Source organism: Verticiella sediminum (assembly GCF_007558815.1).
Classification (GTDB): domain Bacteria; phylum Pseudomonadota; class Gammaproteobacteria; order Burkholderiales; family Burkholderiaceae_B; genus Verticiella; species Verticiella sediminum.
Genome location: NZ_VLTJ01000002.1, coordinates 1 through 56,418, shown reverse-complemented (window position 1 = coordinate 56,418; position 56,418 = coordinate 1). Strand labels below are relative to the sequence as shown.

General features: G+C 69.3%; 48 protein-coding genes and 1 pseudogene (1 of these 49 only partly in view). 34 read left to right on the top strand and 15 right to left on the bottom strand.

What is annotated here, in order from left to right; translation table 11 throughout:
- The 3 genes in view from FOZ76_RS00935 to FOZ76_RS00925 are tightly spaced (at most 45 nt apart) and all read right to left on the bottom strand, a layout consistent with a single transcriptional unit that may run on beyond the window.
- Positions 1-360, bottom strand: the start of a protein-coding gene (locus FOZ76_RS00935; protein ID WP_143946246.1) for an acyl-CoA dehydrogenase family protein. The gene continues 798 nt to the left of window position 1, outside the view; only the first 360 of its 1,158 coding nucleotides appear in the window; the start codon lies at positions 358-360; its stop codon lies off the left edge, out of view.
- Positions 357-1,889: a class I adenylate-forming enzyme family protein gene (locus tag FOZ76_RS00930; protein ID WP_143946245.1), complete on the bottom strand. Its 1,533-nt coding sequence runs from the start codon at positions 1,887-1,889 to the stop codon at positions 357-359. Before FOZ76_RS00930 ends, FOZ76_RS00935 begins: the two co-directional genes overlap by 4 nt.
- A gap of 45 nt (positions 1,890-1,934) precedes the next feature.
- Positions 1,935-2,936: a Bug family tripartite tricarboxylate transporter substrate binding protein gene (locus FOZ76_RS00925; protein WP_143946244.1), complete on the bottom strand. Its 1,002-nt coding sequence runs from the start codon at positions 2,934-2,936 to the stop codon at positions 1,935-1,937.
- Between the two features lie 418 nt (positions 2,937-3,354).
- On the opposite strand from FOZ76_RS00925, the gene FOZ76_RS00920 reads away from it, so the two are divergent.
- From FOZ76_RS00920 to FOZ76_RS00885, 8 genes are all read left to right on the top strand, one after another.
- The gene (locus tag FOZ76_RS00920; RefSeq protein ID WP_170235242.1) at positions 3,355-4,041 is read left to right on the top strand and encodes a TetR/AcrR family transcriptional regulator; all 687 of its coding nucleotides are present in this window, start codon (positions 3,355-3,357) and stop codon (positions 4,039-4,041) included.
- A gap of 355 nt (positions 4,042-4,396) precedes the next feature.
- Complete coding sequence (locus FOZ76_RS00915) at positions 4,397-5,452, top strand: threonine aldolase family protein (protein WP_143946242.1); 1,056 nt, start codon at positions 4,397-4,399, stop codon at positions 5,450-5,452.
- Positions 5,453-5,618: 166 nt separating this feature from the next.
- Positions 5,619-6,386, top strand: a complete 768-nt coding sequence (locus FOZ76_RS00910; RefSeq protein ID WP_143946241.1) for an IclR family transcriptional regulator — start codon at positions 5,619-5,621, stop codon at positions 6,384-6,386.
- Complete coding sequence (locus FOZ76_RS00905; RefSeq protein WP_143946240.1) at positions 6,383-7,531, top strand: thiolase family protein; 1,149 nt, start codon at positions 6,383-6,385, stop codon at positions 7,529-7,531. Before FOZ76_RS00910 ends, FOZ76_RS00905 begins: the two co-directional genes overlap by 4 nt.
- 1 nt (position 7,532) lies before the next feature.
- Entirely contained in the window at positions 7,533-7,880 is a 348-nt protein-coding gene (locus tag FOZ76_RS00900) for a Zn-ribbon domain-containing OB-fold protein (RefSeq protein WP_143946239.1), read from the top strand.
- Between the two features lie 45 nt (positions 7,881-7,925).
- Positions 7,926-8,897 carry a tripartite tricarboxylate transporter substrate binding protein gene (locus FOZ76_RS00895; RefSeq protein WP_143946238.1) on the top strand — a complete coding sequence of 324 codons (972 nt, stop codon included), beginning with the start codon at positions 7,926-7,928 and terminating at the stop codon, positions 8,895-8,897.
- A 103-nt stretch (positions 8,898-9,000) separates the two neighbouring features.
- Positions 9,001-11,088: an acetate--CoA ligase family protein gene (locus tag FOZ76_RS00890; protein ID WP_143946237.1), complete on the top strand. Its 2,088-nt coding sequence runs from the start codon at positions 9,001-9,003 to the stop codon at positions 11,086-11,088.
- 74 nt (positions 11,089-11,162) lie between these two features.
- Positions 11,163-12,794: an AMP-binding protein gene (locus FOZ76_RS00885; protein WP_143946236.1), complete on the top strand. Its 1,632-nt coding sequence runs from the start codon at positions 11,163-11,165 to the stop codon at positions 12,792-12,794.
- Positions 12,795-12,834: 40 nt separating this feature from the next.
- Here the strand turns inward: FOZ76_RS00885 and FOZ76_RS00880 are convergent, their stop codons facing one another.
- Positions 12,835-13,689 (bottom strand): fumarylacetoacetate hydrolase family protein, encoded by an 855-nt coding sequence (locus tag FOZ76_RS00880; protein WP_143946235.1) that lies wholly within the window; start codon positions 13,687-13,689, stop codon positions 12,835-12,837.
- 228 nt (positions 13,690-13,917) lie between these two features.
- Between FOZ76_RS00880 and FOZ76_RS00875 the strand changes: the two genes are divergently transcribed.
- From FOZ76_RS00875 to FOZ76_RS00840, 8 genes are all read left to right on the top strand, one after another.
- Positions 13,918-14,826 carry a tripartite tricarboxylate transporter substrate binding protein gene (locus FOZ76_RS00875; RefSeq protein ID WP_246129236.1) on the top strand — a complete coding sequence of 303 codons (909 nt, stop codon included), beginning with the start codon at positions 13,918-13,920 and terminating at the stop codon, positions 14,824-14,826.
- Complete coding sequence (locus FOZ76_RS00870) at positions 14,823-16,166, top strand: MmgE/PrpD family protein (RefSeq protein WP_143946233.1); 1,344 nt, start codon at positions 14,823-14,825, stop codon at positions 16,164-16,166. Before FOZ76_RS00875 ends, FOZ76_RS00870 begins: the two co-directional genes overlap by 4 nt.
- A 51-nt stretch (positions 16,167-16,217) precedes the next feature.
- On the top strand, positions 16,218-17,099 hold the full coding sequence (locus FOZ76_RS00865) for an IclR family transcriptional regulator (protein ID WP_143946232.1): 882 nt from the start codon (positions 16,218-16,220) through the stop codon (positions 17,097-17,099).
- 114 nt (positions 17,100-17,213) lie between these two features.
- Positions 17,214-18,416, top strand: a complete 1,203-nt coding sequence (locus FOZ76_RS00860) for an acyl-CoA dehydrogenase family protein (protein WP_143946231.1) — start codon at positions 17,214-17,216, stop codon at positions 18,414-18,416.
- A 13-nt stretch (positions 18,417-18,429) separates the two neighbouring features.
- Positions 18,430-19,314 (top strand): HTD2 family dehydratase, encoded by an 885-nt coding sequence (locus FOZ76_RS00855; RefSeq protein ID WP_143946230.1) that lies wholly within the window; start codon positions 18,430-18,432, stop codon positions 19,312-19,314.
- A complete protein-coding gene (locus tag FOZ76_RS00850; protein ID WP_143946229.1) occupies positions 19,311-20,198 on the top strand; it encodes an HpcH/HpaI aldolase/citrate lyase family protein in 888 nt (295 codons plus the stop codon). Before FOZ76_RS00855 ends, FOZ76_RS00850 begins: the two co-directional genes overlap by 4 nt.
- Positions 20,199-20,200: 2 nt before the next feature.
- Entirely contained in the window at positions 20,201-21,346 is a 1,146-nt protein-coding gene (locus tag FOZ76_RS00845; protein WP_143946228.1) for a CaiB/BaiF CoA transferase family protein, read from the top strand.
- 122 nt (positions 21,347-21,468) lie between these two features.
- The gene (locus tag FOZ76_RS00840) at positions 21,469-22,359 is read left to right on the top strand and encodes a LysR substrate-binding domain-containing protein (RefSeq protein ID WP_143946227.1); all 891 of its coding nucleotides are present in this window, start codon (positions 21,469-21,471) and stop codon (positions 22,357-22,359) included.
- A gap of 21 nt (positions 22,360-22,380) precedes the next feature.
- Here FOZ76_RS00840 and phnX read toward each other — a convergent pair whose 3' ends face one another.
- A complete protein-coding gene (phnX, locus tag FOZ76_RS00835; protein ID WP_143946226.1) occupies positions 22,381-23,208 on the bottom strand; it encodes a phosphonoacetaldehyde hydrolase in 828 nt (275 codons plus the stop codon).
- A 275-nt stretch (positions 23,209-23,483) separates the two neighbouring features.
- Between phnX and FOZ76_RS00830 the strand changes: the two genes are divergently transcribed.
- The 6 genes from FOZ76_RS00830 to pbfA (FOZ76_RS00805) all read left to right on the top strand — a co-directional run bounded on the left by FOZ76_RS00830 (position 23,484) and on the right by pbfA (FOZ76_RS00805) (position 31,759).
- Entirely contained in the window at positions 23,484-24,614 is a 1,131-nt protein-coding gene (locus FOZ76_RS00830) for a 2-aminoethylphosphonate--pyruvate transaminase (RefSeq protein WP_143946225.1), read from the top strand.
- Entirely contained in the window at positions 24,611-25,963 is a 1,353-nt protein-coding gene (gene pbfA / locus FOZ76_RS00825) for a (R)-1-hydroxy-2-aminoethylphosphonate ammonia-lyase (protein ID WP_143946224.1), read from the top strand. The genes FOZ76_RS00830 and pbfA (FOZ76_RS00825) overlap by 4 nt, the downstream gene beginning before the upstream one ends.
- Positions 25,964-26,299: 336 nt before the next feature.
- Entirely contained in the window at positions 26,300-27,385 is a 1,086-nt protein-coding gene (locus FOZ76_RS00820) for a putative 2-aminoethylphosphonate ABC transporter ATP-binding protein (protein ID WP_143946223.1), read from the top strand.
- Positions 27,382-29,169, top strand: coding sequence for a putative 2-aminoethylphosphonate ABC transporter permease subunit (locus FOZ76_RS00815; RefSeq protein WP_143946222.1), 1,788 nt, complete (start codon positions 27,382-27,384; stop codon positions 29,167-29,169). Before FOZ76_RS00820 ends, FOZ76_RS00815 begins: the two co-directional genes overlap by 4 nt.
- 30 nt (positions 29,170-29,199) lie before the next feature.
- Positions 29,200-30,228: a putative 2-aminoethylphosphonate ABC transporter substrate-binding protein gene (locus FOZ76_RS00810; RefSeq protein WP_143946221.1), complete on the top strand. Its 1,029-nt coding sequence runs from the start codon at positions 29,200-29,202 to the stop codon at positions 30,226-30,228.
- A gap of 142 nt (positions 30,229-30,370) precedes the next feature.
- Positions 30,371-31,759, top strand: a complete 1,389-nt coding sequence (pbfA, locus tag FOZ76_RS00805) for a (R)-1-hydroxy-2-aminoethylphosphonate ammonia-lyase (protein ID WP_143946220.1) — start codon at positions 30,371-30,373, stop codon at positions 31,757-31,759.
- Between the two features lie 3 nt (positions 31,760-31,762).
- On the opposite strand, the gene FOZ76_RS00800 is transcribed toward pbfA (FOZ76_RS00805), so the two are convergent.
- Both FOZ76_RS00800 and FOZ76_RS00795 read right to left on the bottom strand, forming a co-directional pair.
- Positions 31,763-33,112: a multidrug effflux MFS transporter gene (locus FOZ76_RS00800; protein WP_143946219.1), complete on the bottom strand. Its 1,350-nt coding sequence runs from the start codon at positions 33,110-33,112 to the stop codon at positions 31,763-31,765.
- A complete protein-coding gene (locus FOZ76_RS00795; protein WP_143946218.1) occupies positions 33,109-33,918 on the bottom strand; it encodes an alpha/beta hydrolase in 810 nt (269 codons plus the stop codon). Before FOZ76_RS00795 ends, FOZ76_RS00800 begins: the two co-directional genes overlap by 4 nt.
- Before the next feature lie 94 nt (positions 33,919-34,012).
- Here FOZ76_RS00795 and FOZ76_RS00790 point away from each other — a divergent pair, with 94 nt between their 5' ends.
- Positions 34,013-34,615 carry a TetR/AcrR family transcriptional regulator gene (locus FOZ76_RS00790; RefSeq protein ID WP_143946217.1) on the top strand — a complete coding sequence of 201 codons (603 nt, stop codon included), beginning with the start codon at positions 34,013-34,015 and terminating at the stop codon, positions 34,613-34,615.
- A gap of 128 nt (positions 34,616-34,743) precedes the next feature.
- Here FOZ76_RS00790 and FOZ76_RS00785 read toward each other — a convergent pair whose 3' ends face one another.
- The 3 genes from FOZ76_RS00785 to FOZ76_RS00775 all read right to left on the bottom strand — a co-directional run bounded on the left by FOZ76_RS00785 (position 34,744) and on the right by FOZ76_RS00775 (position 38,983).
- Complete coding sequence (locus FOZ76_RS00785) at positions 34,744-35,937, bottom strand: YeeE/YedE family protein (protein WP_143946216.1); 1,194 nt, start codon at positions 35,935-35,937, stop codon at positions 34,744-34,746.
- Complete coding sequence (locus FOZ76_RS00780; protein ID WP_143946215.1) at positions 35,937-36,854, bottom strand: sulfurtransferase; 918 nt, start codon at positions 36,852-36,854, stop codon at positions 35,937-35,939. Before FOZ76_RS00780 ends, FOZ76_RS00785 begins: the two co-directional genes overlap by 1 nt.
- A gap of 245 nt (positions 36,855-37,099) precedes the next feature.
- Complete coding sequence (locus FOZ76_RS00775; RefSeq protein WP_143946214.1) at positions 37,100-38,983, bottom strand: sigma-54-dependent Fis family transcriptional regulator; 1,884 nt, start codon at positions 38,981-38,983, stop codon at positions 37,100-37,102.
- A gap of 247 nt (positions 38,984-39,230) precedes the next feature.
- Between FOZ76_RS00775 and exaC the strand changes: the two genes are divergently transcribed.
- Positions 39,231-40,757: an acetaldehyde dehydrogenase ExaC gene (gene exaC, locus FOZ76_RS00770; protein WP_143946213.1), complete on the top strand. Its 1,527-nt coding sequence runs from the start codon at positions 39,231-39,233 to the stop codon at positions 40,755-40,757.
- A 186-nt stretch (positions 40,758-40,943) separates the two neighbouring features.
- On the opposite strand, the gene FOZ76_RS00765 is transcribed toward exaC, so the two are convergent.
- Positions 40,944-41,468 (bottom strand): carboxymuconolactone decarboxylase family protein, encoded by a 525-nt coding sequence (locus FOZ76_RS00765; RefSeq protein ID WP_143946212.1) that lies wholly within the window; start codon positions 41,466-41,468, stop codon positions 40,944-40,946.
- Positions 41,469-41,826: 358 nt separating this feature from the next.
- On the opposite strand from FOZ76_RS00765, the gene FOZ76_RS00760 reads away from it, so the two are divergent.
- The 7 genes from FOZ76_RS00760 (at position 41,827) to FOZ76_RS00730 (ending at position 51,367) form a co-directional block, all read left to right on the top strand.
- Positions 41,827-42,339, top strand: coding sequence for a hypothetical protein (locus tag FOZ76_RS00760; protein WP_143946211.1), 513 nt, complete (start codon positions 41,827-41,829; stop codon positions 42,337-42,339).
- Between the two features lie 161 nt (positions 42,340-42,500).
- Entirely contained in the window at positions 42,501-43,673 is a 1,173-nt protein-coding gene (locus FOZ76_RS00755; RefSeq protein WP_143946210.1) for an ornithine cyclodeaminase, read from the top strand.
- A 72-nt stretch (positions 43,674-43,745) separates the two neighbouring features.
- Positions 43,746-44,681, top strand: coding sequence for an arginase (gene rocF, locus FOZ76_RS00750; protein WP_143946209.1), 936 nt, complete (start codon positions 43,746-43,748; stop codon positions 44,679-44,681).
- 88 nt (positions 44,682-44,769) lie between these two features.
- Entirely contained in the window at positions 44,770-45,207 is a 438-nt protein-coding gene (locus FOZ76_RS00745) for an Lrp/AsnC family transcriptional regulator (protein ID WP_211365912.1), read from the top strand.
- Between the two features lie 129 nt (positions 45,208-45,336).
- Positions 45,337-46,869 carry an efflux transporter outer membrane subunit gene (locus tag FOZ76_RS00740; RefSeq protein ID WP_170235241.1) on the top strand — a complete coding sequence of 511 codons (1,533 nt, stop codon included), beginning with the start codon at positions 45,337-45,339 and terminating at the stop codon, positions 46,867-46,869.
- Between the two features lie 11 nt (positions 46,870-46,880).
- Positions 46,881-48,101, top strand: coding sequence for an efflux RND transporter periplasmic adaptor subunit (locus tag FOZ76_RS00735; RefSeq protein ID WP_170235240.1), 1,221 nt, complete (start codon positions 46,881-46,883; stop codon positions 48,099-48,101).
- Positions 48,098-51,367 carry an efflux RND transporter permease subunit gene (locus FOZ76_RS00730; protein ID WP_170235239.1) on the top strand — a complete coding sequence of 1,090 codons (3,270 nt, stop codon included), beginning with the start codon at positions 48,098-48,100 and terminating at the stop codon, positions 51,365-51,367. Before FOZ76_RS00735 ends, FOZ76_RS00730 begins: the two co-directional genes overlap by 4 nt.
- A 196-nt stretch (positions 51,368-51,563) precedes the next feature.
- Here FOZ76_RS00730 and cueR read toward each other — a convergent pair whose 3' ends face one another.
- The gene (cueR, locus tag FOZ76_RS00725; RefSeq protein WP_143946204.1) at positions 51,564-51,977 is read right to left on the bottom strand and encodes a Cu(I)-responsive transcriptional regulator; all 414 of its coding nucleotides are present in this window, start codon (positions 51,975-51,977) and stop codon (positions 51,564-51,566) included.
- 167 nt (positions 51,978-52,144) lie between these two features.
- Between cueR and copM the strand changes: the two genes are divergently transcribed.
- Both copM and FOZ76_RS00715 read left to right on the top strand, forming a co-directional pair.
- Positions 52,145-52,543, top strand: coding sequence for a CopM family metallochaperone (gene copM, locus FOZ76_RS00720; RefSeq protein WP_246129235.1), 399 nt, complete (start codon positions 52,145-52,147; stop codon positions 52,541-52,543).
- A gap of 70 nt (positions 52,544-52,613) precedes the next feature.
- Entirely contained in the window at positions 52,614-53,378 is a 765-nt protein-coding gene (locus FOZ76_RS00715; RefSeq protein ID WP_246129234.1) for a glutaredoxin family protein, read from the top strand.
- A 66-nt stretch (positions 53,379-53,444) separates the two neighbouring features.
- On the opposite strand, the gene FOZ76_RS00710 is transcribed toward FOZ76_RS00715, so the two are convergent.
- Positions 53,445-54,170: a pirin family protein gene (locus FOZ76_RS00710; RefSeq protein WP_143946203.1), complete on the bottom strand. Its 726-nt coding sequence runs from the start codon at positions 54,168-54,170 to the stop codon at positions 53,445-53,447.
- 174 nt (positions 54,171-54,344) lie between these two features.
- Here FOZ76_RS00710 and FOZ76_RS28325 point away from each other — a divergent pair.
- Positions 54,345-54,428 (top strand): annotated as a pseudogene (locus FOZ76_RS28325) (hypothetical protein); the annotation flags it as partial.
- Between the two features lie 85 nt (positions 54,429-54,513).
- On the opposite strand, the gene FOZ76_RS00700 reads toward FOZ76_RS28325, so the two are convergent.
- Positions 54,514-55,533, bottom strand: coding sequence for an ABC transporter ATP-binding protein (locus FOZ76_RS00700; RefSeq protein ID WP_143946202.1), 1,020 nt, complete (start codon positions 55,531-55,533; stop codon positions 54,514-54,516).
- The coding region (locus FOZ76_RS00695) for an ABC transporter permease (protein ID WP_211365910.1) at positions 55,530-56,418 on the bottom strand (889 nt) is incomplete at its 5' end. The genes FOZ76_RS00695 and FOZ76_RS00700, both read right to left, overlap by 4 nt.

The following is a 56,418-nucleotide window of genomic DNA, read 5'->3' as shown; positions in this document are numbered from 1 at the left end:
GTTCGGCAGCCACGCGTCCTTCTGCGCGTCGGAGCCGAAGTTGACCAGGTAGGGCACCGCCATCTCGGAGTGGATGGCGAAACCGGGGCCGGGCGCATGCGCGTAGGCCAGCTCCTCGAGCACCACGGCGCTGTAGAGGTAGTCGCCGCCGGCGCCGCCCCATGGCTCGGGCGCCGTGGGGCAGAGCAGGCCCATGTCGCCCGCCTTGCGCCACAGTTCGCGCGGCACCACGCCGGCGCGTTCCCATGCCTGGTGGTGGGGCGCGATCTCCTGCGCCACGAAGCGGCGCACCTGGTCACGGAACGCGTCATGCTCGGGCGAGAACACGCGGCGGGGCAGGGTGAGGATGTCGTCGTTCATGCGTTCGTCCTTTGTGCCAACCATTGCTCGCGCAGCAGGTTCTTCTGCACCTTGCCGACCGCCGAAAGCGGCAGCGGGATGCCCCGGATGTCGTAGCTGCGGGGCGCCTTGTAGCCGGCGATGCGCGCGCGGCAGTACGCATCGAGTTCGGCGGCGTCGATAGCCTGGCCTTCGCGCGCAACGACGACGGCATGCACCCGCTCGCCCCAGTGGTCGTCCGGCAGGCCGATGACCGCGCACTCGGCGACGCCGGGATGCGAGGCCAGCACGTTCTCGACTTCGGCGCAGTAGATGTTCTCGCCGCCGCTGATGATCATGTCCTTGAGGCGGTCCACGACCTGGATGAAGCCTTCCTCATCCATGCGGCCGGCGTCGCCCGAGCGGAGCCAGCCGCCCGCCAACGCGGCCGCCGTCTGCTCCGGGGACTTCCAGTAGCCGCGCATCACGGTGGCGCCGCGTACCTGGATCTCGCCGATCTGCCCGGCTTCGAGTGGCTGGTCGGTGCCGGGGGCGGCGATGCGGATCTCGAAGCCGGCGATGGGCTGGCCCACCGAGTCGAGCTTGCCGGCGAGCGGGCCTTCGAGAGTGTGGCGTTCGGCGGGCAGCATCACGCTGGCGCCGCAGGACTCGGTCATGCCGTAGAACTGCTGGATCCGAGCATGGGGAAAGGCCTGGAGCAGTCGCGCGAGCAGCGCCTGCGAGACGGGCGCGGCGCCATAAGAGACGGAGCGGACCTGCGCGAGCAAGCGGTCGTCACGCTCCGGCGCATCGAGCACCGCGGCCAGCATGGTCGGCACGAGCTGCAGATGTGTCACGCCGTCGCTCGTCAGCCGCTCGTAGAACGCCGCCGTGCTGAACTTCGCGAGAAAGCTGTGCCCCCCCGCCCCCATGGTCACGCCCATGCCGATGCCGAAGTCGGCCAGATGAAAGAGGGGCGCGGCATGCAGATAGACCGACGCCGGCCCATGCAGCAGGTCGCGCTGCATGTTCGTCGCGGCGAAGGCGAAGTTGCGGTGCGTCAGTTCGACGCCCTTGGGCCGGCCTGTGGTCCCGCCGGTGTAGAAGATGCCCGCCAGGGTCTCCAGCTCGCCGCAGGCGTCGTCCAGCGGTGCGTGCGCGCAGGCCCGCGCATAGCCGGCATCGTCGAGCACCAGTGTGTCGCGCAGGCCGGCAAGCTCGTCGGACGCGCGGGCCGCCACGTGCGCGAAGTGCTCGTCGGTCACCAGCAGCCGCGCTGCGGAATGCTCGAGGATGTAGCGTATCTCCTCGAACGCCAGACGCGTGTTGAGCGGCACCAGTACGGACCCGGCCCACCACGCGGCCAGCAGCAGCTCGAAGTGGCGAGGCGAGTTCTGGGCCAGCGTGGCGACCTGGACGCCGGGCCCTGCGCCCATCGTTCGCAGCGCTCCGGCCAGGGCCGCGATACGGCCGGCGGTCACGCGCCAGGTGCGTCGTTCGCCGCCGCTGGCGATGGCCAGGCCATGAGGCCGAATCGTTGCGGCGCGACGCACTGCCTGAGTCAGCATCATGCGTTCGTGTCCTTGCTGCGGATGGGTGTCATGCAGCGTCTCGCCTCATTGCAGGTGCACGCCGGCGGCGCCGATCATCCGGCCCGCGTTCTCGCTGTCGCGCTTGACCAACGCCTGGAATTCCGGGGTGGTCATGCGTCCGGCCTCCTGGCCGAAGTCGTTCAATTTGGCCACCAGTTCCGGCGTCTGCACCGCGGCCTGGATGTCGCTGCCCAGTTTCTCGATGATCGGCGTCGGCACGCCCTTGGCCGCGAACACGCCGATCCAGGCCGGCGTCTCGAAGCCCGGCACCCCGACTTCCGCGAGGGTCGGCACGTCCGGCACGAAGCGGTAGCGCTTGTCTCCCGTCACCGCGAGCGGCACCAGGCGTCCGGCTTCGATGTACTGCCTGACTGTGCCCAGATTCGACAGTGCGATCGCGACTTCCCCGGACAAGGCAGCCTGCACCGCGGGTGCCGTGCCCTTGTAGGGCACATGGATCATCTCGACGCCTGCGGCCTTGTTGATTTCCACCAGCACGAGATGCGAGTTGGAGCCGATGCCGTAGGAACCGAAGGCGAACTTTCCCGGTTGCTTGCGCGCGGCCTCCACCAGCTCGCCGAAGCTCTTCACACCCGAGCCGGGGTTGGTGACGAGCACCAGTTGCTCAGTCGTGATCGCGGCCACCGGGACGAAGTCGCTGCTCGGGTCGAACGGAACCTTCTCCTGCGGCAGCAGATAGGGCAGTTGCGTCGTCAGCGAGATGGTGGCGAGGAAGGTGCTGCCGTCGCGTGGCGCATTCAGCACGGCGTTCGCCGCGAGAATGGTGTTGGCCCCGGGCTTGTTGTCGACGATGGCCGTCACGCCGCCCCAGGCAGCACGAAGCTGTTCGGTCATGAGCCGAGTGGCGATGTCGGCACCGCCGCCCGGCGCGAAGGGGACCACGAAGCGCACCGGGTGGCTCGGCCAGGCAGCCTCTCTGGCGTGAGCCAGCCGTTCGATGCCCGCGCTGCAAAACAGGCCCGCGGCCAACGTTCCTCGGATGAAATCGCGCCGGTGCATGGTCATTGTGTCTCCTTTCTCGTGGTGGTTCCTGCTTGATCGGGGGCATCGCCGGGCGATGAGCGGACTCGACCGGATGCCTCCCCAAGCGTCCGGTATGACCGGCTAACAAATCTGAATTACGGTTCATATGCCTGGCGACGCGTTTTCGCGTTGACGTGGCCCAACTCGTCGAGCCTCTTCGAAACCTGCGGGAGCACGCCACAGACCATAGTTCCTTCATGTCTTCCTAGCCAGAGTGGCTTGTTGTCGGAGGACAGTTCTTCTCACGAGGAATGATTAGACGCTCGTCGCACGTAAAAGTAAATTATGATTTAGTTATGGGAAACCCTAGGTGTCGATGTCTCCTGTCCATGGAAGGAAATATGCGTCTGAATGCGCCGACGCAGGCATAATCTGGGTAAAACTGAATCCAGGAATTGGTATGGACGTTGATTCTCCTTCCCCAGTGCGCAAGCGCGCCAGGCACAAAGGCGACGCCACCCGCGAAGCGGTGAAGCAGGCAGCCAAGCGGGCGATCGCGATCGACGGGTTTGCCGCGGTGAAGATCGCGGACATCATGGCGCAGGCCGAGCGTTCCCCCGGCGCGTTCTATCTCTACTTCAGGAGCAAGGAGGCGCTGCTGCATGAACTCCTGGAGGAGTTCCGCCAACGGCTCAAGCAGGAGGTGAACCGGCCGGCCGACACCGAGGACCCGCTGGAGAATCTGACCAGCCGCTTGGCGGCTTTCTGGAAGATCTATCGGGAGGACTGGCCCATTGCCACGGCCGCATTCCAGATGTCGATGGTCGACCAGCAGTTCGCACGGGCCTGGCGCAGCGTGCGCCAGCAAGGCATCCGTGGGCTGTCGACGATGATTCAGCTCGCGCAGCGGCAGGGCTACAGCCCCGGTATCGACACCGAACTGGCAGCGTCCGCGCTATGTTCGATGCTCGAGTACACCTGCTACAACTGGACCGCCAAGGGCGGCGATTTTCCTGAACGATTCATCGACGACGAGACCGCGCTGAAGGTGCTCACGCAATTGTTCGTTCATGCCGTCGGATGGCAGCCGTTGAGCAACAGCAACGTATCCTACGACGCTGCGCGGGCACTGATCGCAGCGCGGTAGCGTGTTCCCCGCGCATGCGGGGATGAACCGTAGTGCTGGGCGTACTCGATGAAAAGCGCGTCAGTGTTCCCCGCGCATGCGGGGATGAACCGTCGCAGACCGCGACTCGCAAGAGCGGTCATCCGTGCCCTCGCGCAAGCGCAGACGATCCACCCCGCAAACCCGCCCATCGCACCACGCCGGTGCTAAAGTAACCCTCGCATCCAGAGTCCGCGCCCCTGCGCCGACGCCAACCTGCAACCGAGCAAGGTGGTATCTCCGATCCCGGAGGATGTGGCCTGCCTGCAACCAACGGTTTCCCGCCACGAGCCAGCGCTTCCCGGGTGCCCGACGAACCTGCACACAAGGAACCCGCATGGCCGCATCCGATCCCTATCCCGCCCAGCAATTCGCCAGCGACAACTACGCAGGCATCTGCCCGGAAGCCTGGGCCAGCATGCTGGAGGCCAATCAAGGCCATGCGCCGGCCTACGGTAACGACCTCTGGACGCAGCGCGCGTCGGATGCGCTGCGCAGCTTGTTCGAGACCGACTGCGAGGTGTTCTTCGCGTTCAACGGGACGGCGGCGAACTCGCTTGCGCTGGCGGCGCTCTGCCAGTCGTATCACAGCGTGATCTGCTCGTCGCTCTCGCATGTGGAAACCGACGAGTGCGGCGCGCCGGAATTCTTCTCCAACGGCTCCAAGCTGCTGGTGGCGTCGGCGCCCGACGGCAAGCTGACGCCGCAGGCGATACGCGCGCTGGCGTGCAGCCGCAGCGATATTCACTTCCCCAAGCCGCGCGTGGTGACGATCACGCAGCCCACCGAGACCGGGCTGGTGTATTCGCTCGAGCAAACGCGGGCCATCGCTGCGGTGTGCCGGGAGCTGGGGCTGAAGCTGCACATGGATGGGTCGCGCTTTGCGCACGCATGCGCGACGCTGGGCTGCGCGCCTGCGGACCTGACCTGGCGCGCCGGCGTCGATGTTCTCTGCTTTGGTGGCACAAAGAACGGGATGGCCGTGGGAGAAGCGGTGGTCTTCTTCGATCGGGCCTTGGCCGAGGATTTCGACTATCGCTGCAAGCAGGCCGGCCAGCTCGCCTCCAAGATGCGATTCCTGTCGGCGCCGTGGGTGGGGCTGCTGGCGTCCGGCGCTTGGCTGCGACATGCCAGGCACGCAAATGCATGCGCCGCGCGGCTGGCCGCGCAGGTACGGGGGCTAGCAGGCGTCGAGTTGATGTTCCCGGTCCAGGCCAATGGGGTGTTCCTGCGTGCGCCCGTCGAGGTGCTGCAGGGCCTCACCGCCAAGGGTTGGGGGTTCTACACCTTCATTGGCGGCGGGGCGCGCTTCATGTTTGCCTGGGACGCCGATCCGGTGTGGGTGGATGCGCTGGCGCGGGACATCAGGGAGCTGGCAAGCGGCGTAGCCTGAGCCAGGTCCTTCGGCTGCCCGGCACGCAGAAGCCGGCCTGCCCGCGGGACAGGGGTGTGGGCGTAGATGGAATTTCGTCTGGCGAAAGTTTGTTGCGGCGCAACTTTACCCTTGTCGACCTGCCCTCTTAAGGTTGGCCGCAGCTTCAGCGCCCAAGGCCGGATCCATGTCCCGACACACTGCTTCGTCGCTTACCGCTACGCAAAAGACCTGCCGCATCCTGGCGGTGCTGTCCGATCCTCGCGTGAACCGGCTGACCGATATCGCCGATCGAACGGGGCTGGATCGGTCGACGGCGCTGCGCATCCTGAAGGAGCTCGAGGGCGAGGGTTTCGTGGAGCGAGACCCGGTCAGCAAGGTGTATGTGCTGGGGCCGCAGGTGTACGCCATGCACCATGCGATGGTGCATGGCATATCCGTGCGCGATGCGGCGCGGGCCAGCCTGATCCGCCTGTCGCGCCGGTTCGGCGACACGGTGATCCTGTCGGTGCCTACCGGTTGCGAGTCGATCTGCGTGGATCTTTGCTTCGGCGACTACCCGATCCGCGCCAACTATCTGGACGTGGGCAGCCGGCGGCCGCTGGGGGTGGGCGCAGGCAGCCTGGCCCTGCTCGCGGACATGGCCTCCGAAGAAGTGGCGGCGATCCGCCAGGCCGTCGACGCCGAGCTGCTGCGGCGCTATCCGCGCTACAGCCCGGCCCGGCTGGACGAGGAACTGGCGCTGGCGCACCGGCGCGGGCACGTCATGTTGCTGGATGTGGTGGTCGAGAAAATGGGCGGGCTGGGCGTGGCCGTCCGCGGACCGGATCGCCGCCCGATCGCGGCGCTCAGTATTGCCGCGCTCACCGAGCGCATCGAGGGACGCGAGTCCGAACTTGCCGAAGCGCTGGCCCGCGAGGCCCGCGATATCGAGCACGCCTGGATGCCGGCATGAGCGCTTCGACGGCATGTCCCCACCTGCTCGGCGTCGCCACGACCCGCTTTGGCCGACTCGACGGTTCGTCCGCGCTGGACTTGATGGCCCAGGCAGCGAACGAGGCACTGGCCGATGTGGCCGTTCCCCGCTGCGACGTGGACGGTCTGTTGTGCGGCTATGCGACCACCTATCCGCACTTGATGCCGGCCACGCTGCTCGCCGAGAAGCTCGGCATGCAGCCCGCGTACGCGCACGGCATCCAGATGGGAGGGGCGACGGGCGCGGCGATGGTCATGCTGGCGGGCGATCTGATCCGATCCGGACGCTGTCGCCACGTGCTGGTCGTGGCGGGCGAGAATCGCTTGTCCGGTCAGGCGGTGGATACGTCGGTGCAGACGCTGGCGCAGGTGGGCGACCCGCTGACCGAGGTACCCAATGGCGCGAGCGTGCCTGCCTACTATGCGCTGCTCGCCTCGGAGTATCTGGAACGCACCGGCACCACGCCTGCGGACCTGGCCGAGTTCGCCGTGCTGATGCGCCGCCATGCGTCGGCCCATCCGGACGCCCATCTGCGCGAGCCGGTCACCCTGGCGCAGGTGATGGCGTCCAAGCCCATCGCCACGCCGTTGCGCCTGCTGGATTGTTGCCCGATCTCCGATGGCGCCGTCGCGATCCTCTTGAGCGCCGAGCCGGGGCCGGTACGGTTGATCGGGGCGGGGCAGGCGCATCGCCACCAGCATTTGTCGGCCATGCCGGACGTGATGCGCACGGGGGCGGCCGACGCCGCGGCGCGCGCCTACGCGCAGGCGGGCATCACCCCGGAGCGGGTGGACTACCTCGGCATCTACGACTCGTTCACCATCACGCTGGTGATGCTGCTCGAGGAGCTGGGGCATGCGCCGCGCGGCCAGGCCGCGCGCCTGCTGCGGGAAGGCGCCTTCGATCCCCAGGGCAGGCTGGCCCTGAACACGCATGGCGGCCTGCTGTCCTTCGGCCACTCGGGCGTAGCGGGCGGCATGGCGCACGTCGCCGAAGCCTGGCGGCAACTCGCCGGCCGGGCCGGCGAGCGGCAGGCCGGCCGGCGCGCCTGTGCGCAGGTTCATGCGGACGGCGGCGTGCTGTCGGCGCACGTCAGCCTGTTGCTGCAGGCGCAGGAGGCTTGAGATGGAGGCCGGAAACGTGGATGCCATCCGTTTGCACCAATGCGCCCAGTGCGGCGCGTTCTGGGCGCTGTCTCCCTACGCCTGCGGGGTTTGCGGCGCCACCGCGCTGCGCGTAGTCTCCAGCGGCGGTAGAGGACAGGTGCGAGCCCGCAGCACCGTGCACCGCGCGCCTGATGCGCACTGGGCGGCGCGGCGGCCCTACACGCTCGTCCTGGTGCGGCTGGACGAGGGCCCGACGATGATGGGCCACGCCGATGCCGATATCGGCATCGGCGATACCGTGACAGCCAGACCGTGGGAAGTCGACGGTACGCGGTTATGGCGATTCGAGGCGACGGCTCCGCCCTGAGGCTCGGGTTCGTACGCCATCAACAACCACACTGAGGAGACAGACATGCAGCGACCCTTTCAACGAGGGCGGCTGGCGGCCGCCCTTTGCCTGGCATTCACCACGACTGCCGCCGCGGCGGCCTGGCCGGAACGGCCGATCACCCTGGTCGTACCCTACACGCCCGGCGGCCCGACCGACATCGTGGCGCGCGTCGTCGCCCAGGGTCTGGGCGATGAGCTCGGGCAGACGGTATTGGTCGACAACCGATCCGGCGCCGGCGGCAATATCGGGGCCGACCTGGTGGCTCGTGCCGCCCCCGACGGCTACACGCTATTGATGGCGACGACGGCGCATGCCATCAATATGTCGCTCTTTCCCGATCTCTCGTACGACGTGCGCAAGACCTTTGCGCCGGTCTCCTTGCTGACCCAGGGGCCGCTGGTCGTCGTCGCACGGCCCGACTTGCCGGTGGCCAGCCCCGCGGAGCTGATCGCGCTCGCCAAGGAGAAGCCCGGCGAACTGACCTTCGCCTCGTCGGGCAACGGGCAGTCGACGCATCTGTCGGCCGAGCTCTTCAACGCCAAGGCCGGCACCAGGATGACGCACGTGCCCTATCGCGGCAGTGCGCCGGCGCTTACCGACGTCATGGGCGGGCAGGCGGACCTGATGTTCGACACCATGCTCTCGGCCATGCCCTATGTGGCCTCCGGCAAGCTGAAGGCGCTGGCGGTGACGAGCGCGCAGCGCTCACCGGCGGCGCCCGACGTGCCCACGCTGGCCGAGTCCGGGCTCGAGGGCTACGAGGCGCTGGCCTGGAACGGCCTGTTGCTTCCGGCGAAGACGCCGGAACCCGTCGTCGAGCGCCTGAACGATGCCGTGCGTGCGGTGCTCGACCGTCCCGAGGTGCGCAAGCAGTTCGCCGCGCAAGGCTTTGCCGCGACCTGGATGTCGCCGGCGGACTTTGGAGCGTTCGTGGGCGACGAGGTGGAGAAATGGGCCGATGTCGTGAAATCTTCCGGCGCCACCGTCAATTGACCACGGGTCCGAGCCCATCCTGGCGCCGCAGGCGCCCCCCCATGTAGTGGCGAGCAAGCTCCCGCCTTCGGGCGGGAGCGACTCATTCCAGGAGAGAACCGAAATGAACGTGCCGCAGGCCAGCCTGGCCAAGCTGCTGTCGCCCGCCTCGATCGCGATCGTCGGGGCTTCCGACAACCCGGACAAGATCGGCGGCAGGCCGATCCACTATATGCGCCGGCACGGGTACCGGGGGCGGGTGTTTCCCATCAACCCGCAGCGCGAGAGCGTGCAGGGCGAACGCGCCTGGCGCTCGCTCGGTGATCTGCCCGAGGTGCCCGAGCTTGCCATCATTGCGGTAGCGGGGGACGAGGCCGTGCGCGCCACCGACGCCTGCGCCGCCATGGGCGTGGGTGCGGCGATTGTCATCGCAGCGGGATTCTCGGAAACCGGCGCGCACGGCCGTATCCTGCAGGATGCCATGACTCGCCGCGCGCGGGCGGCCGGGATGCGCATCGTCGGTCCGAATTCGCAGGGGCTGGCGAACTTCGGCAATGGGGCGATCACCTCGTTCTCCACGATGTTCCTGGAAGTCGAGCCCGCGGATGGCCCGGTCGCCGTGCTGAGCCAGTCGGGCGGCATGAGTGCCATGATGTACGGTCTGCTCCGGCAGCGCGGCATGGGCGTGCGTCACGTTCATGCCACGGGCAACGAAGCCGACGTCACGGTCGCTGAGCTGGCGGAGGCCGTACTGGACGACCCGGAAGTCCGCGTGGCGCTGCTCTATCTGGAATCGATCGCCGATGCCGGGCCGCTGGCGCGTGCCGCGGCCAAGGCGAGGGAGCGCGGCATTCCCCTGATCGCCGTCAAGGCCGGCCGTTCGAGCGCGGGCGCCAGGGCGGCTGCCTCGCACACGGGTGCCCTGGCGAGCGAGGATCGGGCCGTCGACGCCTTCTTCGAGCGCCACGCCATCCTGCGCGCACGCGATCCGCAGGAGCTGGCCCGATACGCGGAGCTGGCGCTGCGCAGCCCCCTGCCGGGCGGCGAGCGCGTGGTGATCGTGAGCAATTCGGGCGCGAGTTGCGTGCTGGCCTCCGACGCGGCCGAGGCGGCAGGGCTGCAAGTGCCAACGCTGGCACAGGGTACGCAGCGGGAGCTGGCCCGGCACCTGCCCGGTTTCGCGACCACGGACAACCCGGTCGACATCACGGCGGCGCTGCTCTCGAACAATGGCTTGTTCGGCGAGGCGCTGCCCATCATTGCAGGCGATGCGGCTGCCGATACCTTGCTGGTCGACATCCCGGTGGCGGGCCGTGGCTACGACGTCGCGGCGTTCGCACGCGACGCGGCCGCGAGCGCGCGGCAGATGCAGCGACCGCTGGTGGTGGTGGCATGGCAGGACGCGGTGGCGCGCGCCTTTCGCGAGGAAGGTATCGCGGTTTTCGCGCAGGAGCAGGAGGCGATGCAGGCCGTGTCCGCGCTCGCCTGGCTCCGGCGGGCCTGGCGCAGGCCGCCGCTCGCCTGGCCGGCCGGGAGCGCCGGGCGGCTGCCGGTGCGAAAAGGCATGTCTTCCGAAGCGCAGGCGCTGGGCTGGCTGCGCGACGCGGGGGTGGCGGTCGTCGAGCATCGCGTCTGCGGGGATGCCGACGCGGCGGTCGCGGCATGGCGCGAGCTGGGCGGCGCCGTGGCGGTCAAAGCCTGCTCGGCCGACGTGCCGCACAAGTCCGAGCACGGGTTGGTCGGCCTGGGGCTGGACGACGAAGCCGGTATCCGGGCGGCCGTGGCGGCGCAGCGCCGCGTTCTCGATGACCTCGGCGTGGGCGCGGCCGGCTGGCTGGTGGCCAGAATGGTGCCTGCCCTGCACGAGTTCGCCGTCGGCGTGAATGTGGACCCGGTGTTCGGCCCTGTCGTGATGGTCGGGGCCGGGGGCAAGTACGTCGAATCGCTCGACGATGTGGCGGTGCTCCTGCCGCCTTTCGACGAGGCCGAGGTGCTCGCCAAGGTCGTGACGCTGCGTATCGGCCGCCGCCTGGCCGGATTGCGCGGCGATGCGCCGGCCGATGCCGCCGCGCTGGCCCGGCTGGCGGTCGACCTGGCCAAGGCGGCCGTGGCGGCCGGCCCCGGTCTGCGCTCGATCGACGTCAACCCCGTGCGGGTGCGTGCCGAGGGCCAGGGCGCGATCGCGGTTGACGCGCTCATCGAATGCGCGTGAGGATATCGGGCACGCGCGGGATGTCGCGAATACGGCCGCGCTCGAACGACACGGGTCATCAGGAGGAGAGACACATGGATTCCGCCCGGCAGTGGGAGCCGCCGCCGAACGCAGCCAATCACGTTGCGCTCACGCCGCTGGGGTTTCTCCAGCGCGCGGCGCAGGTTCATCCCGCGCATCCGGCCTTGCGCCACGGCGCACGGGTACAGACCTGGGCCGAGACCTATGCACGCTGCTGCCGGCTGGCGGCGGCGCTCAGGGGCAGTGGCGTGCAAACCGGCGACACCGTGGCCGTGCTCGCGCCGAACACGCCCGCCATGTACGAGGCGCACTTCGGGGTTCCGATGGCAGGCGCCGTGCTAAATACACTGAACACCCGGCTGGACGCGGCGGCCCTGGGCTTCATGCTGGATCACGGCCAGGCCCGCGTTCTCATCTTCGACAGCGAGTATGCGGACTTGGTCGCCGAGGTCCTGGCCGGGGTGCAGCGGCGTCCCTACCTGGTACGCATCGAGGACGCCGGGTTCGCCGGCCCGCATGGAGCGCTGGGGGACGCGAGCTACGACGCTTGGCTGGGCACCGCGGACCCTGCCACGCCCTGGGTCTGGCCCGAGGACGAATGGCAGTCGATCTGCCTGAACTACACCTCCGGAACCACGGGAGACCCGAAGGGTGTCCTGTATCACCATCGCGGCGCCTACCTGAACGCCATGGGCAACGTGCTGGCGAGCGGCATGCCGGCGCACGCCGTCTACCTGTGGACGCTGCCGATGTTCCACTGCAATGGCTGGAGCTTTCCCTGGACCTTGGCGGCCATCGCCGGCACGAGCGTCTGCCTGCGCAAGGTCGAGCCGAAGGCGGTCTTCGACGCCATCGCCGGCCAGGGCGTGCAGTTCTTCTGCGCCGCGCCCGTGGTGCTCAACATGCTGATCAACGCGCCGCGCGAGCTGCAGCGCCGCGCACCCCAGGCCGTTCTGGCGATCACCGGCGGCGCGGCGCCGCCGGCCGCCGTGATCCAGTCGATGGAAACGCTGGGCATCGGCGTCGCGCACCAGTACGGGCTGACGGAAACCTACGGGCCGGCCATGAGCTGCGACTGGCATCGCGACTGGGACGCGCTGCCGCTGGCCGAGCGCGCGGCGCTCAAGGCGCGCGTGGGGGTGCGCAAGGCCAACGTCGAGCGCGTGCGCGTCGTCGATGACAAACTCCGGGACGTTCCCTGGGACGGCGCCACGCTCGGCGAGATCGTGGTGCAGGCGAATACGGTGATGAAAGGGTATCTGCGCAACCCGGATGCGACGGCCCGGGCATTTGCCGGCGGCTGGTTCCACACGGGCGATCTGGGCGTCGTGGACCCGGACGGCTACGTGGCCATCAAGGACCGGGCCAAGGACATCGTGATCTCGGGCGGCGAGAACGTATCCACCGTCGAGGTCGAGAACGTCCTGTATGCACATCCCGACGTTCTCGAGGCAGCCGTGGTGGCCCGGCCCGACGCCACTTGGGGCGAGACGCCTTGCGCTTTCGTGACGCTCAAGGACGGCCGGAACGCGGATGCAAACGCGATCCTCGACTTCTGCCGTGCGCGCCTCGCCGGCTTCAAGGTTCCGCGCACCGTGGTCTTCGGGGAACTGCCGAAGACGGCGACGGGCAAGATACAGAAGTACCTGCTGCGCGAACAGGCGCGCGGGCTGTCTCGGCCTTGACGGATACGCCGGCCCGAACCGGGCCGCGCCCGGACAGCGCTCAAGCAATCTCCCGCCGAACGACATTGCTCAATGTCCCCACACCGCCGACTTCCACCTCCACAAGATCTCCATCCTGCATCAGCACCGGCGGGTTGCGCTTGAATCCGACGCCCCCCGGCGTGCCCGAGACAATGACGTCCCCGGGCACGAGTTCCGTGAAGGTGGATATGTAGGCGATGAGCGTCGGTATGGAGAACAGCATCATGCTGGTGTCGGCATGCTGCATCACCTTGCCGTTGAGCCGTGTGACCAGCGGGATCGGTGTGTCGGGATCGAACTCGTCCGCGGTTGCGAGCACGGGCCCGAATGCGCCGGTGGCGGGGAAGTTCTTGCCGGCCGTCCATTGGGTGGAGTGCGCCTGCCATTCGCGGGCGGATGCGTCGTTGTAGGCGGAGTAGCCGAATACGTGGGACCAGGCCTGATCCTCCGAAATCCTGCGGCCTGCCCGCGAGATGACGATGGCGATCTCGCCCTCGAAGTCGAGGCCGTTGGGCGCTTCGGCAGGGCAGACGATCGGCTCGCCGTGTCCTGTCTGGGAGGACGGCAGGCGTAGAAAGACTGTCGGATGGGCCGTGGTGGCGCGGTTCGCTTCGACCCGGTGTTCGTCGTAGTTCAGGCCCACGCAAACGATGCGTTCGGGGTCGGCGACGACGGGCCGGAAGGCTTCGATCTCGTCCAGTCGGGGGCCGGGTTCGCTCTGCGCGGCAAGCTGGCACAGGCGTTCAGAACCCAGCCGGCGCAAGGCAGCGCCCAGGTCGTGGCAGCCCGCGGCGTCGGTCAGATCGGCGATCCGCCCGCCGTACAGCACGCCGATTCTGGGCGCGCCGCCGATTCGGTAGCTCAGGAACTTCATGGCGACGATAGTCCGTTCGATGCGAAAGGTCTGCCATGTTAAGGATGGCAGCCCGTTTTTCAGCGGCCGCTATGCACATATCAGCAGGCTGAAGAATGCGTGGCCGGGCTTTTGCCTTCGCGCATCGTCCCCTAGCATTCGGTCCACGACAGACTACGGAGACGATACGTGAAACGGTACGCTATCGCGGCACTTTGCGCGGCCTTGAGTGTGGGCGCATTCATTCCTGTGGCACAAGCGAAGGGCGCATATCCCGAGAGGCCCATCCGCCTGGTGGTGCCCTACCCGGCCGGCGGCGGCGCAGACAATCTGGCACGCCTTGTGGGTACCAAGCTGGAGGCCGATCTCGGCAAGCCGGTGATCATCGAGAACAAGCCGGGCGCCAACACCATGCTGGCATCGGCCGACGTGGCGCGTGCCGAGCCCGACGGCTACACGCTGCTGTACGTGGCCAGCGCGTTCGCGATCAATCCCAGCCTGAACAACCCGCAATACGATACCGAGAAGGCGTTCACGCCGATCGGCATGGTGGCCGAGGTTCCGCTGCTCATCATCCGCAACGAGCGGGTCGAGTACAACACGGTGGAGGAACTCGTCGCGGCGGCGCGCGCCAAGCCGGGCAACATCGCGTATGCGTCCTACGGCCAGGGCAGTCCGGCGCACCTGGGCGGCGAGATGCTCGAGCGGGTGGCGCAGGTCGAGATGATGCACGTGCCCTACAAGGGTAGTGCGCCCGCGCTGACGGACCTGCTCGGCGGGCATGTGAACGTGGCCTTCAGCAGCATCGAACCCGCACTGCCGCTGATCGCATCGAAGAAGGTCCATCCGATCGCGGTGATGACCGCGCACCGTATCGCTGCGCTGCCCGACGTGCCGACAGTGGCCGAAGTCTATCCGGGCTTCGAGGCGACCGGCTGGAACGGCCTCGTTGCACCGACGGGAACGCCCGACGAGATCGTGCAGCGACTCAACGAGGCCCTCAACAACGCCGTGCAGACCGCCGACGTCCGGACGGCCTATGCGAAGCAGGGCGTGGAAGCGATGCCGATGTCGCCGGCGGAATTCGGCAAGCTGGTCAGCGACGACATCGCCAAGTGGCGCGACATCGTCTCCAAGGCCGGGATCAAGGCCGAATGATGCCGGCGCCGCTCACGAGCACGCTGGGGGCCTTCGTCGCCGCGATCGGTCGCGAGGGGGCGCCGGCCGACGCGCGGGCGGCGGCCGTCACCGGCTTCATCGATACTTGCGCCACGACCATTGCGGGTCGTCGCGAACCCGCCGTGCAGGTGCTGCTCGAAGCGTCGCGGCCCCTGCCGGCAGGGCGTGCGCCCCTGTTCTTCGGCGAGCAGGCCACCGATGCATCGACGGCCGCGCTGCTGAACGGCACCGCGGCGCACGCGCTGGACTACGACGACGTCGCGCTGCGCGGCCATCCGAGCGCGGTGCTGGTCTCGACGATCCTGGCGCTGGGCGCGCAGACGGGCGCTTGCGGCGCCGACATGCTCGACGCCTACGTGGCCGGCTACGAGGTCTGGGCCGATCTGGTCGATCGAGAAACCGACATCCATCACGTCAAGGGCTGGCACCCCACGGGCATCTTCGGGGCCATCGGCGCGAGCGCGGCCGCCTCGGTGCTGTTGCGGCTCGACGCCGGCCAGTGCGCTCACGCGCTGGGCCTGGGCGCCAGCCAGAGCGCGGGCGTGATGTCCAATTTCGGCGCCATGGCCAAGCCCTTTCATGTCGGCCGCGCGGCCCAGGCCGGTGTGCTGGCGGCGCGCCTGGCGAAGGCCGGCTTCACCGCGTCCGCCGACGCGCTGGAGCATCCGCAGGGTTTCCTGGCGGCCGTGTCCCCGCAAGGCCGGGTCGATCGCGAGCGGCCGGCCGCAGCCGGGCGGCCGTTCCAGATCGCGGACCGGCGGGCCAACGTGAAGCGCTATCCGCTGTGCTACTACACGCACCGCGCGCTCGACGGGATGCTCGCGCTGCGCGTCCGGCACGGCGTACAGGCGGACCAGGTGGCCCAGGTCGAGGTACGCATGAGCCAGGAGCACGCGACGGTATTGCGCAACCATCGCCCGACCACGGGGCTCGCGGCCAAGTTCAGCATCGAGTTCGCGATGGCGAGCGCGCTGTGCAACGGGCGTGCCGGGCTCGCCGAACTCGGCGACGCGTGCGTGCAGGCTCCCGGGGTGCAGCGCCTGATCGAGCGGGTGACGGTGATCCCGATCCCGGCGGACGATCCGCAGACGCCGGGGGCGGCCTATGCGGACCAGGTGTTCGTCACCCTGCGCGACGGCAGCCGTCTCGAGGGCGAGCCGGTGCACCAGGCGCTGGGGCATGCCCGCCGCCCGCTGGACCGTACGCAACTGCGGGCCAAGTTCTCGGACGCGCTGGCCTATGGCGGTCATGTTGGCGATGCCGCGGCCTTGTTCGAGCGCCTCGCCGGGCTCGATTGCCAAGAGCGCGTCTTCGCATGACGCCGACGGGCTCGCTACACTGGCAGGTGTGCCATCTTCCGTCATCGCCACATGGATAATCTCGACGCGCCGGACCCCGAGCAAAGCCTCTCGCTCACCCGTGTGGCGCTGGAACAGCCCTATGGCAAGTCGGTGGGCTCGGTGCACCGCGCGCTGGAACTGCTCGAACTCTTTGCCGTCGAGCAACGCGCGCTCACCGTGGGCGAGGTCGCCCAGCGGCTCGGCTATCCGCAGTCGAGCACGTCGGTGCTGCTGCACGGTCTGCGGGACATGGGCTATCTGCTGCACGATCGGCACGCCCGCACCTTCGTGCCCACGCTGCGCGTGAGCTTTCTCGGGCTGTGGCTGCACGAGCGGGTCCTGGCGCAGGGCAGCCTGCTCGAGTTCATGGAAATGCTTGCCCACCGTTCGGGTCAGGTGGCGATGCTCGCGATGCAGAACGGCCTGCATGCCCAGTACATACACATCGTGTCGGCGCGCTCCTCGCGGGTCGGGTTGAAACCCGGCTTGCTGCGGCCGATCTGCCGCTCCGCGGTCGGCAAGGTGCTGCTCAGCACGATGAGCGACGAGCAGGTGCTGCGCATCGTGCGCAATGTCAACGCGACGGACGAGGACTTCGCGCAGCCGGTGGATGGCCGCGCATTGCTGCAGGAGATGGCCGAGATCCGCGCTACCGGGTTTGCCTACAGTGTCGATGCGGTCACCCAGGGCTCCTCGGTGATCGCCGCGCGGGTGCCGGTGGACGTCGGCGACCAGCCTCTGGCCGTGGGCATCGGCGTGAACAGTTGGCAGCGCGAGGCGTTGAAGGCGTCGGTGGAGGCGCTGCTGCTCGAAGCCTTCCAGACCTATTTCCCTCAGCGCGCCGGCGCGGGCGAGCGCGCGCGGGTACAGTATCCGCAGGCCGAGTACGCGATCAACAAGAGCGCGGGCTAGGCCCGGCGGGCGGATATCAGTCATCTGATATCTCGTCTTGAATGTAGGTTCAAAAGCCAAACCGGGGATGGATGCCGATAGCATGAGGTCTTTCGTCACGAACGCAAGACCGACATGACATCTCCCAACGAAACGCCTGCCGACAGTGCTGCGATCTCGCTGACACTCGGCGAGGATTTCCCCGACATCCGCGACGCAGTGCGCCGCGTCTGCGCCGCCTTCCCCGACGAGTACTGGCGAGAGCTGGACGAACGCGAGGGCTACCCGACGGATTTCATCGCGGCGCTGACCGAAGCGGGCTTTCTCGCGGCTCTCATTCCCGAGGAGTACGGCGGATCGGGCCTGCCGCTGCGCGCCGCGGCGGTGATCATGGAAGAGGTCTGCGCCGCGGGCTGCCACGCTGCCGCCGGCCATGCCCAGATGTACATCATGGGCACGGTGCTGCGCCATGGCAGCGAGGCACAGAAGCAGCGCTACCTGCCCGGCATCGCCAGCGGGGAGCTGCGCCTGCAGGCCTTCGGGGTGACGGAGCCGACCACGGGCTCGGATACCACCCAGTTGAAGACGCGGGCCGAGCGGACCGCGAACGGCTATCGCATCAACGGCCAGAAGGTCTGGACCTCGCGGGCCCAGCATTCCGACCTGATGCTCGTGCTGGCGCGGACCACGCCGGCGGCCGAGGTGAAGAACAAAGTGGACGGCGTGTCCACGTTCCTCATCGACATCCGCGAGTCGCTGGGCAAGGGGCTGACGATCCGCCCGCTCAAGGCGATGGTCAATCACCATGCCACCGAAGTCTTCTTCGAGGACCTGCAAGTGCCGGCCGACGCGTTGGTCGGCGAGGAAGGCGCGGGCTTTCGCTACATCCTCGACGGCATGAACGCGGAGCGCATGATCACGGCCGCGGAGGCGATCGGTTCGACGCGCTGGTTCGTGCGCAAGGCCACCGCCTATGCCAAGGAGCGCGTGGTGTTCAAGCGTCCCATCGGGGCGAACCAGGCGATCCAGTTCCCGATCGCGCAGGCGCATGTCCAGATGGAGGCCGCCGACCTCATGGTGCGCCGGGCCACCGCGTTGTTCGCCGCGGGCCTGGCGTGCGGCGCGGAGGCGAACATGGCGCGCTACCTGGCCGCGGAGTGCCTGTGGAACGCCGCGGAAGCCTGCATGCAGACGCACGGCGGCTTCGGCTTCGCTCGCGAGTACCACGTCGAGCGCAAGTGGCGCGAGGCCCGCCTGGCGCGCATCGCGCCGGTCTCGACCAACCTGATCCTGGCCAACGTCGCGCAGCACGTGCTCGGCCTGCCGCGTTCATACTGACGGGAGGCCGGCAATGACTGCATCACCACAAGCCTGGCAAGGCGACGCCGCCGTGGCGTTCGCCGATTGGATCGGCCGCCATACCGAGGTGGACGACGAGATCGGCCTCAGCGCGGCGCGGCGCATGGCCGCCATGCTCGACCAGGACCCCTCCGCCTACGAGCGCGGCAGCGTGCTGCCGCCGCACTGGTACTCGATGTTCTTCACGCCGAACGCGCGCCGTTCGCAGATCGGCCATGACGGGCATCCGAAGAAAGGCGATTTCCTGCCGCCCATTCCCTTGCCCAGACGCATGTTCGTCGGACGCCGGGTCGGCTTTCCCGGCGAACTGCGCGTGAGCGACCGCGCCAGCAAGCGCTCGGAAATCGTGGCGATCGAGCAGAAGAACGGCCGCAGCGGGGTGCTGGTGTTCGTGACGGTGCGCCACACGATCAGCGTGGGCGATCGTCCGGCCGTCGTGGAGCACCAGCAGGTCGTGTATCGGGATGCCCCCGCGGCGGGGCAAGCCGCGGCGGCGGCCGCGACCGAAGCGCCGAAGGCGGCATGGCAGGCGAGCTATGTCATGGACCCGGTGCTCGTGTTTCGCTACAGCGCGTTGACCTGGAACGGCCATCGCATCCACTACGACGCGGACTATGCGCGGCGCGAGGAGGGCTACCCGGGCTGCGTGATGAACGGCGCGCTGACCGTGCACCTGGTGATCGACGAAGCCGTCAAACGGCTCGGCGGCCGTCGCCTGACGGGGCTCAGCGCGCGGCTGTCGAAGCCGCTGTTCGTGGGCGGTACGCTCGTCGTGGGCGGCTCGGAAGTCGTCGGCGGCACGCTGCAGGCCTGGGCCAGCGACGAGCAGGGGGCGCTCGCGGCGCAATGCACGCTCGAGATCGAGGACGCGCCATGAGCGGAGCCCGTCTTCCGGTCTGGCGCTCGCTGCTGTTCTGCCCGGCGCATGCCGAGCGCTTCGTGGCCAAGGCGCACACGCGCGGCGCGGACGCGATCATCCTCGACCTGGAGGATGCCGTGGGGCCCGCCGACAAACCCGCCGCCCGGCAGGGCCTGGCAGCGGCCGCGCGTGCGGTCGGGCGCGAAGGCGCCGACGTGCTGGTGCGCATCAACCGCGAGCTCGACCTGGCGGTGCAGGATATTGCCGCCGCCGTCGACCCGGCCGTGGCCGCCCTGGTGCTGCCCAAGGTGATGGGGCCGGAGCACGTGCGCCTGCTGGCCGAGCTCGTCACCGCCCGTGAGATCGAAGTCGGTTTGCCCGCAGGCCATACGCGCTTTCTCGCCCTCGTGGAGTCGGCGGCGGCGCTGGAGCACGTCAACGCCATCGCGCGGGCCGATGCGCGCATGGTTGGGCTCGCCGTGGGCGGCGAAGACCTCGCCACCGATCTCGATGCGCAGCCGAGCGCGGACGCACTGTACGTGGCCAAGATGCTGGGGCTGCACGCTGCGCGGGCCGCCGGCATCCTGCCGTTGGGCGTGCTCGCCAGCGTCGCGGGCGTTGCGGACGGCGAGGCGTATCGCGCCATGGTGGCGCGCTCCCGCGCCCTGGGGTTCGCCGGGGCGACCTGCGTGCACCCGGCCCAGGTCCCCGTGCTCAACGCCGCGTTCGGTGCGTCCGAGCGCGAGCTGGCGCACGCCCGCAGCCTCGTCGCCGTCTACGAAGAAGGGCTCGCCCGCGGCGAGGGGGCCGTGCTGTTCGAGGGCCGGATGGTGGACAAGCCGGTCGCCGACCGCGCCTACCGCGTGCTCGCCCAGGCGGCGAGCCGGGAACCAGGAGTCTGACGATGTCGCATTCACAACCGCTGGCCGGCTTCACCGTGGTGGAGCTGGGCCACAGCGTGGCCGGCCCTTACACGGGCTTCATCCTGGCGTCGCTGGGCGCCGAGCTGATCAAGGTCGAGAACCCCGAGGGCGGCGACGCCGCGCGCGGCTGGGGGCCGCCTTTTCACGCCGGGGCCGCACCGCACTTCACCGCCTTCAACCGGGACAAGCAGAGCGTGGGCGTGGACCTGCGCGATCCTGCCCAGGCCGCCGCGCTGCGCGAACTCATCCTCGAGAAGGCCGACGCCGTGGTGTGCAACATGCGCGCCGGGGCCGCCGAGACGCTGGGCGTCGGGCCGATCGGCCTGCGCGCAGCCAATCCATCCCTGGTGTATTGCGAGATCGGCGCCTTCGGCCACGTCGGGCCGATGGCGGCCAAGCCGGGCTACGATCCGCTGATGCAGGCCTACGGCGGCATGATGAGCATCACCGGCGAAAGCGCGGATCGGCCACCGATCCGCGTGGGCGTGTCCATCATCGACATGGGCGCAGGCATGTGGGGCGCGCTCGGGGTGATGGGCGCGCTCATCGAGCGTCGCCGCACCGGGCAGGGCACGCACATCCGGACCTCGCTGTTCGAGACCGCGCTCGCCTGGACGGCGACGCCGATCTGTCGCCAGCAGATGAGCGGCCAACCTCAGTTGCCGCAGGGCTCGGGCGCCGCCGGCATCGTGCCGTACCAGGCGTTCCGGACCCAGGACGGCTGGCTGGTGATCGGCGCCGGCAACGACGGCCTGTTCGCCAAGCTGGCGGCGGCCATGGAGCGTGCCGAGTTGACCGCTGACGAGCGCTTTCGCACCAACCGGGCGCGCGTGACGCACCAGCAGGCGCTGCTGCCGCAGATCGAGGCCTGGGCGGTCGGCTTCCGCAGCCACGCGCTGGCCGAACTGCTGGACCGGCACGGTGTGCCGAACGCGCCGGTGCAGACCATCGCCCAGGTGGTCGAGGATGTCCAGACGCAGGCGCTCGGGATCATCCAGGCGGGCCCGGCGGGGGCTTTCCCCACGGTCGGGCTGCCGCTGACTTTCGACGGCGAACGGCCTCCCTATCGCGCTCCCGCGCCCCGGTTGGGCGAGCATACCGGGGCATGGTTGTCCAAGCCGGAATAGGCAGGCGGGGACAGGGGGCCGGGTTTGCCGCGGCGGGCAGACCCTCGTCGGCACGTCCGTCCCCGCGAGGCCGGGCGCTGCCTTTATGATCCCATCAAGCCCGCGCTCCCTGCCCATGCCCCATGTCCATATCCCACGCTCAGCTCAAGGCGTTCCATGCCGTCGCCACCCACGGCGGCTTCAGCCGCGCCGCCGAGAAGCTATTCCTCACGCAGCCTGCCGTCTCGGACCAGGTGCGCAAGCTGGAAGAGCATTTCGGCGTGGTGCTGTTCCATCGCAACAAGCGGCAGGTGCGCCTCTCGGAGCTGGGCGAGCGGCTGCTCGCGATCACGCAGCGCCTGTTCTCCGCCGAGGCCCAGGCCGAGGAACTGCTTGCGAGCTATCGCGCGTTGCAGCGGGGCACCCTGGTGCTGAGCGTGGATGCGACGGCGCACATCCTGCCCTATCTGGCGCGCTTCAGCGAGGCCTATCCCGGCATCCGCCTGAAGATCGTCACGGGCAACAGCAGCCAGTCGCTGCAGCGCCTGCTCGACTACCAGGTCGATATCGCGATCGTCGCGGTGCTGCGCGAGGACGAGCGGCTCGACTTCCTGCCGCTCAGCGACGACCCGATCGTGGCTTTCGTGGCGGCCAGCCATCCGTGGGCCGAGCGCGAGAGCGTGACCCTGGCCGAACTGTCCGAGCTGCCGCTGATCCTGCGCGAGGAGGGGTCGGCGACCCGCCGCATCCTGGAGGAAGAGATGCGCCGGGCCGGCCTGGCTTTCCACCAGATGATCGAGGTGGATGGGCGCGAGGCGGCCTACGAGGTGGTGGCCGCCGGCATCGGGGTGGGCATCGTGTCGAAGGCGGAATTCGGCAGCGACGCGCGCATCCGGGCGATTCCGATCCGCGATTGCAGTCAGCGCATGCAGGAATACATGGTGACGTTGCGCGAGCAGGCGTCGCGCCGGATCATCCAGACCTTCGTGGAGATGGTGAGTACGTCGCCGCACCGTCCTTCGCGCGCGGCGTGAACGGACGGTGCGGCCGGCGCCTCAGTTCGACTGCGGCATTTCGCCGGCCTTCAGGCGACGCTCGATGTCGGCGATGACTTCGGGCAGTTCGGCGATCGTGTCGATCAGGTAGTGCGGCCGCGAGTCGCGGAACGTGCCGGCGATGCGCTCGCGCTCGATGGCCTTGCGCTCGGCCGGCAGGGCGGCGTAGTCGTCGTAGGGCAGGCCGAGCGCGTTGCCGGACATCAGCAGCGCGACGGTCCACATGCCGGCGGCGCGACCCTCCAGGATGCCGGGGGTGGTGTCGTCCACCTTGACGCAGGCGGCGACGTCGCTCACGGCCAGCGCGACGGCGTTGGCCAGCGATTGCGAGGGATAGGGACGGCCCTTGGGCACCTCGTCGGTGGCGACGACGTAGTCGGCCTGGTAGCCCTTGGCGCGGGCGACTTCGACGACGCGGTCCATCACCGGCTTCGGATAGCCCGAGCAGGAGCCGATCTTGATGCCGCGCTCGCGCAGGCCGGCGATCACGTCCAGCGCGCCGGGGATCATCTCGGAGTATTCGCCGATCTTCTCGATCTGCAGGGGCATGAAGCGTTCGTAGATGCGCGTGACGTCGTCGTCGCTGGGCGGGCGGCCGAACGTCGCCTCGAAGCGGGCGGCGATGCCGGGATCGTTGCACAGCGTGCGAATGTGATCCCACTTGCCCATGCCCATGGGGCCGCGGGCCTCGTCCAGCGTGATTTCCACGCCGAACTCGGCAAAGGCTTCGACGAAGATCTGGGTGGGCGCGAACGAGCCGAAGTCGACGGTGGTGCCGGCCCAGTCGAAGATGGCGCATTCGATCTTCACGGGTGCTGCGTAACGCATGGTGGAATCTCCAGGAAGGAAGGGCGGGTCGGCGACATCACACCAGAGTTCGTCCTGCCTGGAAAATCGTTTTATCGGATGGCAGTCATAAGTTGCACTGACAAGAGCCGGCGGCGGAATCGGCCGCGTGGCGCGCCGCCTGAGAATCCTGCGCAAAACGGATAGATATAAGTCCAGCTTCTAGCCGGCGCCTATACAAACGATTTGATGCTCCGCAGCAAGGCGCGCATGCTGTTTCCAACGCATACGCCCCACGCATTCCAGGAGCCATCATCGTGACCGCGCCCGCGCAGCCTTCGTTTCTTCTCACCCCCGGCCCGCTGACCACATCGGCGCGCACCCGTGCCGCGATGCAGCGCGACTGGGGATCGCGCGAGGACGACTTCATCGCCCTCACCGCCAGCCTCTGCGAAAAGCTGCTCGAGGTGGTCCGCAACCCGGGCACGCACGTCTGCGTGCCGCTGCAGGGCAGCGGCACCTTTGCGGTCGAGGCCGCCATCGGCACGCTGGTGCCGCGCGACGGCAAACTCCTGGTGCTGGTCAACGGGGCCTATGGCAAGCGCATCGTCAAGATCTGCCAGATGCTGGGCCGCGCATACGTCGAGCTGGTATGCGCCGAGGATACGCCCGTCGATCCGCAGGCGGTGGCGGCAGCGCTCGCCGCCGATCCGGCGATCACGCACGTCGCGGCCATCCATTGCGAGACCACCACCGGCCTCTGGAACCCGCTGGAGGCGGTGGCCGAGGTCGTGCAGCAGGCCGGCCGCAAACTCATCGTCGACGCCATGAGTTCCTTCGGTGCGCTGCCCCTGCATCTGGACGAGATCGCCTGCGAGGCGGTGATCGCGGCCTCCGGCAAGTGCCTGGAAGGCGTGCCTGGCATGGGTTTCGTGCTGATCGACGAGCGGGACCTGCTCGCCTGCGCCGGCAACAGCCATTCGCTGGCCCTGGACCTGGCCGACCAGTACGTGAACCTGCGCAAGACCGGGCAATGGCGCTTCACGCCGCCCACCCACGTGCTCGCCGCGCTGCATGAGGCGCTGGTGCAGTTCGAGGAGGAGGGCGGCCAGCCGGCGCGCTATGCGCGCTATGCGGAAAACTGCCGCACGCTGATCGCGGCGATGGGCGCGCACGGCCTCAAGCGGGTGCTGCCGGACGCCTTGCAGGCGCCGATCATCATCACCTTCCTGGCGCCGGAAGACCCGGCCTACGACTTCAAGACGCTCTACGACAAGGCCAAGGACAAGGGCTACGTGCTCTACCCCGGCAAGCTGACCCAGGTCGAGACCTTCCGCGTCGGCTGCATCGGCGACCTGCGCGCCGACGACCTGGCACGCGCCAGCGAGGTGCTGCTCGACACGCTGCGCGAGATGGGCGTGAAGATGCTGGTGGAGTCCGAGGCATGACCGCGGCACTACGCAATGAGCAGGGCGACGTCAACGACAGCGCCCGGCGCGCCCAGTATCGCGATGCGCTGGGTGCGGACACGCAGGCGTGGATCGAGCGGGACGCCGCGGTGTTCCTCCATCAGCAACTGTCCACGCCGGTGATGAACGTGCTTGCGCGCACCGTCGGTGCGCGCATCTACGACCTGGCGGGCAACAGCTATCTGGACCTGCACGGCAACGGCGTGCACAACGCCGGCTTCTCCAATCCCGAGGTGCTGGCCGCCATGCTGCGCCAGATGCAGGAGGAGCTGGTCTTCACGCCGCGTCGATATACCAACATTCCGGCGGTCCGGCTGGCCGAGAAGCTGGTGTCGTTGACGCCTGCCGGCCTGGACAAGGTGCTGTTCTGTCCGGGCGGCTCGGAGGCGATCGAGATGGCGATCTCGCTGGCCAAGCACGTCACCGGCCGCTGGAAGACGATTTCGTTCTGGGATTCCTACCACGGCAACGGCTTCCAGGCCGCGAGCGTGGGCGGGCAGGAGCACTTCTCCGGCGGCATGGGGCCGATGATGCCGGGCTGCTTTCACGTCGAATTCCCGCAGTACTACCGCAACCCCTGGGGGCTGACCGACCGGCGCGCAATCGACGACCTGTACCTGCGCCAGATCCGCGAGATCTTGCATCGCAACCCGGACGTGGCGGCGATCATCGGCGAGCCCATCTCGGCCACGCCGGTGGTGCCCAGCGCCTACTACTGGGAGCAAGTGCGCGCGATCTGCGACGAGTACGGCATCTTTCTCATCTTCGACGAGATCATCGAGGGCTTCGGCCGTACGGGCACCTGGTTCGCCTGCCAGCAGTTCGTCACGCCGGACGTCCTGGTGCTCGGCAAGTCGCTGGGCGGCGGCGCGCTGCCGCTGGCGGGCATCGTCACCCACCGCAAGTACGACTGCGTGGCGCACCGTTCGATCGGCCATTTCACGCACGAGAAGAATCCGCTCTCGGCGAGCGCGGGCCTGGCGGCCATCGAATACATCGAGAAGCACGACCTGGTCGGCAACTCGCAGCGCCTGGGCGCCTACCTGGTCGAGGGCCTGCGCGAGCTGCAGCGGGAGTTCCCGGTCATCGGCAACATCGACGGGCGCGGCATGCACCTGGGCGTGGACCTGGTGATCGACCCGGCCCGCCGGCGGCGCCATCCGGCGCTGGCCGAACAAGTCATGTACGGCTGCCTGCAGCGCGGCGTCGCGCTGAAGGTGATCGAGGGCAACGTGCTGACCATGCGTGCGTCGCTGGTGGTCACGCAGGAGGATTGCGACCAGATCCTCGGTGCGCTCGCGGCCTCGCTGCGCGAGGCGCTGGATTGACGGCACCGGCGGCCGCCCGTGGGGACCGGGGGCCGCCGGATCGGCCGCGCAAGCGGCTGCACCTGGCCAGCAGGAGCCCCGCAGAGGGCCGGCCGGCAAGCTTCTTTTAGGGGGTCTGGCGGCGGAGGGCATCCGCGCCATGATCGGATTTTTGGCCGCCGGGCCGCTCCCAAGGCAAAAAAGCGCCCCCTCGGGGGGCAGCAAGCCGAAGGCGCAGCGTGGGGGTCCTTGTCGGCCGCCGGGCCGCTCCCAAGGCAAAAAAGCGCCCCCTCGGGGGGCAGCAAGCCGAAGGCGCAGCGTGGGGGTTTTCTTGTTCAGCGCTTGCGGTAGGACATCATGGAACCACGGCAGCTCTATCAGAACGTCCCCACCCCGCTCAGCATCGCGGGCGTCAGCAAGTCGTTCAAGCACAATCGCGTGCTGCAGGACATCACGCTGGACGTGCAGCCGGGCGAATTCGTCTGCCTGCTCGGTCCGTCCGGCTGCGGCAAGACCACGCTGCTGCGCATCATCGCCGGCCTCGAGCGCCAGGACGAGGGGCGCATCTTCATGGGCAAGGACGACATCTCCTTCGCGCCGCCGCAGGAGCGCGACTACGGCATCCTGTTCCAGTCCTACGCCCTGTTCCCCAACCTGACGGTGGAGAAGAACGTGGCCTACGGGCTGGCGCGGCGCCAACTGCTGCAGAGCGACGTGCAGGATCGCGCGATGAAGATGCTCGAGCTGGTCGGGCTGGACGGCAATCCGCGCGCGTACCCGGACCAGCTCTCGGGCGGCCAGCAGCAGCGCGTGGCGATGGCCCGCGCGCTGGCGCCTTCTCCCACGTTGCTGCTGCTGGACGAGCCCATGTCCGCGCTCGACGCGAAGGTGCGCGAGCGGCTGCGCGGCGAGCTGCGGCAGTTGCAGAAGAGCCTGGGCATCACCACGGTGATGGTCACGCACGACCAGGACGAAGCAATGGTCATGGCCGATCGCATCGCGGTGATGAACGGCGGATGCATCGAGCAGTTCGACACGCCGGAGAACATCTACTACGAGCCCGCCACGCCGTTCGTGGCGAACTTCATCGGGCACAGCAACTGGCTGGCCAGCGACGGGGTCCGGGACGGCACTGCGCACGTGGCGGCCGCGGGCCTGCCGATCGCCGCCGCGCCGGACCAGGGCGCCTGTCTCTTGTTCTTCCGTCCCGAGACCGTCGCGGTGCGCACCGAGGCGGCCGCCGGCTACCTGCCGGGGCAGATCGTGGACTATCTCTTTCTCGGCAGCCGCTACCGCCTGTCGATACAGGTGCAGACCAGCGCCGGGAGCACCATCGTGCTGGCGGACATGCCGCGCGAGCGGTTCCGCGCCCTGGATGCCCGCGAGCCTGTCTGGCTGGCCATCGATCCCATGCAGCTCAAGGTCTTCGAGGGGCGGTCATGACGACGGGCGCCACCGCAACCACGCCGCCCCGCGAGGGGCGCGCCTTCGACATCGGCCATCGCGCCGTCGTCGCGGCGCCGGACGAGCCGGCCGGTGGGCACGAGCAAGCCCCGGCGGTCCACGCGCCACGGCGCAGGCGCGGCCCCGGCATTCTCCTGGATGCGCTGTTCGTGCGCGGCGGCAAGCTCGCATTGCTGGTGTTCCTTTCCGTCGGCCTGCTGCTGCCGCTGGCGAGCATCCTGTCGCGCGCCCTGGATGCCGACGGTCCGCAACTGGAGCGCCTGCTGGACGGCACGCATTTCTTCTGGCTGTTGCGCAACAGCCTGAACGTGTCGTTCGCCACCGTGCTGGTCGTGATTCCGCTCGCCTACCTGTACGCCTACGCGCTGCAGCGCACGCGGCTGATCGGGCGGCGCGTGTGGCGCGGCGTTTCGCTGCTCCCGCTGATGGCGCCCTCGATGTTTCCGGCGATCGCGCTGATCTACCTGTTCGGCAACCAGGGACTGCTCAGGACCTGGTTTCCGGACGGCATCTACGGGTTCTGGGGCATCCTGCTCGGGCAGATCTTCTACAACTTCCCGATGGCGGTGATGATCCTGGTGTCGGCGCTGTCCATGGCCGATGCGCGCCTCTACGACGCGGCAGCCGCGATGGGCGCGCGCCACGGGCGCATGTTCTTCACCGTGACCTGGCCGTCGACGCGCTACGCGGTGTTCACGGCGAGCTGCCTGGTCTTTACCCAGACCATCACCAACTTCGGCATTCCGGTGGTGATCGGCGGCGACTACCAGGTGCTGGCCATGGAGGCCTACAAGGCGGTCGTCGGGCAGCAGCAGTTCTCGTACGGCGCGCTGATCGGTACGCTGCTGCTGATCCCGGCCATCCTGAGCTTCATCGTCGATCGCTGGATGCGCCGCCTGCAGGGCAGCCACATGACGAGCCGCGCGTCGGTCTATCACGTGGGCCGCAACCGCGTGCGCGACAGCCTGTTCTTCGTCGTCGTGGCGGCGGTGAGCGTGACTTTTCTCGCCATCGTGACGGTGGCCGCCGTCGGTTCGCTCATCAACTTCTGGCCGTACAGCATGAACTTCACGCTGCGGCACTACGACTTCACCACCAGCGGCGACGTCGGCTGGCTGGCCTACGGCAACAGCATCACGCTGTCGTTCCTCGCCGCGCTGATCGGCACGCCGGTGGTGTTCACCTGCGCCTACCTGATGGAACGCTCGGGCGGGCAGGGCGGCTTCATCGAACCGCTGCTGCGCTTTCTCTGCCTGCTGCCGATGGCCGTGCCCGGGCTGGTGATGGGCCTGGGCTACGTGTTCTTCTTCAATCACCCGGCCAACCCGCTCAACCTGCTCTACGGCAGCATGGCGCTGATGGTGATGTGCTGCATCGTGCGCTTTCTGACCCCGGCGCAGATGACGGCCACCGCGGCGCTGCGCCAGCTCAGCCGCGACATCGAGCCCGCGTCGCTGTCGCTGCGCGTGCCGCTGGTGCGCACCTATTGGCGGGTGGTGCTGCCGATCTGCCTGCCCACGGTGCTCGAGATCTTCCGCTATCTGTTCGTCTCGTCCATGACCTCGGTGTCGGCGCTGATCTTCCTGTACAGCCCGGACACCATCCTGGCCGCGGTGGCCGTGCTGAACATGGACGACGCGGGCAACCTCGCGGGCGCCGCGGCGCTGTCCACCTTGATTCTGCTCACCTCGGTCGGTGTTTCCCTGCTGTTGAGTTTCGTCGTGAGCGGCCTGCTGCGACGCACCCAAGCCTGGCGCGGCTGACCGCCGCGTCGTCGATACAAGGAGTGGTTCATGAAGAAATCCCTGCGCACTTTCGTTCCCGGCGCCCTGTTGCTCGCCATGGCGGCGGTATCCGCCCAGGTGCATGCCGCCACCGAGCTGACCGTCTACACCGCGATGGAGACGGAGGTGCTGGCGCCCTACAAGAAGGCGTTCGAACAAGCCAATCCGGACATCACCATCAAGTGGGTGCGCGACTCGACCGGCATCATCACGGCCAAGCTGCTTGCGGAGAAGGACAACCCGCAGGCCGATGTGATCTGGGGCCTGTACGCCTCCAGCGTTGCCCTGATGGGCAAGCAGGGCATGCTCGAGCCCTATGCGCCCGCCGGCCTGGACAAGATCGACGCGAAGTTCCATGACAAGGGCGATCCGCCCTTGTGGATCGGCAACGGCGTCGAGGCCACCGCCATCTGCGTGAACAAGGTCGAGCTGGAAAAGCAGAAGCTGCCCATGCCGACCTCCTGGAAGGACCTGGAGAACCCGGTCTACAAGAACAAGGTGGTGATGCCCAACCCGGCGTCGTCGGGCACGGGCTACTCCGCCGTGAATGCGTGGCGCCAGTTGTTCGGCGACGAGGCCTGGAGTTACATGGACAAGCTGCACGAGAACATCGCGCAGTACACGCACTCCGGCTCCAAGCCGTGCACCATGGTGGCCATGGGCGAATTCCCCATCGGCGTGTCGCTGGATTTCCGTGGCGTCATGCTGACCCGCCAGGGTGCGCCGCTCGAGATCGTGCTGCCTCAGGAAGGCCTGGGCCTGGACGTGAACGCGGTGGCCATCGTGAAGGGCACCAAGAAGCTGGAGGCCGCCAAAAAGCTGGAGGATTTCGCCGTGAGCGAGGCGGCCTTCAAGCTGTACCAGCCCTATTTCGCGGCGCTGGCCTTGCCGGCGCTGAACCAGCCGATCAAGGAGATGCCGACGGCCTATTACGACCGCCTCCTGAGCATCGACTTCGACGAGGCCGGCGCGCAACGCCCCGAGGTGCTGACCGAATGGCGCAAGCGCTACGACAGCAAGAGCGAGCCGAGGACGTAATCGTCGCGTCACGGGGCGCCGGCAGCATGATGCCGGCGCCTTTCCAAGCCTGCGCTGCGCGGTTGACCGCTTGTCCAGCCAGGGATTTGCGTCGGGCTGCGCGGTCGGCCGGCAGCCCCGCACAGCCTCTACAGTCCTTGCCATGACTCGACCTCACGCCCCGCAAGCCGGTGAAGGCGACACCAACCAGTCGCCCCGCCGCGCGGCCTGGGCCCACACGCACGTCGACGCGACAACGCGCGAACTTCTGGATCGCGACGCCAGGGTCTTCATGCACCAATCGGTCTCCACGCCCTGCCTGTCGGCCGTGCGCAAGGCCGAGGGCGCCTGGATCGAGGACATGCAGGGGCGTCGCTACCTCGATTTCCACGGCAACAACGTCCATCACATCGGCTACGGCCATCCGCGCCTGAAGGCAGCCATCCGCGAGCAGATGGACGAGCTGCCGTTCGCGCCGCGGCGCTACACCTGCGAGCCCGCGATTGCGCTGGCCGAGAAACTCACCGCCATCGCGCCGCGCCAGCCGGGCCGGCCCGCGCTGGGCAAGGTGCTGTTCGCCACGGGCGGCTCGGACGCCAACGAGATCGCCCTGGCCTACGCGCGTGCCGCGACCGGGCGCTTCAAGACGATCTCGTTCTGGGATTCCTTCCATGGCGCGGGCTTTGGCGCGCGCTCGGTGGGCGGCGAGGAAATGTTCCGCTCGGGGCCGATCGGGCCGCTGCTGCCGGGTACCGAGCACGTGCCGCCCTTCGGCGACTACCGCAACGCCTGGGGCGTGCGCGAGGGCTCGGCCGAGCTGTGCGTCAACACCATCCGCTACGTGCTGCAGAAGGAAGGCGACGTGGCCGCGGTGATCGCCGAGCCCACGCGCGCCGTGCCCTATGTCGCGCCGCCCGGCTTCTGGAAGCGCGTGCAGCAGGCCTGCCACGCGTTCGGCGCGCTGCTGATCTTCGATGAGATTCCCACCGGCCTGGGCAAGACTGGCCGCATGTTCTCGTGCGAGCACGACGAGGTCGCGCCCGACATCCTCGTGCTCGGCAAGAGCCTGGGCGGCGGCATGCTGCCGATCGCCGCGGCCTTGATGCGCGAGGACCTGGACGTGGCCGGGCAGTACGCGTACGGCCACTACACGCACGAGAAGAACCCGATCACCACCCGGGCCGCCCTCACCACGCTGCAGATCATCGAGGACGAGGGCCTGGTCGAGAACGCCGCGCGCATGGGTGCGCATGCGTTGGCGCGCCTGCACGACATGATGTCGCGCCATCGCCTGATCGGCGACGTGCGCGGGCGCGGCTGCCTGTTCGGCGCGGAACTGGTGCTCGACCGCGACAGCCGCGAGCCGGCGAGCGATGCGGCCGACCGCGTGCTGTATGCCGCGCTGGCGCGCGGGCTGAACTTCAAGGTGAGCATGGGCAATGTGCTCACCTTCACACCGCCGCTCATCGTGACGCGGGCGCAGATGGACGAGGCCATGGACATCGTCGAGGCGGCCATCGCCGAGGCCGCGCGCGAGCTGGGGCTGGACTGAGGGTCAGGACGCGGCCGGCGCGGCGCGTGGCCGTCGCCGATGGCAGCCCAGGGCCAGCAGCGCGGCGGCGGCGAACACCGCGCCCAGGGCCTGGGTGCGCGGCAATGCCAGGCTCGTGGCCAGGGCGGTGCCGGCCGCCGCGCTGGCCATCTGCACGAACCCCAGGAGCGCGGAGGCGAGGCCGGCGCGGTCGCCGAACGGGCCCAGCGCCATGGCGGTGGCCACCGGCGACACCAGGCCCATGCCGAACAGGAAGATGCAGACGGCGGCGACATAGGCGGCGAACGGCGGCGCTGTCCAGGCCACGAGGGCAGCGCCGGCGAGCAGGGTGAGGGCGAGCCCGACGGCCAGCGTGGCCGGGGCGCCGGTCCGGCCGGCCAGCCGCGGTGCCAGTGTGCCGGCGCCGAACACGACGAACACCGTGGCGGCGAAGAACAGACCGACCTGGAGCACGGTATGGCCGTATTCCTGGATCAGGATCAGCGGCGCGCTGCCGAACAAGGCGAAAAGACCCGCGTAGACCAGGGCGCCGGCCAGGGCCGGCCGCACGAAGCGGCCGTCGCGCAGCAGGGTCGCGTAGCCGGCGACGACGGGCCCCGGCCCGAGCTGCCGGCGCCGTGCCGGCGGCAGCGTCTCGCCCACGAAGCGCGGATAGAGCCAGGCGAGCAAGAGGCAGTACAGCGCGACCACGTAGAACGCGCTGCGCCAGCCCAGGCCCTGCGCGAGGACGCCGCCCGCCAGGGGCGAGAAGCCTGGCGCGGCGGCCATCACGACCATGATGAGGCCGAGCAGGCGGGTGAGCATCGCGCCCTCGAACAGGTCTCGCGCCGCGGCGCGGGCGAGCACGGCGGTGGCGGCCGCGCCGCAGGCCTGCAGCGCCCGGCCGACCAGCAGGACGGCGAGCGAATCCGCCGTGGCGCAGACCAGGCTGCCGGCCAGGAAGGCGCACAGGCCGGCGAGGATCACCGGGCGGCGGCCCACCCGGTCCGCCAACGGGCCGGCCACGAGCTGCGCCAGGGCGAACACCAGCAGAAATACGCTCAGCGCTGCGTTCATGGCCGCGTCGCTCACGCCGAAGGCCTGCGCCATCGCGGGCAGCGCGGGCAGGATGATGCTGGAGGCGAAGGTGGCCAGCGCGGCCGAGGCAGCCAGCGTGGGCAGCACGCCGCGCGGCCGGGCGGGGGCGCTGGTGGGTGTACCCGCCTGTCGCTGCGCGACGTCCTCCCCGAGGGAGGGAGCGGCCCCTTCGGGCGGCCGGGCGGGGCCGCTGGTGGGTGCGCCCACCTGTCGCTGCGCGACGTCCTCCCCGAGGGAGGGAGCGGCCCCTTCGGGCGGCCGGACGGGGCCGCTCATGCCAGAGCCTCCTGTCGCGTGTGGCGCTGCACGAACGCGACGCCACGGGCGATCACGCGGGTGTCCTCCAGCAGGCGGCCGTGGCCCAGGCCGCGCGTGATGAGCAGTTCGGAGCCGGGCCACGCGGCGTGCAGGGCCTGCGAGGCGCCCACCGGCACGACGCGGTCGGCCTCGTCGTGCGCGATGAAGGCCGGATGGTGCAGATCGTCTCCCAGGCGCGCCAGATCCAGGCTGGTCACGGGCTCGCCGATGAATTCCTCGACCCAGGCCACGAAAGCCGGCCATTGCCGTTCCGGCAGGCTGGTGTCCTGCGCGATGCGGCGCAGTACCGGCGTCAGCGAACTCGGGCCTGCGAGGTGCACGCTCGCCCGCAGGCTGAGGCCGCGACGCAGGGCCCACAAGGTGGCCGCCGAGCCTGCCGAGTGGGAAATCACGGCGTCGAGCCGGCCGTGGGCCTGCTGCACCGTGAGCAGGGCCCGGCCGATGTGTACCGGGCTGCTCGTCTCGCCGCCCGAGGCGCCGTGAGCCGGCGCGTCGAACACGAGCACGCGGTGGCCGGTGTCGAGCAAAGGAGCGATGAAGCGGGCGAGGTGGCCGCCGCGGCTGCTCCAGCCATGCACCAGGGCGACGGTCGGCCCCGCCCCGTAGCTCCAGCAGAGCATGGGCCCGTCCGGGCCTTCCCAGGCGGTCTGCGCGCCCGTGGCGAGTACCTCCGCCTGTTGCGGTGTGAGCGGAGTGCGCTGGGGAACGCTGAAAGCATGCCGGGCGGCGGCGAGGGCGTTCGGCAGGGTGGACAGGGAAGACATGGCGGTCACCTCAGTTATATGTCAATCGACATTTAAAATAAATGTCGCCCAACATGTAAAATTCGTCAAGTCTTTTCCAACGAGGTCGTCCGCCATGAAAGTCACGCGTGCCCAGGCCGAAGAGAACCGCGAGCGCATCGTCGCCGAGTCCAGCCGGCTGTTTCGGGAAAAAGGGTTTTCCGGCGTCGGGCTGAACGACCTGATGCAGGCGGCCGGGCTGACGCGCGGGGGGTTCTACGGCCACTTCGCGTCCAAGCAGGATCTCGAGGTCGAGGCCTGCCGCCAGGCGCTGCAGGCGAACGCCGCCTACTGGCGGCGCAGGCGCGAACGCGATCCGGCCGACGCGCTGGCCGACTACGTGGGTTTCTACACGTCGCCGCGCCACCGCGACCATCCGGGCGAGGGCTGCGCGCTGGCGGCCCTCGCCGTCGACGTGGCGCGCACGGGGGGCGAAGCCCGGGCGGTCTACGCGGAGGGCGTCGAGAAGCTCGTCGGATTTCTCGCCGAGCTCATGGAAGGCGACAGCACGGAAGTGCGCCGCGAGCGCGCGCTGGCCGTGCTGCCCACGCTGATCGGCACGCTGCTGCTGTCACGCGCGGTGGGCGAGGGCGAGCTCGCCGAGGCGCTGGCAAGCGCCGGCCGCGCCGCGGCCATGCGCCTGGCCGGGCGCGGGGACGGCGAGGCACGCCCGGATTGAGCGGCGAGAAAGCTTCCGCCTTCAGGCAGGAGTGACCCAAGGCGGCCCGCAAGGGCGACAATGTACCCGGGCCGACCCCGGCGGCAGCGCATCCGGGCCGGCGCTCTGATTCAGGAGTCCGGCCTGACTTAGCCCAGCCCGGTGGCGACGGCGGCAAAGCTGTCGGGACGGCGCGCGCGCAGACCTGTCCAGACCCCAAGCAGGCAGAAGGCGCCGAAGACCCAGCCCGAGAGGGCGCCGGCCATGGTGCCGGACAGCAGGACACCGACGGTGCAGCCCAGGCTGACCATGGCGCCCCAGCCCATCATGGCACCGCCGAGAAACTTGGCCAGGGCATCTCGCGGGCCCAGGCGCGCCAGGCGAAAATCGCCCGCCAGCAGCGCGCTGGCTCCCGACGCCAGGACCAGTCCGGCGACGAACAAACCGTTCGGCGACAGCAGCGTTTCCTTGACGAGTGTGGCGCAACCGGCGAAGCCATCCAGGCCTTCGAGCCGGGCGGGCAGCAGGCCGAGACGGTCCGCCGACGTGCGCGCGATGCTGCCCAGTTCCGCGGTGACACCCAGGGGCGCGCTGCGGAAGTAGGACACCACGCCGATGGCGCCGACCAGGGCGCCGCCCAGCGCCGCGGGCCAGCGTGTGCCGAAGACCAGGGCGCGCAGCGTGCGTGGCGCAGCGGCGCCGGCGTCCGCGGGCGCACGATGCAGGCGCCAGAGCAAGGCCGCGATGCCGCCCAGCACCGCGAGCTGGATCGCCAGCGAACCGCCATAGCCGACGGCATGCGGCAGCCAGAGCACCGGCGCGTCGCGCACGGCCGCTACATACAGCGCATGCCAGGACAGGAAGCCGAGCCCGAAGCCGACCAGCGCGCCGAGTAGGGCCACCACCGAGCCGCTCGCGCCTTCGCCCAGGCGATAGAGGTGGGCGCTGATGCACGAGCCGGACAGCGTCATGCCGATACCGAACACGAAGGCGCCGGCGGCGAGCACCGGGCTCAGCGGGCCGATGTGCGCGCCGGCAGGCAGACGCCCTTCGGCGGGCACCGGCAGGAAGGCCCCCATCACGGCGTGATAGCCCAGGGTGCCCACCACGAGCGCCACGACGATGCCCAGTACGCCGCGCGCGTCGCGCCGCTCGAGAAAATCGCGGGTGACACAGAAGAAGCAGAAGCGGCTGCGCTGGAGCACCAGCCCGAAGGCGGCGCCCAGCAGCAGCGACAGGGCCAGGCCGCGTCCGGCCTGGCCCTGGGCGGCGAGCTGCCAGGCCCAGCCGGCGACCACTGCCGCCAGGCCGGCGGCCAGCAGATCGCGGGCGACGCTACGCATCAAGTCCGGCCCCAGACGGTGCCGGCCGGATTCTCGATGGGCACGCCCACGGTGTTGCCATACTCGGTCCACGAGCCGTCGTAGTTGCGGACGTCGTAGCCGAGCAGCTTCTTGAGCGCGAACCAGGAATGGCTGGAGCGCTCGCCGATGCGGCAGTAGGTGATGACCGGCTTGCTGCCGTCCACGCCCACCCTGGCGTAGATGGCGCGCAGTTCGTCGACCGGCTTGAAGGTGCCGTCGGCGGCGACCAGGCTACCCCAGGGTACGTTGACCGCGCCCGGCACGTGGCCGGCGCGCACGCTGAGCTCGGGGACCCCGGCGGGCGCGAAGCTCTTGCCGCTGTACTCGTCCGGCGAGCGAATGTCCACGATGGCCACCGAGCCGGGCGCGCGGGCCGCCTGGGCCACTTCGTCCAGGCGCGCGCGCAGGGCTTCGTTGGCAGGCTTGAGCGTTACGTTGCCCGCGCTGGCCGCCCCGGGTGTGGTGGCCAGGGGCAGCCCCTCGGCTTCCCACTTCTTGCGGCCGCCGTCCAGAAGCTTGACGTTGTCGACACCGTAGACGTCGAGCACCCACGCGCCCCAGGCGGCGAACCAGTTGTTGTTGTCGCCGTAGAGCACGGTGGTGGTGTCCTCGCTCACCCCGGCGGCGCGCAGCAGCGCCTGCAGCTTGTCGCGCGAGGCGATGTCGCGGTTCACCGTATCGACCAGATCGGTGTGCCAGTTCAGGTTTGCCGCGCCTGGAATGTGCCCACGTTCATAGACGCCTGGATCGACGCTGACTTCCAGTACCCGGACCTGCGGGTTCTGGAGGTTCTGCTCCAGCCATTGCGTGCTCACCAGCGGCGACGCCTGCGCAGTGGCCGCCGCTGCCAGGGCGACGGATGCCGCACCGAGTCTGATCCAATTCGGGAATGTCATCGCATGCCTCCAGGCAGTTGTCATGCGATGAAGCTTATCGATACATCAGGCTGGGTCGAACGACGGAAAAGCCATGTGGTTATGCCGCTCGCCGAGGGCGGCTTCGCCGGCGCGCCGGTCACGAGATCGTGCGCGCTTGCGCTGAAGAGGGAGCGTTACGCCAACGGCATTTCGTACGGAATTTCCAGACCTTCATGCAGCCGCCTGTACCTCCCGGAACGCTGCTGCCCCGTTCGTCCAGCGCCCTAACGCTCGTCGCGGCGCTCCAGGTAGCGATACAGCGTACTGCGATGCACGCCCAGCGCCCGGGCGGCGCGGCTGACGTTGCCGCCGGCTTCGCGCAGGCAGCGTTCGACGGCCTGTTCGCGCAGGCTGTCCAGGCGCGGCGCTGCGCGGGCCGCTGTCGGCTCGCGCAGGGCGAGGGGGCGGCCCGCCGTGGTGCGCAGGGTGGCCGGCAGGTGGGCGGGCAGCACGGCGCCGTGGTCCGGCGCGAACAGCGCGAGCGTGCGCAGCACCGCACGTAGCTGCCGGTAGTTGCCGGGCCAGGGATGGGCGGCCAGCTCGTCCAGGGTCTCGGCGGCCAGCCTGGCCTGGCCGGGCGCGGGCAGCAGGCTTGCGAATTCGTCCTGGATGAAGCCGCGCAGGTCGTCGCGCGCGCGCAGCGGCGGCAGGTCGATCCGGAAATCCTGCAGGCGATAGAACAGGTCGGCGCGAAAACTGCCGGCGGCAATGCACTGTTCGATGTCGCGATGGGTGGCGCAGACCACGGCGAAGTCCACGGGCACCGGCCCACCCGCGCCCAGCGGCTGGACCACGCGCTCCTGAAGCACGCGCAGCAGGCGCGCCTGCAGGCCCAGCGGCATGTCGCCGATTTCGTCCAGGAACAGGACGCCGCCGTGCGCTTCGCGCAGCAGGCCGCGCGAGCCGCCGCGGCGCGCGCCGGTGAAGGCGCCGGACTCGTAGCCGAACAGTTCGGCCTCGATCAGCGTCTCGGGCAAGGCGGTGCAGTTCACGGCCACGAAGGGGCCGTGGTGCCAGCGGCTCGCCTGGTGCAGGTGGCGTGCGTAGACCTCCTTGCCCACGCCGGTCTCGCCCAGCAGCATGGTCGAGAGCCCCGCGTCCAGGACGCGCACGCTGCGCGAGAATTCCCGTTGCAACGCGGGTGGGAGCGCGGGCAGCGCCGGGCGCATCGAGGGAGCGGGCACCGCCGGGGCGCGGGCGGTTGCGCGGCCGGTGCTGCGCGCCGGCGCCATGGGCCGTGCACCGGTCTCGGCACCATCGCGGTGCAGCGCACCGTAGACGCGCTCGCCGTCGACGGTGCGCATGAGCCCAGGCGTGTCGCGCAGCCCTTGCCAATCCTGCAGAAAGCGCAGCAGCGGGCGGTCCAGCAGTTCGCGCCACGAGGTACGGAGCAGGCCGATCGCGGCTTCGTTGGCGCCCACCACGTGGCCGTCCTCGATGAGCAGGACGCCGCGCTCGGCGGTGTCGAGCAGGTTCGGGTTGCGCTGCAGCACCAGCCGGTGCTGGCCGCTGCGCGCCCTCAGCAGGCGGTTGCCGACCTGGCGCGCGGCCATCTGGGCGAGACCGAGCGCATAGGCATGCACGGTGTTCGCGTCGTACGAGATGTCCAGCACGCCCAGCAGCTCGCCGCGGCCGGAGCGGATCGGCGCGCCGTTGCAGCTCAGGATGCGGTTGGTGCGCAGATAGTGCTCCGCGCCCTGCACGCGCACGGGCGCGCCTTCCACCAGAGCCGTGCCGATGGCATTGGTGCCGCGGTGCGTCTCGGACCAGTCGACGCCCGGACGCAGCGCCACGCGTTCGGCGCGCGCAAGGAATTCGGCGCTGCCCTCGGAGCGCAGGATGACGCCATGGGCGTCGGCCAGCAGGACGACGCTCGCCGCCTGGTTGACCAGGCTGGCAAGCTGTTCCATCTCGGGCTGGGCGGCGTCGAGCAGGCTGCTCTGGCAGGCGAGCAGATCGTGCAGCTCGCCGCGCGCCATGCCGAGCGGCTCGGCATCGAGCTGGCTGGCGTGCTCGACGCGGCAGCGCTGCCAGGATCGCTCGATGAGGCCGTTGCTGTTGCCGGCGGCGTGCGGGTGCGCGCGGGGTTCGACGGGAGCGTTTGGCATGGACGCCTCCTGAGTGTCGCTGTCGCGCCTGTCGCGCGACGTGGGTGTCGCAATATGCGACAACCGCGGAAGGGATGCCGTTCATTATCGCGGAGGGACGCGTCGGCTTCGCCTGGGGTTGCTCGGGGAAAACCCTAGGGCCTTGCGAGATGGCATGGGTGTTGCACCTGTTTTACGACGCGGCCAGACGAGAGCCGACCATACGCTGTGCGCCGCACACAGACGGCGAACCCCCACGGAGACAACCATGAATCTGTTCGATCTGAAGGCCCTGGGCCTGGATGTGGACTATCCCTACCGCGAGCAATACGACAACTACATCGGCGGCAAGTGGGTGCCTCCCGCCAAGGGCGAATACTTCGAGAACGTCTCGCCGATCAACGGCAAGCCCTTCTGCCGCATCCCGCGCTCCGGCGCCGAGGACATCGAGCTGGCGCTGGACGCCGCGCACGCCGCGCGCCGGGCCTGGGGCAAGACTTCGGTGGCGGACCGCGCGAACCTGCTGCTGGCGATCGCCGATTGCCTGCAGACCAATCTGCGCACGCTGGCCGTAGCCGAGAGCATCGACAACGGCAAGCCGATCCGCGAGACGATGGCGGCCGACCTGCCGCTGGCGGTCGATCATTTCCGCTACTTCGCCGGCTGCATCCGCGCGCAGGAAGGCGGGATCTCCGAGATCGACGACAACACGGTGGCCTATCACTTCCACGAGCCGCTCGGGGTGGTGGGCCAGATCATCCCCTGGAACTTCCCGCTGCTCATGGCCGCCTGGAAGCTCGCCCCGGCGCTGGCCGCGGGCTGCTGCGTGGTGCTCAAGCCGGCCGAGCAGACGCCCGCTTCGATCATGGTCATGATGGAGATGATCGGTGATCTGCTGCCGCCGGGCGTGGTCAACGTCGTGAACGGCTTCGGCAAGGAGGCCGGCCAGGCGCTGGCGAGCAGCCCGCGCATCGCCAAACTGGCCTTCACCGGCTCGACCCCGGTGGGCAAGTCGATCCTGCGCGCCGCCGCCGAGAACCTCATCCCCTCGACGGTGGAGCTTGGCGGCAAAAGTCCCAACATTTTCTTTGCCGACGTGCTGGACCGCGAAGACGACTTCCTCGACAAGGCGCTCGAAGGCCTGGCCATGTTCTCCCTGAACCAGGGCGAGGTGTGCACCTGCCCTTCGCGCGTGATGGTGCAGGAGTCGATCTACGAGCGCTTCATCGAGAAGGCGATCAAGCGCGTGGAGGCGATCAAGACGGGCCACCCGCTCGATCCGAGTACCATGGTGGGCGCGCAGGCTTCGCAGCAGCAGCTCGACAAGATCCTGTCCTACCTGGACATCGGCCGCGACGAGGGCGCGCAGTGCCTGACCGGCGGCAGCCGCACCAGCCCGTCGGACGAGCTGGGCACGGGCTATTACGTCAAACCGACCATGCTGCTCGGCAACAACCAGATGCGCATCTTCCAGGAGGAGATCTTCGGGCCGGTGGCCTCGGTGATGACCTTCAAGGACGAGGCCGAAGCCATCGAGCTGGCCAACGCCACCTACTACGGGCTGGGCGCCGGAGTGTGGAGCCGCGACGGCACGCGCGCCTATCGCATGGGCCGCGAGATCGAGGCCGGCCGGGTGTGGACCAACTGCTATCACCTGTATCCGGCGCACGCGGCCTTCGGCGGCTACAAGCAGTCCGGCATCGGCCGCGAGACGCACAAGATGGCGCTCGGCAACTACCAGCAGACCAAGTGCCTGCTGGTGAGCTACGACGCCAAGCCGCTGGGCTTCTTCTGAGGTCTTGTCGCGGCGCAGGACGCGGCGCCACGCCCCGAATCGTGGCGTCGTGTGGCAGCAGCGCGCTCTTTTCCTCCTCCAAGCAGCGCGCTGCTGCCCGCATGCGGGGCCGGGTCGGTGACCCGGCCCCGATGCGTATGGGGGCTGCTCAGTCGAGCATGGCCTTGTCTTCCCTCTTTCCGGGAATCAGCGCGGGTCATGCGCATGGATCTGCAGCGCTTCGAGAAAGCGCGACACCATGTTGTAGGCGGCGATGGTGGCCGTGATTTCCACGAGCTGCGCCGGCGCATGCAGCGCGGATACCTCGGCGAAGACATCGTCCGGCACCTGCACGTGGCGCGTCATGGCGTCGGTATAGGCGAGCACCGCCCGTTCGCCGCCATCGAACAGCGCGCACGACTGCCAGTCGCTCAGGCCATCGAGCTTGGCCTGCGATACGCCCTCCGCCAGGGCGATGGGTGCGTGTTGATCCGCCTCGTAGGGGGCGTTGTTGAGCTGTGCCACGCGCATGATGATCAGTTCGCGCAGCGCGCCTGACAGCGAGCTTTTCTGACGCACCGCGCTCAGGTAGTCGAGCCATCCCTCTGCCAGCGGCGGGCTGTGCATCAGCATCTGGTAGAGATGCAGGATGCTGCCGCGACCGGCGATGATGCGCTGCGCCAGCGGGCGAACGGCCTCGTCATTGCAATCGGCGTACGGAATACGGGCCAAGGGTTCTGCTCCTTTGCGATGGGGAATTCGATCGGTTCGCGACGGCAGGGCGCGGCCAGGTGCTCGACGTGCACCGGCCCTGCCCGGGGGCTCCGATGCTATAGAGAACCGATCCATTTTTGAAATTCTTTATCTCTATGGATTGATCGAGCCGGAGCATGAAGGTGTCGCTCAGGCAACTGCGCATGTTCCTGGCATTCGGCGACTCGCTGAACTTTGGCAAGACGGCAGAGCCGTTGCGTCACCAGGCCCTCCTAACCCATCTGTCGGATGGCCGCCGCATTGGCGAGCGTCTACGCTTGCCGGGCCGCCGGTCAGGCGCCTTGCCGAGGCGCACCGCTGCGGCCGGGAGCGTGCGATGGGGTGTCTTGCCTGGGTGGTGCTGCCGGTGCTCGCGGCGAGCGCGAGCCTGGTCGCCTATGCACAGCTCGCCATCGAGGTGGAGCCCGGGCCGGGGCGGCCGCGGCTGGGGCCTGGCTTTGCGAATCTGGAAGAAGCCCTGGGCCGCCTGAGCCTGGATTGCCGCGTGTATCCCGACATGCACGCCTGGGTGGTGGACACCCGCAACGGCGTGCGCACCGCGGTGGCGTGCGCTACGACGCGCGAAGGCGCGCCGGAGCGGCGCGCCGTTCCGGTGACGCGGCCCATGCCGCAGATGCGTTTTCTCGTGGAGGAGCAAAGCGCCTCGGGTACCTGGCGGGAGGTGAGCGGATACCTCAGCGCGCCGGCGGCCCGCGCCGCCACGGAGCACCGCTGTGTGCAGGCTACGCCGGCCACCGTACAGACCGCGCGCATGACGGACGTCACGAACGGGCGCGTGTGGTCGATCGACTGCGCAGGCTACCTGAGCGCCTGGCGCGCCCGGGAGTAGATCGACCACGAGGCCAAGCGCACTGCCCGCTCGCTTGTCAATTCGCCAGAGTCATCTGCCATTTCGACCATGAATTGGGGATTTGCCAACATATCGAGCAATATGCATTGACGGCCTCCTGTGTAAAGCTGAGGCGGTGTACCCGAATCGGTGAGGCCGCCATGAATACTCCCCTGCATGTTCCCGCCAGCCCGGCCGTGGATACGCTGTTCCTGGGCTACCCGGAAGCCGCTCGCCTGGTGGCGCGCCGCGGTGTGGTGGCCTGTCTGCGCGGCATGGTCGAGGCCATCGAGTCGGCGTTTCTGCGCTGGCCGGAGTTCGACAAGTCGGCGCGCACGGCCGCCCATTCGCCGGACGGCGTGATCGAACTGATGCCGGTGAGCGATGCCCGCCACTACGCCTTCAAGTACGTCAACGGGCATCCGGTCAATACGCGCCAGGGTCTGCCCACCGTGATGGCGTTCGGCGCGCTGGCCGATGTGCGTACCGGCGCGCCGGTATTCCTGAGCGAGCTGACGCTGACGACGGCGCTGCGCACCGCGGCCACGTCGGTGCTGGCGGCCCGGCGCCTGGCGCGGCCGGACAGTCGCACGATGGCGCTCGTCGGCAACGGTGCGCAGAGCGAGTTCCAGGCGCTGGCCTTCGCGGCGTTGGCCGGCATCCGCGAGCTGCGTCTGTACGACGTGGACGCCGAGGCCACGCGCAAGCTCGTCGGCAACCTGCGGCCCTGGACCGAACGGCTGGGCGTCGTCGTGAAGGCGTGCGCTTCGACGCGGGCGGCGGTCGAAGGCGCGGACATCGTGACCACCGTGACCGCGGACAAGGCCTACGCGAAGATACTCACCGCCGGCATGGTCGAGTCCGGCATGCACATCAATGCGGTGGGCGGCGATTGTCCAGGCAAGACGGAACTGGACGCGGCCATCCTGTCCGCGGCGCGGGTGTTCGTGGAGTACGAGCCGCAGACGCGCATCGAGGGCGAGATCCAGCAGATGCCCGCCGATTTCCCGGTGACCGAGCTGTGGCGGGTATTGAACGGCAGCGCCCCGGGGCGGCAATCGCCCCGCGAAGTGACGGTGTTCGACTCGGTCGGCTTTGCCCTGGAGGACTACGCGGCCCTGCGCTACATGCGGGATCTGGCCCACGAGGCCGGGATGGCGGTGGCCCTGCCCTTGGTTCCCCAACTGGCCGATCCCAAGGACTTGTACGGCTTGCTCGCGGCGGCGGAGGCGAACGAGCGCCAGGCGCGGCCGGCGACCGGCCCGGCTGCAGTACCCGCCGAGCGTGGCGATGCGACGGCGCTGCCTGCGGGCATGGCGTTCGCTGCGCGATAGACGCGGGACGGCAGCGGGGCGCGCATCGGCGACCGGCCCGGTACCGGCAACGTTCGACAGGAGACAGGCAAGATGGTCGCGATCACGCTGATCGGGGCGCCCAGCGATGTGGGCGCGGCCCGCCTGGGCGCCGCCATGGGGCCGGAGGCGCTGCGCGTAGCGCGCCTGGAGCAGGCGCTTGCCCGTTTCGGGTCGGATGTGCTGGATATCGGCAATCTCGCCGGGCCGACCAACCCCCAGGCCGATGCTCAGAGCGGCTTGCGCCACCTGAGCGAGGCCATTGCCTGGAACCGGACGGTGCATCGCGCCGTGGCCGAGCAGCTCGCCGCGGAGCGCTTGCCCGTGCTGCTCGGCGGCGATCACCAACTGGCCGTGGGGTCCATCGCCGCTGTGGCACAGCACTGCCGTGCGAACGGCAAGCGGCTGCGCGTGCTGTGGCTGGATGCGCATGCGGACTGCAATACGCCCGCGATGTCGCCCAGCGGGAACCTGCACGGCATGCCGGTGGCCGCGCTGTGCGGGCTGGAGCCCAAGGCGCTGGTCGCCGGGCTCGCCGACGAGGCCGCGCCGATACTGGAGGCCGCGCAGTTGTGCCAGATCGGCCTGCGCAGCGTCGACGACCAGGAAAAGCGCATGCTGCGCGAACTGGGCATCGAAGCCTACGACATGCGCGCCATCGACGAGCTGGGCATGCGCGAGGTGATGACGCGCGCCCTGCGGGGCCTGGACACGGGCCATGTCCACCTGCACGTGAGTTTCGACGTCGATTTCCTCGATCCCGAGATTGCGCCGGGCACGGGCACGGCGGTGCGCGGCGGCGTGAACTACCGCGAAGCGCAGCTATGCATGGAGATGATCGCCGACACCGGCTGCCTGGGCTCGCTCGACGTGGTGGAGGTGAACCCGGCGCTGGACATCCGCAACCAGACCGCCGAGCTGGTGGTCGACCTGGTCGAGAGCCTCTTCGGCAAGAGTACGCTGGTGCGCCCGGTGGGCGACGCCCGCTGAGCAGGCACCTGGGAGCACCGCACCGGCACCCGGCCACGATCTGGCATTTTGCCGGTAAGCTGGACATACTGCCGGCTCGACCGGCGATATGGCAGGAGGCCGCGTGGACGATACCGATCGCGAACTGCTGGCGCTCCTGCGCGACAACGCGCGCACGCCGGTGGTCGCGCTGGCAAAGAAGCTGCGCGTGGCGCGGGCCACCGTGCAGAACCGGATCGCCCGGCTCGAGCGCGACGGCGTCATCGTCGGCTACACCGTCAGGCTCAGGCCCGAGGCCGAGGCGCACCGCATCCGGGCCATGATGAGCGTGGCGATCAGCGGCAACCACACGCAGGAGGTGGTGCGCGCGCTGCGCGGCCATCCCAATGTCGCGGCCTTGTATTCGACCAACGGGCGCTGGGACCTGCTCGCCGAGGTGCGGGCCGACAACCTGGCCTCTTTCGACGCGGTGCTCAACGCCATCCGCGCGATCCCCCACATCGAACACACCGAGACCAGCCTGCTGCTGTCGGCGTACAAGCTGTAGGTTGGGCCGCGTCCGACGGGCGGTAAGCGACGCGGGCGGCACGCATCTTGCAGCTTGCACCCGGGAACAATGTTTTGCACCGGGACGTACGACGGCGGACCGGTCCTGACGCCTGTCCTTCGAGAGCCGATGCAACCGCCGCCATCCTCCTCGCCGATTCCGCGCTCCTTGCCCACGCTCACCGGTTTGCGACGGGTCGGCCGCGCCCGACTGCGCGCTGCCGGCGCCGCGCTCGCCGCGGCTGTGCTGGCCGCCTGCGCCGTGCCCACTCCCGCCCCGCCCGAGGTGCCGTTCGATCTCCCGTCACGCTTTGGCGCCGAAGGGTCTACGGCCTATGCGAGCGACGAGCGCTGGTGGCGCGAGTTCGGCGACACCCAGCTCGACGGCTTCGTCGAAGACGCCCTGGTGGGCAACCCGGGCTTGGCCCAGGCCGTCGCGCGCAGCCGCATGGCCGAGGCGCGCGCGCGTCTGGCCCGCGCGGACCAACTGCCCCAGCTCGGGCTGGGCGCCGGCAGCGCGCGCCAGCGCCAGAACCTGTCGGGCTTGCCGGCGCTGGCGGATGGTTCGTCGACGGTCTACAGCACGGCGCACGACGTGTCGCTCGACGTGAGCTGGGAACTCGACCTGTGGGGACGGCTGGCGGCGCAGTCGGCCGCCGCGCGCGCCGAATTCCTGGCGAGCGGCGAGCAGTTGCGCGCCTTGCGCCAGTCGGTGGCCGCGCAGGTGGTCGCCGCCTACTACGAGATCGTGCACGCGCGCGCCCAGGTCGGACTGTCCGAACGCACCGTCGATTCGCTCGCCGAGATGGCGCGCCAGATCGGCAACCGGGTGAGCGTCGGCATCGCCTCGCCCTCGGACGGCATGCTCGCCGAGGCCAACCTGGAATCCGCCCGCGCCGGGCTGGAGCAGCGCCAGGAAGCGCTCGCGCGCAGCCTGCGCGAACTGGACAAGCTGCTGGGCGTCTATCCCGACGGGCAGTTGCAGACGGCCCGCGCGCTGCCCGCCGTGCCGCCTGTGCCGCCGGCCGGGGTGCCGGCCGACTTGCTGGCCCGCCGGCCCGACGTGCGCGCCGCGGAGCTGGCCTTGCTGGGCGCCGGCTACAGTCTGGGCGCGGCGCAGCGCTCCTTCCTGCCCTCGCTCTCGCTCAGCGGGTCGGGCGGCTTCGGCGGCAGCGAGCTGGGCGGGCTGTTTTCCAGCGGCAACCTGGTCTGGTCGATCGCCGGCCGCATCCTGCAGCCGGTCTTCCAGGGCGGGCGGCTGGTGGCCCAGGTCGACATCGCCGAAGGCCAGCGCGACGAAGCGCTGCATGCCTATGCGGAAACGGCGCTGAGCGCGCTGGGCGAGGTCGAGACGGCGCTGGCGGTGGACGCCATGCTGGCGCGGCGGGAAACCGCGCTGGGCCTCTCGGCCGGCGCCGCCGAGGAGGCGGTGCACGTGTCCTTCAACCGCTACCGACAGGGCATCGACCCCTTCCTGACCGTGCTGGAGAGCCAGCAGCGCGCGCTCGACGGGCGCAGCGCGCACATCTCCGCGCGCTGGGCCCGGCTGCAGAACCGCATCGCCCTGCATCTCGCGCTGGGCGGCGGGATGGCGGGCGAGGCGTGGCCCGGCGATCCCGCGCCCCACGCTGCCCACGAGTCTGCCGCGTCGAACGCGCCATGAGGACCCTGCCGATGATGATCAAACCCTGGTGGATCGCCTGCTGCGCTGCCTTCGTGCTGGGCCTGAGCGCTTGTGGTTCGGACCAGGGCGAGGCGCCGGACGAGGGCGGCGATGCGGCCGCCGGCAACGCCCAGGGCGCGGACCGGCCGGCCAGTGTGCGGGTGGTGCCGGTGGAGCGCCGCGAGTTGCAGGGCTGGGTGTACAGCCAGGGGACGGCGCGCTCGCGCCAGCGCGAGTTCCTCACCTTCACCCAGCAAGGCATGGTCACCTATGTCGACGACAGCCTCAGCGTGGGCAGCCCGGTCGAGGCGGGCCAGTTGATCGCCAACCAGGCGCCGGACCGTCCGCAGGCCGACCTGCGGGCCGCGCGCGCCGCGCTGGCCGAGGCCCAGGCCAACCTGGCCCTCGCGCAGGTGACCCGCAAGCGCTACCAGACCCTGATCGATCAGCGCTCGGCTTCGCAGCAGGAACTGGACGAAGCCGTGGTGCGCGTGCAGCAGGCCGCCGCCGCGCGCGACAATGCGCGCGCGCAACTGGCCCAGGCCCAGCTCACGGTCGACGAATCGCGCCTGGTGTCGCCCATCGACGGCGTGCTGGCCCGCCTGAACGTGGAGCAGGGCCGCTATTTCATGCCGAACACGGTGCAGACCAACAGCGAGCAGAATGCGCTGCGCACGGTGCCGGCGATGGTCATCGATCCCGAGCGCTTCGAGGTTCGGGTGGACCTGCCGTCCTACGACTTCCGGCGCATACGCACAGGCGCGCGCGCGGTCATCGGCGACGATCCGCCGCTCGACGGCCAGGACGTCGACCCCGTGGGGGATGGCCGCATCGTGGGCGCCGTGCACGCCATCGGCCCGTCGCTCGACCCCGAAACCCGGACTTTCGAGGTGATCGTGCATGCCGAGGGCGGCATGCAGGGCCTGCAGGACGGCGAGTTCGTGGCCGTGTGGATCGCCGAACCGGCGCTGACCGAGACCCTGGCCGTGCCGCTGGACGCGCTGCGCTTTCGCAGCGACCAGGCCTTCGTCTTCGTGCTCGACGGCCAGACCGGCAAGGTCGTGGAGCGCCGGGTCGAACTCGGCCAGCAGTCGGGCGGGCACCGCGCCGTGCTGACCGGGCTCGAGGCGGGCGAGCGCGTCGTCACCGAAGGGCGCGCCGCCCTGCAGGACGGCCAGCGCGTGCGTGTGATCGAGGCCGACGGCGCAGCGGCATCGGCGGAGCCGACGTGAGCGGCGGCGCTGCGCCGTCCTCGCCCGGCGCCGACGCTGCCGGGCCCGCGTCGAACGCGCCGGCATCGCGCGAGACACCGGAGGTGCGCGACGCCCACCCGCTGGCGCGCTTTTTCTTCCTGCGACCCATCTTCGGCATCCTGCTCGTCATCACCTTGCTGCTGGGCGGGCTGATGGCGTACTTCCAGCTCGTCAAGGAGGCCTTGCCCGACCTGAACATCCCGTTCGCCACGGTGACGACGGCCTGGCCGGGCGCGGACCCGCAGAGCATGGAGGAGCAGGTCACCGAGATCATCGAGGACGAGTTGACCACGCTGCAGGGCGTGCGCCAGGTGGACAGCGCATCGTTCGACTCGTTCTCGGTCATCGCGGTCGAGTTCGACGCGGCGGCCGATCCGGTCGACGCGATGAACCGGCTGCGCGCGGCGGTCGCGGATGCCGAGGCCGAGCTGCCCACCGACGTGGAGCCGCCGGTGATCGTGCAGGCCTCGGTGGATGATCGGCCGATCTTCACCTTCGCTCTGCACGGCGCCGCCGGCTCGGCCACCATGAACGCGCTGGCGCGCGACATCCGCGACACGCTGGAGCGCCTGCCCGGCGTGAACGAGGTCGACATCGGCGGCGAGCGCGAGGAGATCGTGCAGATCCTGCTGCGGCCCGAGCGCATGCTGGCGATGGGGCTCTCGCCCGCGACGGTGCGCAACGCCGTGCAGCGCGCGAACATCGAACAGCCTTTCGGCGAGATCCGCAGCGACACCATCGGCGCCGTGGTGCGCCTGGAAGGGCGGTTTCGCAACGTCGACGACCTGCGCGCGCTGCCGGTGGCCCGCATGGGCGGGCTGGCCGCGGGCCGCGCGGTGCGCCTGGACGAAGTCGCCACGGTGCGCCGGACACAGGAGACCGAGACCACGCGCGCCTTCTTCAGCCAGCGGGGCGACGACTACCGGCCCTCGCTTGAGGTGTCGGTGCGCAAGACGCCCGGCGCGGACACGGTGGCGCTGGTCGAGTCCATCCGGCAGACGCTGGAACAGTTGCACGGCGAGGGCGCCTGGCCCGCCGGCATCGAATACAGCGTGACCCAGGACGAGGCCGCGCAGATCTGGGATTCGCTCACCGAGGTTTTCGTGAGCGCGCTGCAGACCATGGCGATCGTCTTCGTCATCCTGTTTCTCACCATCGCCTGGCGCGAGGCGGTGGTGGCCGGGCTGTCGGTGCCGGTCACCTTCGCGGGCGTGCTGCTGATCATCCTGCTGATGGGCTATTCGCTCAACGAGCTGGTGGTGATCGGCATGGTGATCGCGCTGGTGATGATCATCGACGTCTTCATCATCCTGATGGAAGGCCTGCACGACGAGATCTACAACCGCGGCAAGACCTTCGGCCAGGCTGTGCTCGCCACCGTGGGCCGCTACGCCAAGCCGGCGTTCGCCGCGCAGATCACGACCATCCTCGCGCTGGTGCCGCTGATGTCGATCAGCGGCACGGCCGGCGAGTTCATCCGCGTGCTGCCGGCCACCACCGTGGTCTGTCTGGTGCTCTCCTTCGTGGTGGCGATGCTGTGTTCGCTGCCGCTCTCGCGCGCGCTGCTCGGCAGGCAGCGCAAGGCCGAGGACCCGCGCAAGCAGGGCCTCTCCGACCGGCTCAACCAGCGCGCGGTGGCGCGGCTCGAGCGTTGGACGGCACGCTGGGTGGTCAAGTCGCGCGGCCGCGCCTGGCTGTGGGTCCTGCTGGCCGTGTTGATCTTCGTCGCATCCCTGTTCGCGTTCTCGCAGGCGCGCATCGAACTCTTTCCCGCCACCGACGGCGAGCGCCTGGGCATCAACATCGAGTTGCCGCCCACCACCGAGCTGGACAGCGCGCAGGCGATCGCCGATGGCGTGGGCGAGATCCTGCGCGGCAAGCCGTATTTCGACAGCGTGGTCAAGCTGGTCGGCCGCAAGAGCCCGTTCGCCGGGGGCTCCATGGCCTCCCTGCTGCAGCCCAGCGAGGCGGAAAACTTCGTCGGTTTCTCGGCGACCTTCCGCGAGCGCGGCGAGCGCGACGCCGAATCCTACGAGCTGGCCGACGAGATCCGCGGCGAACTGGCCGCCTACCTGGAGGAGCGCGTGGCCGCCGCCCAGTTGCTGGTGGTGGCCGAGACCGGCTCGCCGGACGGCGGCGATCCGATCGAGATCCAGCTCATCGGCGCCGACATGGACGAACTGCTCGGACTCTCGCGCCAGGTCCAGGCCCTGCTCGGCGAGACCGCGGGCGTGGTGGACGTGCGCGACAACATCGGCATGCTGATGCCGCAGATGAACCTGCGTCCCGACCGCGAGGCGGTGGATTTCTTCGGCATCGGCCACGACGAGCTCGCCGCGCAGTTGCGCATCGCCTTCAGCTCGGACGAGATCGGCACCTTCGTGACCGACGAGGGCTCGGACAACATCGACATCCGGCTCGGCACCGAGTGGCCGAGCCGTCCCGGCGAGGCGGGCGGGCCGCGCAATGCCGAGGAGCTGTCGCGGGTGCGGGTGTTCACCGGCGAAGGGCGCTCGATCGCGCTCAACCAACTGCTGATGCCGGCGCAGTCGGAGGCCGCCAGCGCGATCACCCGGGCGGACGGCGAGCGTGCGGTCACCGTCATGGCCAAGAACGAAGGGCGCACCGTGGGCGAAGTCATGACCGAGCTTGCGCCGCGCCTGGCCGAGATGCAGCGGGACTGGCCCAACGGCTATCGCGCCGTGATCGGCGGCGAGTCGGCCGAGACGCAGGAGACCTTCGGCTCGGCGCTGCTGGCGCTGGTGATCGCGGTGGTGCTGGTGGTGGGGGTGCTGGTGATCGTGTTCGCCAGTTTCCGCCAGGCCTTCATCATCTTCGCCACCATGCCGCTGGCGGTGGTCGGCGCGGCGCTGGGCTTCTGGGCCTTCGACATCACCTTCTCCTTCTTCGCGATGATCGGCCTGGTCTCGCTGATCGGGATCGCCATCAACAACGGCATCATCATGGTCGACACCATGAACAGCTTCCTGAAGGAGGAGCGCATGGCCATCCCCGATGCCGCGGCGGCCGGCGCGGCCCGGCGCCTGCGGCCGCTGCTGACCACGGCCATCACCACCATCGTCGGCCTGGTTCCCCTGGCGGTCGGCAGCGCCTTCTACCGGCCGCTCACGCTGGTCATCATCTTCGGCCTGATCTCGGTGTCCCTGCTGGCGCTGGTGGTGGTGCCGGCGCTGTACCTGCTCCTCACACCGGCGAACGCGGGCGAGCGGGAGGTGCTGGATTAGAGGGGCCTGTCGACAGGCCTTGGACTACCGCCGGCGCGCCGGCTCGGCGCGCCAGGCATACGGGAGTGCGATTGTGACTGCGCGCCATGCGCTGCTGGCGGTCCTGGTGGTCGGGATCTGGGGTGACCCGGCACCTCTCGCCCGGCCTGGCGTCGCTGGTCGTGCAGTCCCAGGTGTTTTTCGCACGCCTCGTCCTTCAGGCGGGCTGCACGCTGCCGCCTCCCGCCTGCTCCAGGCCGGCGAGGATCGGGCACTCCGGCCGCTCGTCGCCATGGCAGCAGGCGGCCAGTGCCTTGAGTTCGGCGGCCATGTCCTGCAGGTCGCGGATCTTGCGTTCCAGCGCGGCGATGTGGTCGCAGGCGATGCGCTTGACGTGCGCGCTGTGGCGCGCGTCGTCCCGCCACAGGCCGAGCAGCCTGCCGATCTCGGCGACCGGAAAGCCCAGGTCGCGGGCGCGGCGCACGAAGCGCAGGCGCTGGATGTCGGCGGCGGCGTAGTCGCGGTAACCCGCCGCCGTGCGTGCGGCGGGCGGGATGAGGCCGATCTGCTCGTAGTAGCGGATCATCTTGGCCGACACGCCTGAAGCCTGGGCGGCCTGTCCGATGTTCATGGCGTCTTCCTGTGGAACGCTGCCGGCCGGCGTAGCGCCTGGGCGCGGCTTGACCTTGCCATCATGGGAAGGTCTATCTTGGAGCACCATCCGGGGCGGAAGTTCGCCGCATGACCGCATGACGCGGCGGCGCGCCGGCCGCCCGGTATCTGAGCAGAGGACGCTGGATGAAAACGTGGATTCGAATCGGTTTGGCGGGAATGCTCGGTGCTGCCGGCCTCGCCGTGGCTCAGGGCCAGGTGGGCCAGGGCCAGGAGGGGCACGGCGGCCACGCATCGCATGGAGCCAGCGCGCCCGCAGCCGCCGCCGACAGCCCGTCGACGGCGGCCTACCGCGCGGCCAGCGACCGGATGCACCAGGACATGCTGGTTGGCTATACCGGCGACGCGGACGTGGACTTCATGCGCGGGATGATCCCGCATCACCAGGGCGCGATCGACATGGCGCGGATCGTGCTGAAGTACGGCTCCGACCCCGAGGTGCGCAAGCTCGCCGAGGATGTCATCTCGGCCCAGGAGGCCGAGATCGCCGCGATGCGGCAGTGGCTGACCGAGCGCGGGCATTGACCACGGGGCTCCAAGCGCACGCCTCGTCCTCGAGGGCGAGGGCTGGCGAGGCAAGCCCAGGAGCAGCATCATGGCAGACACGCGGACCCGACGGCATGCCGAGCTCTATCGCATGGTGATGCCGGAGCACACCTGCCCGTGGGGGCTGAAGGCGCTCGACTTGCTCGAACGCGAGGGCTATGCGGTGGGCGATCATCCGCTCACCTCGCGTGAAGAGACCGAGGACTTCAAGCGCCGACATGGCGTCGACTCGACGCCCCAGGTCTTCATCGACGGCCGGCGGGTGGGCGGCTTCGAGGATCTGCAGCGCTTTTTCGGCAGGCAGGTGAAGGACGAGAACGCCTCCAGCTATGCGCCGGTCGTCGCCCTTTTCTCGATGGCGGCGCTGATGGCCCTGGCGGCGAGCTGGGCGGCCTACGGCAGCCTGGCGACTGTGCAGGCCGCCGAGTGGTTCATCGCCATCGCGATGTGCCTGCTGGCGTTGCAGAAGCTCAAGGACGTGGAGGGCTTCTCCACCATGTTCCTCAACTACGACCTGCTGGCACAGCGCTGGGTGCGCTACGGCTATGTGTACCCGTTCGCCGAGGCGCTGGCCGGCGTGCTCATGATCGCGGGCGCGCTGACCTGGCTGTCGGTTCCCGTGGCGCTGTTCATCGGGACCGTGGGCGCGGTCTCGGTCTTCAAGGCGGTCTACATCGACAAGCGCGAGCTGACCTGCGCCTGCGTGGGCGGCGACAGCAAGGTGCCGCTGGGTTTCGTCTCGCTGACCGAAAACCTGATGATGGTGGGCATGGCGGTGTGGATGCTGGCCAAGCCGGCGGGCGTGGGGCACTGACGTCCTAGGCGCCGCCCCGCGCTGCCGGAACGGCTCGCGCGGGGGTGGGCCTGCTGGCTGCCGGCCTCAGTACGGCAGGGTGGGGACCTCCTTGGGCCGAAGGTCGAAGACCAGGATTTCGGCACCTTGCCCCTTGGCGAACGTAAGCTCGCGCTCGTCGCGCACGCGCACCCCGTCGCCGGTGTCGAGCTTCACACCGTTCAGCTCGATGCTGCCCTGGGCCACGTGGACATAGGCGTAGCGGTTCTCGTCCAGGACGAGGGTGGCGGTCTCGTCGCCGTCGAACAGCCCCGCATGCACCCTGGCGTCCTGGCGGATCACCAGCGACTCGTCGGCGCCGTCGGGCGAGATGATGAGCCGCAGCCTGCCGCGCTTGTCTTGCGGGGTGTAGCGCTTCTGCTGGTAGGTCGGGGCGGCGCCGGCCACGCCGGGCACGATCCAGATCTGCAGAAAGTGCACCGGCTCGTCCGTGGACGGGTTGAACTCGCTGTGCGCCACGCCCGTGCCCGCGCTCATCATCTGCACGTCGCCCGGCTCGATCACCGAGCCGTTGCCCATGGAGTCGCGGTGCTCGAGCCGGCCTTCCAGCACGTAGGAGAAGATCTCCATGTCGGCGTGGGGATGCTTGCCGAAGCCCATGCCGGGGGCGACGCGGTCATCGTTGATGACCAGCAGGTCCGAGAAGCCGCGCTCCTTCGGGTTGTGATAGGAGGCGAAGGAAAAGGTGTGGAACGACTTCAGCCAGCCGTGGTCAGCGGCACCGCGCTCCCCGGCTTTGCGAATGTTCAGCATGGCAGTGTTCTCCTCGTTGCGCCCGGTGGTCGGGGCCGCGCCGGCGGCCGGCCGCTTCGGGCTGGTTGGTCGCCTTCGACCGATGGAGACAGAATACTGTCGCAAAGGAGGGAGAAAAACTGCCTGGAATATCAAATACTGTCGCTCTCAAGTGGACAATAAGGGGGTGCATCGATCACCGAGCAGGATGCACGGAAAGCCTCGATGAAGGAACGCACGACTATCAGGCTGTCGCCCGATGTCCTTGATTCGTTTCGCTCTACCGGCCCCCCGGGTGGCAGGGTGTGTGGATGCTGCCCTGCAGCGCTACAGGTTGGCGATGGGGCCGCTGGCCATGGCCGCGTCAGGCGATGGCCGGCTCGCGCCAGGTGGCCGGCAGCCGGGCCCGCTCGCGCATGTCGGCCACGCGGGTCACGTGGTGGCACGCGGCTTGGTGGTCCGGCCCCACGCTCACCAGCGGTGGCGCCTTGCGCCGGCATACGTCGGTGGCGAACGGACAGCGCGGCGCGAAGCGGCAGCCCGGCGGCGGCGACACCAGGTTGGGCGGCACACCGGGGATGGCGATGAGTTCGCGGTCGCGGTCGTCCAGGTCCGGGAAGGCGTTGCACAGCCCCAGCGTGTACGGGTGGAACGGCGTGCGAAAGACCGCCTCGCGTCCGGCCTCCATGACCTGGCCGGCGTACATGACCACGATGCGGTCGCAGTTCTCGGCCACCAGCGCCATGTCGTGCGTGATCAGCAGCATGGTCTTGTGCTGCTCGCGCTGGATGCGCCGGATGCGCTGGATGATCTGGTCCTGCACGATGACGTCCAGCCCGGTGGTCGGCTCGTCGGCCACCACCAACTGGGGGTCGAGCACCATGGCCATGGCAATCATGGCACGCTGGCGCATGCCGCCCGAGAACTGATGAGGATAGTCCGACAGGCGGCGGCGGTCGATACCGACCAGATCGAACATCTCTCCCATGCGCTCGCGCCGCGCCGCAGGGCCGGCGCTCGAATGCGCGGCCATCGCCTCGTCGAGCTGGGCCTCGACGGTGTATACCGGGTCGAAGCCGTTCATGGCGCTCTGCGGTACCAGGGCGATTTCCTTCCAGCGCAGACGCCGCCAGGCCCGCGTGGACAGACCCACCAGCTCCTGGCCGCGCAACTGCACCGAGCCCGCCGCGATGCGCGCGTTGGTGGGCAGCAGGCCGAGCACCGCCTTGGCCATCGTCGACTTGCCGCAGCCGGATTCGCCTACGATGCCGAGGAACTCGCCCGGCGCCAGGTTGAAGGACACGCCGTCCACGGCGAACGCTTCGCCGGCGGACGTGCGGTAAGCGACCTTGAGATCGCGCACGGTCAGCAAGGGGGCGTTCATCGGCTGGTCCTTAGGCGCGGGTTGACGATTTCTTCGTAGGCTCGGGTGACCATGAAGATCGCCATGACGAACAGCGACAGCGACAGCCCGGGCGGCACCACCCACCACCAGGCGCTGCGCATGGCGCCCGCCTGGAAGGCGGCGTTGAGCATGACGCCCCAGCTCTGCACCTGCGGATCGCCGAAGCCGAGAAAGGACAGCGCGGCTTCCAGCATGACCGCCGATTGCACGCCCATGGCCATGTACAGAAAGCTCAGCGGCAGCGCGTTGGGCGCGATGTGCCGGAACAGGACGCCCAGATGGCTCGCGCCGGCGGCCCGGGCCGCCCAGACGAAGGGCCGCTCCTTGAGCGTGAGCACTTGCGCGCGGATCACGCGGGCTGTGGTGCGCCACAGGAAGAAGATCACCAGGGCGACCACCAGGGCCAGGCTGGGGCGCAGCATCGCGATCACCACCATGGCGAACGGCAGGAACGGGATGCCGTAGGCGACGTCGGTGACGCGCATCAGGATCTCGTCGGTCCAGCCGCCGAAGTAGCCGGCGAAGAGCCCCACCAGCGTGCCGATGATCACGCTGCCGAGCGCCGAGACCACGCCCACGATCAGCGCCACCCGGGTGCCCCATACCAGTTGGCTGTACACGTCCATGCCCTGGTTGGTGGTGCCGAACCAGTGCTCGGCGCTGGGCGGGGCGAGCCGGGTCACGGCACCGTCCGCGCGGTAGGCCACGTCGAACGGGCCATGCGGAGCGATCAGCGGCGCGAACAGCGCCAGAGCGACGAAGCCGATGATGATCGCCAGTCCGATCAGAGCGCTGGGCGAGCGCAGCAGCGGGGCCAGGCCTCGGAAGGGGCGCCCGAATGCGCGCGCCAGGCGGCGGGCCGCG

What these genes read in the sequence shown, in the direction of transcription:
- FOZ76_RS00855 (WP_143946230.1), top strand. Translation starts at nt 18,430, where the DNA reads ATGACTGCATCACCACAAGCCTGGCAAGGCGACGCCGCCGTGGCGTTC.
- FOZ76_RS00845 (WP_143946228.1), top strand. Translation starts at nt 20,201, where the DNA reads ATGTCGCATTCACAACCGCTGGCCGGCTTCACCGTGGTGGAGCTGGGC.
- FOZ76_RS00780 (WP_143946215.1), bottom strand. Translation starts at nt 36,854, where the DNA reads ATGACATTCCCGAATTGGATCAGACTCGGTGCGGCATCCGTCGCCCTG.
- FOZ76_RS00760 (WP_143946211.1), top strand. Translation starts at nt 41,827, where the DNA reads ATGGGGTGTCTTGCCTGGGTGGTGCTGCCGGTGCTCGCGGCGAGCGCG.
- FOZ76_RS00900 (WP_143946239.1), top strand. Translation starts at nt 7,533, where the DNA reads ATGGAGGCCGGAAACGTGGATGCCATCCGTTTGCACCAATGCGCCCAG.
- phnX (WP_143946226.1), bottom strand. Translation starts at nt 23,208, where the DNA reads ATGCGTTACGCAGCACCCGTGAAGATCGAATGCGCCATCTTCGACTGG.
- copM (WP_246129235.1), top strand. Translation starts at nt 52,145, where the DNA reads ATGAAAACGTGGATTCGAATCGGTTTGGCGGGAATGCTCGGTGCTGCC.
- FOZ76_RS00920 (WP_170235242.1), top strand. Translation starts at nt 3,355, where the DNA reads ATGGACGTTGATTCTCCTTCCCCAGTGCGCAAGCGCGCCAGGCACAAA.
- exaC (WP_143946213.1), top strand. Translation starts at nt 39,231, where the DNA reads ATGAATCTGTTCGATCTGAAGGCCCTGGGCCTGGATGTGGACTATCCC.
- FOZ76_RS00905 (WP_143946240.1), top strand. Translation starts at nt 6,383, where the DNA reads ATGAGCGCTTCGACGGCATGTCCCCACCTGCTCGGCGTCGCCACGACC.
- FOZ76_RS00795 (WP_143946218.1), bottom strand. Translation starts at nt 33,918, where the DNA reads ATGTCTTCCCTGTCCACCCTGCCGAACGCCCTCGCCGCCGCCCGGCAT.
- FOZ76_RS00810 (WP_143946221.1), top strand. Translation starts at nt 29,200, where the DNA reads ATGAAGAAATCCCTGCGCACTTTCGTTCCCGGCGCCCTGTTGCTCGCC.
- FOZ76_RS00785 (WP_143946216.1), bottom strand. Translation starts at nt 35,937, where the DNA reads ATGCGTAGCGTCGCCCGCGATCTGCTGGCCGCCGGCCTGGCGGCAGTG.
- FOZ76_RS00885 (WP_143946236.1), top strand. Translation starts at nt 11,163, where the DNA reads ATGGATTCCGCCCGGCAGTGGGAGCCGCCGCCGAACGCAGCCAATCAC.
- FOZ76_RS00800 (WP_143946219.1), bottom strand. Translation starts at nt 33,112, where the DNA reads ATGAGCGGCCCCGTCCGGCCGCCCGAAGGGGCCGCTCCCTCCCTCGGG.
- FOZ76_RS00870 (WP_143946233.1), top strand. Translation starts at nt 14,823, where the DNA reads ATGATGCCGGCGCCGCTCACGAGCACGCTGGGGGCCTTCGTCGCCGCG.
- FOZ76_RS00815 (WP_143946222.1), top strand. Translation starts at nt 27,382, where the DNA reads ATGACGACGGGCGCCACCGCAACCACGCCGCCCCGCGAGGGGCGCGCC.
- cueR (WP_143946204.1), bottom strand. Translation starts at nt 51,977, where the DNA reads ATGAACATCGGACAGGCCGCCCAGGCTTCAGGCGTGTCGGCCAAGATG.
- FOZ76_RS00710 (WP_143946203.1), bottom strand. Translation starts at nt 54,170, where the DNA reads ATGCTGAACATTCGCAAAGCCGGGGAGCGCGGTGCCGCTGACCACGGC.
- FOZ76_RS00910 (WP_143946241.1), top strand. Translation starts at nt 5,619, where the DNA reads ATGTCCCGACACACTGCTTCGTCGCTTACCGCTACGCAAAAGACCTGC.
- FOZ76_RS00775 (WP_143946214.1), bottom strand. Translation starts at nt 38,983, where the DNA reads ATGCCAAACGCTCCCGTCGAACCCCGCGCGCACCCGCACGCCGCCGGC.
- FOZ76_RS00820 (WP_143946223.1), top strand. Translation starts at nt 26,300, where the DNA reads ATGGAACCACGGCAGCTCTATCAGAACGTCCCCACCCCGCTCAGCATC.
- FOZ76_RS00890 (WP_143946237.1), top strand. Translation starts at nt 9,001, where the DNA reads ATGAACGTGCCGCAGGCCAGCCTGGCCAAGCTGCTGTCGCCCGCCTCG.
- FOZ76_RS00860 (WP_143946231.1), top strand. Translation starts at nt 17,214, where the DNA reads ATGACATCTCCCAACGAAACGCCTGCCGACAGTGCTGCGATCTCGCTG.
- FOZ76_RS00700 (WP_143946202.1), bottom strand. Translation starts at nt 55,533, where the DNA reads ATGAACGCCCCCTTGCTGACCGTGCGCGATCTCAAGGTCGCTTACCGC.
- pbfA (WP_143946220.1), top strand. Translation starts at nt 30,371, where the DNA reads ATGACTCGACCTCACGCCCCGCAAGCCGGTGAAGGCGACACCAACCAG.
- FOZ76_RS00745 (WP_211365912.1), top strand. Translation starts at nt 44,770, where the DNA reads ATGGCAGGAGGCCGCGTGGACGATACCGATCGCGAACTGCTGGCGCTC.
- FOZ76_RS00895 (WP_143946238.1), top strand. Translation starts at nt 7,926, where the DNA reads ATGCAGCGACCCTTTCAACGAGGGCGGCTGGCGGCCGCCCTTTGCCTG.
- FOZ76_RS00850 (WP_143946229.1), top strand. Translation starts at nt 19,311, where the DNA reads ATGAGCGGAGCCCGTCTTCCGGTCTGGCGCTCGCTGCTGTTCTGCCCG.
- FOZ76_RS00840 (WP_143946227.1), top strand. Translation starts at nt 21,469, where the DNA reads ATGTCCATATCCCACGCTCAGCTCAAGGCGTTCCATGCCGTCGCCACC.
- FOZ76_RS00740 (WP_170235241.1), top strand. Translation starts at nt 45,337, where the DNA reads ATGCAACCGCCGCCATCCTCCTCGCCGATTCCGCGCTCCTTGCCCACG.
- FOZ76_RS00930 (WP_143946245.1), bottom strand. Translation starts at nt 1,889, where the DNA reads ATGATGCTGACTCAGGCAGTGCGTCGCGCCGCAACGATTCGGCCTCAT.
- FOZ76_RS00925 (WP_143946244.1), bottom strand. Translation starts at nt 2,936, where the DNA reads ATGACCATGCACCGGCGCGATTTCATCCGAGGAACGTTGGCCGCGGGC.
- pbfA (WP_143946224.1), top strand. Translation starts at nt 24,611, where the DNA reads ATGACCGCGGCACTACGCAATGAGCAGGGCGACGTCAACGACAGCGCC.
- FOZ76_RS00715 (WP_246129234.1), top strand. Translation starts at nt 52,614, where the DNA reads ATGGCAGACACGCGGACCCGACGGCATGCCGAGCTCTATCGCATGGTG.
- FOZ76_RS00735 (WP_170235240.1), top strand. Translation starts at nt 46,881, where the DNA reads ATGATGATCAAACCCTGGTGGATCGCCTGCTGCGCTGCCTTCGTGCTG.
- FOZ76_RS00790 (WP_143946217.1), top strand. Translation starts at nt 34,013, where the DNA reads ATGAAAGTCACGCGTGCCCAGGCCGAAGAGAACCGCGAGCGCATCGTC.
- FOZ76_RS00915 (WP_143946242.1), top strand. Translation starts at nt 4,397, where the DNA reads ATGGCCGCATCCGATCCCTATCCCGCCCAGCAATTCGCCAGCGACAAC.
- rocF (WP_143946209.1), top strand. Translation starts at nt 43,746, where the DNA reads ATGGTCGCGATCACGCTGATCGGGGCGCCCAGCGATGTGGGCGCGGCC.
- FOZ76_RS00865 (WP_143946232.1), top strand. Translation starts at nt 16,218, where the DNA reads ATGGATAATCTCGACGCGCCGGACCCCGAGCAAAGCCTCTCGCTCACC.
- FOZ76_RS00880 (WP_143946235.1), bottom strand. Translation starts at nt 13,689, where the DNA reads ATGAAGTTCCTGAGCTACCGAATCGGCGGCGCGCCCAGAATCGGCGTG.
- FOZ76_RS00755 (WP_143946210.1), top strand. Translation starts at nt 42,501, where the DNA reads ATGAATACTCCCCTGCATGTTCCCGCCAGCCCGGCCGTGGATACGCTG.